This window comes from Methylobacillus draconifructus, from assembly GCF_045984385.1.
Taxonomy (GTDB): Bacteria; Pseudomonadota; Gammaproteobacteria; order Burkholderiales; family Methylophilaceae; genus Methylobacillus; species Methylobacillus flagellatus_A.
On sequence record NZ_JBJQIJ010000004.1, the window covers coordinates 56283 to 113953 of the forward strand.

General features: G+C 51.4%; 50 protein-coding genes, 2 tRNA genes and 1 riboswitch (2 of these 53 cut by a window edge). Of the genes, 41 read left to right on the forward strand and 11 right to left on the reverse strand.

Annotated elements, in window-relative coordinates; translation table 11 throughout:
- Together ACKF11_RS09295 and ACKF11_RS09300 are read right to left on the reverse strand one after the other, a co-directional pair.
- A protein-coding gene (locus ACKF11_RS09295) for a pyridoxal phosphate-dependent decarboxylase family protein (RefSeq protein ID WP_407996840.1) crosses the window boundary here: on the reverse strand, window positions 1-700 show its beginning. It extends 770 nt beyond the left edge of the window; the window shows 700 of its 1470 coding nt (coding positions 1-700); the start codon lies at window positions 698-700; its stop codon lies off the left edge, out of view.
- Window positions 697-1362, reverse strand: coding sequence for a 2OG-Fe(II) oxygenase (locus ACKF11_RS09300; RefSeq protein ID WP_407996841.1), 666 nt, complete (start codon window positions 1360-1362; stop codon window positions 697-699). Before ACKF11_RS09300 ends, ACKF11_RS09295 begins: the two co-directional genes overlap by 4 nt.
- 112 nt (window positions 1363-1474) lie before the next feature.
- Here ACKF11_RS09300 and ACKF11_RS09305 point away from each other — a divergent pair.
- From ACKF11_RS09305 to ACKF11_RS09425, 25 genes are all read left to right on the forward strand, one after another.
- A tRNA-Val gene (locus ACKF11_RS09305) sits at window positions 1475-1551 on the forward strand.
- Between the two features lie 244 nt (window positions 1552-1795).
- Window positions 1796-4462 carry a TonB-dependent receptor gene (locus tag ACKF11_RS09310; protein WP_407996842.1) on the forward strand — a complete coding sequence of 889 codons (2667 nt, stop codon included), beginning with the start codon at window positions 1796-1798 and terminating at the stop codon, window positions 4460-4462.
- A gap of 362 nt (window positions 4463-4824) precedes the next feature.
- Complete coding sequence (locus ACKF11_RS09315) at window positions 4825-5664, forward strand: PEP-CTERM sorting domain-containing protein (RefSeq protein WP_309566627.1); 840 nt, start codon at window positions 4825-4827, stop codon at window positions 5662-5664.
- A gap of 125 nt (window positions 5665-5789) precedes the next feature.
- Window positions 5790-6617, forward strand: coding sequence for a PEP-CTERM sorting domain-containing protein (locus ACKF11_RS09320; protein ID WP_407996843.1), 828 nt, complete (start codon window positions 5790-5792; stop codon window positions 6615-6617).
- Window positions 6618-6782: 165 nt separating this feature from the next.
- The gene (locus ACKF11_RS09325; RefSeq protein ID WP_407997165.1) at window positions 6783-7439 is read left to right on the forward strand and encodes a CAAX prenyl protease-related protein; all 657 of its coding nucleotides are present in this window, start codon (window positions 6783-6785) and stop codon (window positions 7437-7439) included.
- Window positions 7440-7458: 19 nt separating this feature from the next.
- Window positions 7459-8664, forward strand: coding sequence for an XrtB/PEP-CTERM-associated polysaccharide biosynthesis outer membrane protein EpsL (epsL, locus tag ACKF11_RS09330; protein WP_407996844.1), 1206 nt, complete (start codon window positions 7459-7461; stop codon window positions 8662-8664).
- A 14-nt stretch (window positions 8665-8678) separates the two neighbouring features.
- Complete coding sequence (locus ACKF11_RS09335) at window positions 8679-10064, forward strand: undecaprenyl-phosphate glucose phosphotransferase (protein ID WP_407996845.1); 1386 nt, start codon at window positions 8679-8681, stop codon at window positions 10062-10064.
- Between the two features lie 74 nt (window positions 10065-10138).
- Window positions 10139-11029 (forward strand): EpsD family peptidyl-prolyl cis-trans isomerase, encoded by an 891-nt coding sequence (locus ACKF11_RS09340; protein WP_407997166.1) that lies wholly within the window; start codon window positions 10139-10141, stop codon window positions 11027-11029.
- Between the two features lie 37 nt (window positions 11030-11066).
- Window positions 11067-11861, forward strand: a complete 795-nt coding sequence (gene epsE, locus ACKF11_RS09345; RefSeq protein WP_407996846.1) for a polysaccharide export protein EpsE — start codon at window positions 11067-11069, stop codon at window positions 11859-11861.
- A 44-nt stretch (window positions 11862-11905) separates the two neighbouring features.
- On the forward strand, window positions 11906-13294 hold the full coding sequence (gene epsF / locus ACKF11_RS09350) for a chain length determinant protein EpsF (protein WP_407996847.1): 1389 nt from the start codon (window positions 11906-11908) through the stop codon (window positions 13292-13294).
- A 17-nt stretch (window positions 13295-13311) separates the two neighbouring features.
- Window positions 13312-14190 (forward strand): polysaccharide biosynthesis tyrosine autokinase, encoded by an 879-nt coding sequence (locus ACKF11_RS09355; protein ID WP_407996848.1) that lies wholly within the window; start codon window positions 13312-13314, stop codon window positions 14188-14190.
- Window position 14191: 1 nt separating this feature from the next.
- A complete protein-coding gene (gene xrtB, locus ACKF11_RS09360) occupies window positions 14192-15097 on the forward strand; it encodes an exosortase B (RefSeq protein ID WP_407996849.1) in 906 nt (301 codons plus the stop codon).
- Window positions 15094-15780: an exosortase C-terminal domain/associated protein EpsI gene (locus tag ACKF11_RS09365; RefSeq protein WP_407996850.1), complete on the forward strand. Its 687-nt coding sequence runs from the start codon at window positions 15094-15096 to the stop codon at window positions 15778-15780. Before xrtB ends, ACKF11_RS09365 begins: the two co-directional genes overlap by 4 nt.
- 177 nt (window positions 15781-15957) lie before the next feature.
- Window positions 15958-17097: a glycosyltransferase family protein gene (locus ACKF11_RS09370; RefSeq protein WP_407996851.1), complete on the forward strand. Its 1140-nt coding sequence runs from the start codon at window positions 15958-15960 to the stop codon at window positions 17095-17097.
- A complete protein-coding gene (locus ACKF11_RS09375) occupies window positions 17094-18371 on the forward strand; it encodes an O-antigen polymerase (RefSeq protein ID WP_407996852.1) in 1278 nt (425 codons plus the stop codon). The genes ACKF11_RS09370 and ACKF11_RS09375 overlap by 4 nt, the downstream gene beginning before the upstream one ends.
- Window positions 18343-19641 carry a glycoside hydrolase family protein gene (locus ACKF11_RS09380; RefSeq protein WP_407996853.1) on the forward strand — a complete coding sequence of 433 codons (1299 nt, stop codon included), beginning with the start codon at window positions 18343-18345 and terminating at the stop codon, window positions 19639-19641. The genes ACKF11_RS09375 and ACKF11_RS09380 overlap by 29 nt, the downstream gene beginning before the upstream one ends.
- A 125-nt stretch (window positions 19642-19766) precedes the next feature.
- Entirely contained in the window at window positions 19767-20858 is a 1092-nt protein-coding gene (locus ACKF11_RS09385) for a glycosyltransferase family 4 protein (RefSeq protein WP_407996854.1), read from the forward strand.
- 113 nt (window positions 20859-20971) lie between these two features.
- A complete protein-coding gene (locus tag ACKF11_RS09390) occupies window positions 20972-22027 on the forward strand; it encodes a glycosyltransferase (RefSeq protein ID WP_407997167.1) in 1056 nt (351 codons plus the stop codon).
- Between the two features lie 57 nt (window positions 22028-22084).
- Entirely contained in the window at window positions 22085-23251 is a 1167-nt protein-coding gene (locus tag ACKF11_RS09395) for a nucleotide sugar dehydrogenase (protein WP_407996855.1), read from the forward strand.
- Between the two features lie 30 nt (window positions 23252-23281).
- A complete protein-coding gene (locus ACKF11_RS09400; RefSeq protein ID WP_407996856.1) occupies window positions 23282-24250 on the forward strand; it encodes a glycosyltransferase family protein in 969 nt (322 codons plus the stop codon).
- Window positions 24251-24399: 149 nt separating this feature from the next.
- Window positions 24400-25446, forward strand: coding sequence for a nitroreductase family protein (locus ACKF11_RS09405; RefSeq protein ID WP_407996857.1), 1047 nt, complete (start codon window positions 24400-24402; stop codon window positions 25444-25446).
- Between the two features lie 25 nt (window positions 25447-25471).
- A complete protein-coding gene (locus ACKF11_RS09410) occupies window positions 25472-26920 on the forward strand; it encodes a lipopolysaccharide biosynthesis protein (protein WP_407996858.1) in 1449 nt (482 codons plus the stop codon).
- Window positions 26917-28122, forward strand: a complete 1206-nt coding sequence (locus tag ACKF11_RS09415) for a polysaccharide pyruvyl transferase family protein (protein WP_407996859.1) — start codon at window positions 26917-26919, stop codon at window positions 28120-28122. Before ACKF11_RS09410 ends, ACKF11_RS09415 begins: the two co-directional genes overlap by 4 nt.
- Before the next feature lie 173 nt (window positions 28123-28295).
- Window positions 28296-29483, forward strand: a complete 1188-nt coding sequence (locus ACKF11_RS09420; RefSeq protein WP_407996860.1) for an acyltransferase family protein — start codon at window positions 28296-28298, stop codon at window positions 29481-29483.
- Between the two features lie 129 nt (window positions 29484-29612).
- Window positions 29613-31019: a mannose-1-phosphate guanylyltransferase/mannose-6-phosphate isomerase gene (locus ACKF11_RS09425; protein ID WP_407996861.1), complete on the forward strand. Its 1407-nt coding sequence runs from the start codon at window positions 29613-29615 to the stop codon at window positions 31017-31019.
- Window positions 31020-31050: 31 nt separating this feature from the next.
- On the opposite strand, the gene rfbD is transcribed toward ACKF11_RS09425, so the two are convergent.
- The 4 genes from rfbD to rfbB are packed head-to-tail and all read right to left on the reverse strand — an operon-like array spanning window position 31051 to window position 34460.
- Window positions 31051-31953, reverse strand: a complete 903-nt coding sequence (rfbD, locus tag ACKF11_RS09430; RefSeq protein WP_407996862.1) for a dTDP-4-dehydrorhamnose reductase — start codon at window positions 31951-31953, stop codon at window positions 31051-31053.
- A complete protein-coding gene (gene rfbC, locus ACKF11_RS09435; protein WP_407996863.1) occupies window positions 31953-32501 on the reverse strand; it encodes a dTDP-4-dehydrorhamnose 3,5-epimerase in 549 nt (182 codons plus the stop codon). Before rfbC ends, rfbD begins: the two co-directional genes overlap by 1 nt.
- Complete coding sequence (gene rfbA, locus ACKF11_RS09440) at window positions 32498-33376, reverse strand: glucose-1-phosphate thymidylyltransferase RfbA (RefSeq protein WP_407996864.1); 879 nt, start codon at window positions 33374-33376, stop codon at window positions 32498-32500. The genes rfbC and rfbA overlap by 4 nt, the downstream gene beginning before the upstream one ends.
- A 1-nt stretch (window position 33377) precedes the next feature.
- The gene (rfbB, locus tag ACKF11_RS09445; RefSeq protein ID WP_407996865.1) at window positions 33378-34460 is read right to left on the reverse strand and encodes a dTDP-glucose 4,6-dehydratase; all 1083 of its coding nucleotides are present in this window, start codon (window positions 34458-34460) and stop codon (window positions 33378-33380) included.
- A gap of 115 nt (window positions 34461-34575) precedes the next feature.
- Between rfbB and ACKF11_RS09450 the strand changes: the two genes are divergently transcribed.
- The 16 genes from ACKF11_RS09450 to ACKF11_RS09525 all read left to right on the forward strand — a co-directional run bounded on the left by ACKF11_RS09450 (window position 34576) and on the right by ACKF11_RS09525 (window position 48968).
- Entirely contained in the window at window positions 34576-35259 is a 684-nt protein-coding gene (locus tag ACKF11_RS09450; protein WP_407996866.1) for a DUF4124 domain-containing protein, read from the forward strand.
- A gap of 60 nt (window positions 35260-35319) precedes the next feature.
- On the forward strand, window positions 35320-36336 hold the full coding sequence (galE, locus tag ACKF11_RS09455; protein ID WP_407996867.1) for a UDP-glucose 4-epimerase GalE: 1017 nt from the start codon (window positions 35320-35322) through the stop codon (window positions 36334-36336).
- A 173-nt stretch (window positions 36337-36509) separates the two neighbouring features.
- The gene (locus ACKF11_RS09460; protein ID WP_309566589.1) at window positions 36510-36989 is read left to right on the forward strand and encodes a hypothetical protein; all 480 of its coding nucleotides are present in this window, start codon (window positions 36510-36512) and stop codon (window positions 36987-36989) included.
- Window positions 36990-36999: 10 nt separating this feature from the next.
- The gene (locus ACKF11_RS09465; RefSeq protein WP_407993901.1) at window positions 37000-37443 is read left to right on the forward strand and encodes a PEP-CTERM sorting domain-containing protein; all 444 of its coding nucleotides are present in this window, start codon (window positions 37000-37002) and stop codon (window positions 37441-37443) included.
- 94 nt (window positions 37444-37537) lie between these two features.
- Window positions 37538-38575 (forward strand): TIGR03790 family protein, encoded by a 1038-nt coding sequence (locus tag ACKF11_RS09470; protein WP_407996868.1) that lies wholly within the window; start codon window positions 37538-37540, stop codon window positions 38573-38575.
- A gap of 225 nt (window positions 38576-38800) precedes the next feature.
- Window positions 38801-40708: a threonine--tRNA ligase gene (gene thrS / locus ACKF11_RS09475; protein WP_407996869.1), complete on the forward strand. Its 1908-nt coding sequence runs from the start codon at window positions 38801-38803 to the stop codon at window positions 40706-40708.
- 66 nt (window positions 40709-40774) lie between these two features.
- Complete coding sequence (infC, locus tag ACKF11_RS09480) at window positions 40775-41302, forward strand: translation initiation factor IF-3 (RefSeq protein WP_309566728.1); 528 nt, start codon at window positions 40775-40777, stop codon at window positions 41300-41302.
- A 107-nt stretch (window positions 41303-41409) separates the two neighbouring features.
- On the forward strand, window positions 41410-41607 hold the full coding sequence (rpmI, locus tag ACKF11_RS09485; protein WP_011480222.1) for a 50S ribosomal protein L35: 198 nt from the start codon (window positions 41410-41412) through the stop codon (window positions 41605-41607).
- Between the two features lie 11 nt (window positions 41608-41618).
- Window positions 41619-41981: a 50S ribosomal protein L20 gene (rplT, locus tag ACKF11_RS09490; RefSeq protein WP_011480221.1), complete on the forward strand. Its 363-nt coding sequence runs from the start codon at window positions 41619-41621 to the stop codon at window positions 41979-41981.
- Window positions 41982-42119: 138 nt separating this feature from the next.
- Complete coding sequence (pheS, locus tag ACKF11_RS09495; RefSeq protein WP_407996870.1) at window positions 42120-43103, forward strand: phenylalanine--tRNA ligase subunit alpha; 984 nt, start codon at window positions 42120-42122, stop codon at window positions 43101-43103.
- Between the two features lie 26 nt (window positions 43104-43129).
- Window positions 43130-45484, forward strand: coding sequence for a phenylalanine--tRNA ligase subunit beta (gene pheT / locus ACKF11_RS09500; RefSeq protein WP_407996871.1), 2355 nt, complete (start codon window positions 43130-43132; stop codon window positions 45482-45484).
- Window positions 45485-45509: 25 nt separating this feature from the next.
- Window positions 45510-45812 (forward strand): integration host factor subunit alpha, encoded by a 303-nt coding sequence (locus ACKF11_RS09505; protein WP_226757146.1) that lies wholly within the window; start codon window positions 45510-45512, stop codon window positions 45810-45812.
- The gene (locus tag ACKF11_RS09510; RefSeq protein ID WP_407996872.1) at window positions 45793-46218 is read left to right on the forward strand and encodes a MerR family transcriptional regulator; all 426 of its coding nucleotides are present in this window, start codon (window positions 45793-45795) and stop codon (window positions 46216-46218) included. Before ACKF11_RS09505 ends, ACKF11_RS09510 begins: the two co-directional genes overlap by 20 nt.
- 84 nt (window positions 46219-46302) lie before the next feature.
- A tRNA-Pro gene (locus ACKF11_RS09515) sits at window positions 46303-46379 on the forward strand.
- A 309-nt stretch (window positions 46380-46688) separates the two neighbouring features.
- Entirely contained in the window at window positions 46689-48209 is a 1521-nt protein-coding gene (gene adh, locus ACKF11_RS09520; protein WP_407996873.1) for an aldehyde dehydrogenase, read from the forward strand.
- 384 nt (window positions 48210-48593) lie between these two features.
- On the forward strand, window positions 48594-48968 hold the full coding sequence (locus tag ACKF11_RS09525) for a DUF779 domain-containing protein (protein ID WP_407996874.1): 375 nt from the start codon (window positions 48594-48596) through the stop codon (window positions 48966-48968).
- 161 nt (window positions 48969-49129) lie between these two features.
- Here the strand turns inward: ACKF11_RS09525 and ACKF11_RS09530 are convergent, their stop codons facing one another.
- The 5 genes from ACKF11_RS09530 to ACKF11_RS09550 form a co-directional block, all read right to left on the reverse strand.
- Window positions 49130-51283: a TonB-dependent siderophore receptor gene (locus ACKF11_RS09530; protein WP_407996875.1), complete on the reverse strand. Its 2154-nt coding sequence runs from the start codon at window positions 51281-51283 to the stop codon at window positions 49130-49132.
- A 76-nt stretch (window positions 51284-51359) separates the two neighbouring features.
- Window positions 51360-51458, reverse strand: a riboswitch (TPP riboswitch).
- Between the two features lie 120 nt (window positions 51459-51578).
- Window positions 51579-53225 carry a SulP family inorganic anion transporter gene (locus ACKF11_RS09535; RefSeq protein ID WP_407996876.1) on the reverse strand — a complete coding sequence of 549 codons (1647 nt, stop codon included), beginning with the start codon at window positions 53223-53225 and terminating at the stop codon, window positions 51579-51581.
- A gap of 186 nt (window positions 53226-53411) precedes the next feature.
- The gene (locus ACKF11_RS09540) at window positions 53412-54764 is read right to left on the reverse strand and encodes a di-heme oxidoreductase family protein (RefSeq protein ID WP_407996877.1); all 1353 of its coding nucleotides are present in this window, start codon (window positions 54762-54764) and stop codon (window positions 53412-53414) included.
- 10 nt (window positions 54765-54774) lie between these two features.
- Window positions 54775-56034 (reverse strand): ABC transporter substrate-binding protein, encoded by a 1260-nt coding sequence (locus ACKF11_RS09545; protein ID WP_407996878.1) that lies wholly within the window; start codon window positions 56032-56034, stop codon window positions 54775-54777.
- A 24-nt stretch (window positions 56035-56058) separates the two neighbouring features.
- A protein-coding gene (locus ACKF11_RS09550; RefSeq protein WP_407996879.1) for a TonB-dependent receptor plug domain-containing protein crosses the window boundary here: on the reverse strand, window positions 56059-57671 show its 3' portion. It continues 430 nt past the right edge of the window; 1613 of the gene's 2043 nt are visible here — the last part of the coding sequence; the start codon falls outside the window, past its right edge — the gene reads right to left on this strand; its stop codon occupies window positions 56059-56061.

Here is a 57671-nt window from a genome sequence, read left to right on the forward strand (position 1 = left end):
GCCGTGCTGTGCACATGTCATACGCTTGCCTCAAGGCATCGGTGGACATTTTTCCTTCCGCATCCACTGCTACAGGGAGGACCGCTTCCGTTCCTAGCCCCATGATGCCTGCGGCACGGCTGATGGAGTAATGCGAAAGCGCTGATGTGAGGATGCGCAGCCGCGGCGCAGTGTCGACGCCCTTGTTCCAGATGCTGTTCCCAACCTGCTGTCTTGCTGCAAGCAGGGCGGTGAGATTGGCCTGGCTGCCGCCCGAGGTCAGCACGCCAGATCCTTCAGGCCAGCCGATTAAGGTATTGAGCCAGCGGATGACTTGGCGCTCTATCAGCGTAGCCGCCGGGCCTGCCTCGTAGACCGCCATGGCCTGGTTGCTCAGTGCAGCCACCAGGTCGGAAAGCGCCGCCATGGGCAAGGGCGGCGCTGCCTGGTGCGCCATGCTGTGCGGGTGGTGCATCGCGAGGTTGCGGGGCAATATTGCCTGTCGAATCCAATCGGCGAAATCTTCAGGACGAAGTTCTGGATGCTCCGGCATGGTTTCCTGCCATGCTTGTTCCGCCTCAAGCGGAGGCTGCCATTGGATGAGGCTGGCATCGCCGCTCAACTCGCTGGCGAGCTGTTCGGCCAGCATGTCGATCAATGCATGGCCGCTGGCACGGAACTGTTCCGGGTCGAACAGGGGGTCGAGCCCTGGCAAGCTCATGACAGGCTGGAGCCGCGCTTCCTGAACCATCCGGTCAGGCTGATGCGTGGCTGGGACGCTGGAAGCACTTCATGCCAGAACTTGCCGGATAGAAACGCGACCAGCGTGCCGCCAAGCGGTACGGTGTCGATATAAGGCTCGGGTTCTTTCCCATCCAGGTAGAGGCGCAGCTGACCGCCGTATTCCTCTTTCCAGTCTTCGTTTAGGTAGAGAATGCAGCTGACCTGCCGCTCCTCGTTGCCACGGAACTGATCCAGGTGCTTGTTGTAAATCGCGCCCGGAGGATAAATGGCGAAGTGGTTTTCAAGCTCGAACAATCCCAGGAAAAGGTGGCGGTTGAGCGATTCGCGCAGGGTTTCCATGATGGCAGAAAACTCTTGCTGCACCGGGCTGGCATCGGCATGGTCGAGCCAATGGATCAGGTCGCCGCGTACCTTGCTATCCAACTGGTTGTTTTCAGCCTTGCCTATTGTCGCGCGCTGCAGCTTGCCGGCTTCCTGCAGTGCCATGGCTTCAGTACGCAATGATTGAATAAACGTGTCAGGCAGGAATCCGGGCACGATCGCGTAGCCTCGCTCGGCAATGCCGTCAGTAATTTGGTCGATATGGTGGCTGGCTGTGGCAAAAGGAAGCATGAAGAACCTTGGTTTGAGCTTAGTCATTATTATAGCGGCGTGTTCTCTGCGCATGCAGGCTTAGATTTTTGGCATTCAGGATTGCGAACCCAAGGGCATTGCGCTAAAATGCGCAGCTCTCTTGTTTTCAAGAGCAAATAGACCCGTAGCTCAGCTGGTTAGAGCGCTGCCTTGACATGGCAGAGGTCGATGGTTCGAGTCCATTCGGGTCTACCAATATTCCAAAGCCACCAGTCGGTGGCTTTTTGCTTTTGCCCTTTCTAATTAATTTGGTTGTATGTAGCCATTGGCTACAGCCATATGGGTGTGTATACAACCATCATCCAATCATTAACTAATCTCAATTCATTAATTTACCAATAAAAACAGTTGGTTATTATGTCATTCCCCTGATGGCTTAACTTTTGCTGGGTTGCTCTCCAAGCTGGCTGGAAAGCCAGTATTCATTAGAAAAAACAAGATGATGGATATGGAGAAGGAGAGCGTGTTGACACAAGTCAAGCTGGGAAGCATTCGCCAGCATAAAGTCATTTATGCATTACTGTTAATGCTGGGGGCTTCTGTAGAGTTGGCGATTGCCGCAGAAGAAGGGGAAGCAAATATTGCAGCAGAGGAGGGGAATGCGGTTCCCGAGCCCGCCATCAGGGTGGAGGAGATTGTGATCCGGGCTCCGCGCGTCCGCATTGTCAGCCCATTGCCTGGCGTAGGTTTCGACCGGGAGCAAGCCGCAACCAATATTCAAAGCGCGACCGGAAAGGAAATCTCGGAGTCGCGGGCGATCAACATTACCGAATTCATGAACAATAACATGCAGTCGGTGAGCATCAATGATTACGCAGGCAATCCTTTCCAGCAGGACCTCAACTTTCGTGGCTTTGCCGCCTCACCCATGCTGGGTACCCCGCAAGGCATTTCCGTTTATCTGGATGGCGTGCGGGTCAATGAGGCCTTTGGCGATGTCGTGAATTGGGATTTATTGCCCATGAACGCGATTGCGTCCATGGACCTCTTGCCGGGCTCAAGCCCATTGTTCGGGCTGAATACTTTGGGGGGGGCGCTTGCCATTCGTACCAAGACTGGTTTTACCGATAATTTCTTGCGCGGGGAGGTCGTCTCTGGCGCCTGGGGACGCCAGCAGGTACAGCTTTCCAATGGCATCAATAATGGCGTCCTGGGGTTGTTCACAGCCTATAACCACTTTGAGGAAGACGGTTGGAGACGCAATTCGCCCAGTAATCTTCGCCAGCTATACAACAACGCGAGTTTGAAGCTGCCCAAAGGCGAGCTCAACTTCAGCGTGCTCAATGTGGATACCGCATTGACCGGCAACGGCCTGTTGCCTTTCGAAATGGCGGAGACCAACCGTAAATGGGTGTTCACTTCTCCCGATGAGTCCACCAACAAACTGGATCATTACAACCTGAATGGCCGCTGGGACGTAAGTGATAATTTTGTCATCTCTGCCTTGGCTTATAAGCGCAAGATGCGCCAGTCCGCGATGAATGGCGATTTTTATGATGAGTATCAGCAGCTTGTTAGCCGGTTGCATATTGATTACATCAATGGGCGGTTCAATCTTTCCGACCTGAACCAGGACAGTTTCGGGTTGACCTTGCAAGCGGCATGGGATGTGGGAAACCATCAAATAGTGTTTGGAGGAAGCTTTGACAAGAACAAGGTCAAATTCAAACAACAGGAAATGTACGGCGAGCTTGACGCAGACCGTCAAGTCAACAATGTCAGGGATGAAGGGTATTACTGGGACGGGCTGTATGCGGCAAAGTATCCTGTATTGCGCAATGACCTGAAAGGGCACAGTACGACCAAAAGCTTATTTTTCAGCGACACCTGGTCTCCCAAGGACAATTTGCACATCACTTATGGCACGAGGTTTAACTGGTCGCATGTGGTGAATGAGTTGATGTCCGACTTCGGCAATGATCTTTATCAGTTTGAAATCAACCCTGCAAATCCGTTGAATGGAAATAGCGGCAGGTTGCTGGACCCAAGAAGGCAGCGTTGCCCGTTGCCCGGCGACCCCTTTGTCACATTTGCCCGTTTTGTCTGTACTGATGGGGATTACAAGTACAAAAGTTTCAACCCTTCCATTGGGGTAGTCTGGGAGGCGATCGAGAGCCTTAGCGTTTATGGAAATATCAGCCGGGGTGCGCGCATTCCTACGATAGTCGAGCTTGGCTGCGCACGTGACCATACCAAGGATAACCAGCCCGGCAGCACCAATTTTCAGTATGGCTGTTCGATTCCCACTTCTTTATCTGCGGATCCTTATTTGAAGCAGGTGCGCTCAACTTCATACGAGATCGGCCTGCGTGGCAATCATAGTGGGATGACCTGGAATGCCGGACTCTTCAGGACGGAGCTTAAAGACGACATTCTGTTCATGCCCTTGGGACGGAAAAATCGTGGCGTATTCGACAACTTCGGTGAAACCCTGCGCCAGGGCATAGAAATGGGCTTCAGGGGAGAAGCGGGCAAGAGCCGGTTCGGCGTTAATTACACTTATCTACTGGCTACGTTCGAGTCGCCAGCCAACGCCATCAATCCCAATAACAGCAGCAATACCGCTCCGCAGACTTTGCAGTCCTACGTGAATATTGAGCCGGGGGACAGCCTGTCCGGGATGCCGAGGCATATTGTGCAGGCCAATTGGAATTACCGTTTCAGCGACAGGTTTGATGCCACGTTGAATATGATCATGCATTCATTCTCTTATGTACGTGGAAATGAGAATAATGAACATAGACCAAGGGCGGCCACGCACGCCGGCTATCCCGGAGATGCGCAATATGCTGACCGCGACTCTTACGACTACATTGGCAAAGGCACTATCCCGGGCTATGCCATATTCAACTTGCGGGCTACTTATAAGTTTGACTATGGCATGACGCTGTTTGTAAAGGCGGACAATATTTTCAATAAGGAATATGCCACCGCTGGAGATTTGGGACGCAGCCCGTTCGGTTCGAATGGAGTCTTTAACCCGAACAATGCTGAATGGCAGAACACCACATTCATCGGACCCGGCGCTCCCCGTGCTATCTGGTTTGGGTTGGCGTTTGATCTCAACTGGAAAAAGCTTTCCGCCAATCAGGGTAACCCAAAATAGAGCGGTTGGTTGTTGGTGGTTGTGAATAACCGTATTGGTTGCTTGCAGCCGAAATTGGCAAGGGGAATTTTCCCCGCCGGATTTTTCCTTCTTTGGTTTGAATAGTCCGTTCGGACTATTTTTACCTGAGAGGCCTCCAGGCTGGAACGGTGAAAATGTCTTATATGTAAATGATTTGTAAATATTTTGTTTCTTTGTTGTTAATTCTCAAGTTAGGCCGTGCAAGGGAACATGTCCTGAATCGCCTCAATTAGGCCCGGAATTTGCAGATAGTGGCAGGTGATAGTCAATATCAAATCATGACTGTCAGCAATGGAGTCTCGTTCTATAGAGACTTGGCCATTCTTAACAAAAGGAGATTGATGATGAATTTGAGGTCTATGGCAATAGTTGCCATGCTGGTTTCGGCATCATCTGCATATGCAGGTGATTTCGTTAACTTGCGTGACGACTTGGCAAATCTGAGCGCAGCAAATGGTGGTTTGATTGGTGGGGCCAATAATCCATTCCGGGACCCTTTGTTCCTGGATGCCACTAGTTACACTTGGCTGAGTGGATATGGCAGCAACCCAAGCCAGTTGATTGCGACTTCGATTTCTTATTCCGCAAGCGGCGGTGCAGGTGTGCTGACCTTGCTCGACTATCACGTGACAACCGGGGTCGAATTGTTGCCTGGCGTAGCACAGGCCACTATCTATGATTTCGTGTTCCGCGACAGCAGAGACGATTCTTTGGTATTCGGTACTCGGTACATTAACCAAGTCAACAACAACCAAGAAGTAAACTTCCTCTACCGCTACGGTTTCGATGGGTATGACGCCGCATCGGCCTGGCTATTCCTCTCGGATTTCGACTTGCGTTTGTACGAAACCGGCCGTACCGAAGACTACTCCTACAGCAGCACTGTCGCATTTGATGCGGATGCCGTGCGTCAAAAGTCTGACATCAGTGTAAGCGAAGGCAACCCATACAGCGGCCTGTTCCTCGTAAAAACTGATGCTACAGAGTATGTCTGGGGCGATAAGGCAATTGGCTACTACCAAGCTGGTGAAGAAGGCCAAGCCATTGTAGGCGGATTCATCGGTGGTTTTGTTCCAACTGTCGCTGCAGTACCTGAGCCATCAGAATATGCCTTGATGATGCTTGGTTTGGGAGTGGTAGGTTTTGTGGCTGCACGCCGCAAAAAGCAAAATCTGGCTTAAAGCCAGTACGCAGTAAGTTTGGTACCGCAACGGTACTAAGCGCTATGGAGATAGTAGTTTAATCAAGAACGGAGTCATTGTCTGTTCATAAGGCAATGGCTCAATTTAAGAGGGGATTTTAAAAAATGCAACAAGTATTCAAACAAGCTATTGCCGGTGCCGCACTGGCGCTCGTGAGCGTCAGCAGCGCCTACGCAGGCGGTTTTGTCGATGTCCTGAACACAGGTGAGCGCACTCCTGGCAGCGTGAACAACGTACTGACAGACCCGTTCTTCCTGACTGGCGGTATTCCATCCAGCTGGGCTCAGCAGGCTTCTGTCACTACTGCCGTATACTCTCCTGTGAACAACAGCATTCAGGTTGGTAATTTCATCGACACCGTATGGATTGATGCAACCACTAACCAGCTGATTATCGGCAGTTACTTCCAACTGCTGCCTAATTATCCAACAGGCAATATCCACGGCGGCGGCGGTATCTCTGAAATCAATTCTATTGTACGTACTGGTTTTGCCGATGTAGACACTGTTTCTGCTGCTTGGTATTTCGCTTATGGCATTTATAGTGGTGCTGAAGACGGCTACCGCCTGCGTGATCCATCACGCTCTGGCTATGTAGCGTCTTACAATGCTGCCAATGCCGCTGCAGGCGATTATCTTGATCTGGACAAGGTTGCCATTCGTACCGATGTTAGCATCGGTGAAGATAACCCCAATTCCGGAATCTACTTCCTGAGCGTAGATGCATCCCAATACACCTATGTATTTGGTAGCAACGCTATCGGTATCATCCAGGGCGCTTCTACCAGCGAAGGTGGTCGTGTAGGCCAGGAAATCTGGTTGAGTGGTTTCCGTGTGGCTGCCGTTCCTGAGCCATCCGAATATGCGTTGATGCTGATCGGCCTGGGCATGATGGGTGTTGTGGCACGTCGCAAAAGCAAGGATTTGTCATAAATCTATCGCAGTAGCTCAGTAGCATTCAATAAGTCGGCTTGATGCCGACTTATTTTTTAGTCCGAATAGACTATACAAATGAGAATTTATATCATTTGTGAGCGAAGTTTTGTATCATGCCCGATTGAGCTGATTATCTAGTATATGTTTTTATCCCGGTTGAATATGCCGATTTGGAGTCGCGTAGCCCCGTTTGCGCTATATATGCTATTCATGGCAGCGGTGGACTTGGCTGCCCGGTTCGCGCCTACTGAGCTTGATCTGCGTTGGCTCTATGGCATCAAGGTCGGCCTGGTAGCCATATTGCTCTGGGTTTTACGTAAGCATTATGCCGAGCTCCGCGATATATCCTCGTTGGGAGCAAAGTCGTGGTTGAGCGCAACTGTTATTGGTGTGCTAGTATTTATCGCCTGGATCAATCTGGATGCGCCATGGATGTTGCTTGGCGACCGGTCTGCAGGATTTAATCCGGGAAGCGGACCAGATGCCTGTCTGCTAATGGCGACAAGGGTGATGGGGGCTGCACTGGTTGTACCCCTGATGGAAGAGCTGTTCTGGCGTTCATTCTTGATGCGCTGGATTCATAATCAACACTTCCTCAACGTCGATCCGCGGCAGGTAAGCGTCTTGGCCTTGCTTGTTTCATCCGCATTATTCGCGATAGAGCACACCGAGTGGTTTGCCGGCTTGCTTGCTGGCTTGGCATACGGCTTGCTTTATATCCGTAGCGGAAAAATATGGATGCCGATCATCGCCCATGCGGTGACCAACGGCATATTGGGAGTTTGGATTATCTATACCGGTAATTGGCATTACTGGTAGCCATGGGGGAAGTATTTCTTTGCGACTAACAGACTCTACTCATTATAAAAAGCTGGTCCTCACGGCAGTCATAAGCTGGAATGCAGCAGGAAATGCTGCTCCTGTTCTGGCGGCGGAGGGCGACGTCATCCGTCCCTATGTTAGCGCCACCTATGTCTACGATGACAATCTGAGGCGGCGCTCCGACAAGGAGTCGGACACCAGCGTGATTGGCAGGGTTGGCATCATTCTTGATAAGGATATCAGCCAACAAAATCTGTACGCCAATATTAGTGTCAACGAAACCAAATACAACAGAAACTCAGACCTGGACAACACCGGCAAGGATATTACCGCTCGCTGGAATTGGGTGTTGGGCTCAGAGTTGGATGGAAAATTTGAATACTACAAAAATGAAGCCATGCTACCGTTTGCGGATTTCCGTGGCTTTGATCTAAGTATGCGTACCCAGGAGCGTAAGAGGTTTGATGCTAACTGGCGTTTCCATTCAAGCTGGCGTGGTCGGTTTGGAGTGCAGCGCCAGGATGTTGAGTATGATTCCACAACTTTAAACGTGGCCTCCTTCCAGGAAAACTCCCAGCAACTGGGCCTAGATTACCTTGCCGAATCCGGCAGCAAGGTTGGCTTGGTATATACCCATGCGCGCGGCACACGTCCTGAGGACAGGCCAGCGTTTTTCCCGGGTGTCGGCGTGGTCTTTATCAATAATGACTACACCCAGCACTCCATCAAGGTGGATATAAGCTGGCTCTACTCTGCCAAGACACGTTTTGAATTCCTGGGTGGTTATGTCGATCGTAAGCATGACAGTTTTTCCCAGCGTGATTTTTCCGGCTTCAATGCGCACAGCAATATCACGTGGTCCATGACCGATAAAACCACGTTCAGGGCTTCGGCATGGCGCGATGCCAATGCGCTGTCCGTTGCGACCTCAAGTTACGTCATTGATAGTGGTACCAGTGCTGGTGTGACCTACAGCGCTACCAGCAAAGTCATGGTGTCGTCATCTGCGCGTTATCAGCAGCTCAAGTTTGAAGGTGATATCACCGGGCTGGATCAAGGGCGTACGGATAAGAACAAGTCATTATCCGTAGCGCTGATTTACAACCCGATGGAGTCCCTTAGTTTTACCACCAGTGTGAACAGAAATTTGCGAGACTCAACCTCTCCACTCCTCAACTACAACGCGACAAGCATTTCGCTTACTGGTCGATATGAATTTTGATGGTGCAAAGCCAAATGACCGTTAATGACATCCCTTTAGTCGCGTTTTTCAAGCAGCTGCTGGATCCGCTGGTTATTCTTGGCACCCTGTATGGGTTCACTCTGGTATTTGGAGAGCCTTTCAATGGCTATTACCTGATACTCGCGCTCCTGGCCTACTTTGTGTCCTCCAATGTCTATGAACGCCTAGATTTATATCGTACCTGGCGTAGCGGCAAGATTCTCGGTTACATCCGGGACATCCTGTTTGGTTGGGGTATTGTGGTTGCGGTGCTGGTGTTCATCGGTTACGCGGCGGATCTCTCCAGTCAGTACTTGGATGAAATGATTTACGCTTGGTTTGCCAGCGTGCCGCTCATGTTTATCGTCACTCATCTGACCATACGCAAGATAGCCTCGGATCTGCACAAGAATGGCGAAGTCAGGTCGGTGGTGATTGTGGGCGCCAATGATATTGGTGTGCGTCTCATCAATCGAATCAACGATGACCCCTACTTATTCATGGAGGTCAAAGGCCTGTTCGATGACAGAGAGGTGGGCAGGCATCCCAAGGGCATGCGCAACGTCCCTTTGCTGGGGTCAATGGCGGACATCGCCCCTTATGTGCGTGCCAACAATACGCAGATTATCTTCATCAGCCTGCCGATGTCGGCCCAGCCCCGCATCCGCCAGTTGTTCGAGGAATTGCAGGACACTACGGCCTCGATTTACTTCGTACCGGATATCTATATCTTTGATTTGGTTCAGGCACGCTTTGATGATGTGGCCGGGGTGCCGGTAGTGGCCATTCTGGAAACGCCATTCACGGGTTTCAATAGTTTAATCAAACGGACTAGTGACATTATTTTGGCGTCGCTTATTCTGTTAATGCTGTCTCCCATCATGCTGACACTGGCGCTGGCAGTGAAGTTGACCTCCCCTGGGCCGGTCATTTTCAAGCAGCGACGTTATGGCCTGAATGGTGAAGAGATCATAGTTTATAAATTCCGCTCTATGAAAGTGATGGAGGATGGTGACAAGGTGGTGCAGGCGCAGAAGCGCGATCAGCGCTTGACGCCGATTGGGGGGTTCCTGCGCAAGAACTCACTGGATGAATTGCCGCAGTTCATCAATGTGCTGCAAGGTCAGATGAGTATCGTGGGGCCTAGGCCGCATGCGGTTTCGCACAATGAGCAATATCGCAAGCTAATTCGGGGCTATATGCTGCGTCACAAGGTCAAGCCAGGTATTACTGGCTGGGCCCAGGTGAATGGTTTGCGTGGTGAAACTGACACCTTGGATAAGATGGAATCACGTATCGAGTATGACTTGGATTACTTGAGGCATTGGTCTCTGGCTTTTGATTTCTGGATTATTATCAGGACTGTGCTGGTTGTGTTCAAAAAAGATAACGCTTACTAGGTTGTTTAAATAGATTTTGAGGAGATTGGAAAGTGAATAAGGCATTGGTAACTAATTTCAAGCAATCTAGAACGATGTGCGTGGGCGCAGTCGCCGTGCTGGCGCTCGCGTTGTCTGCCTGTGGCGACAAGCATGAATCCAAGGCCAGCCAGTCCTTGGTCAAGGTCAACGGCAAAGAAATCACCGTGCACCAGGTCAACCAAGAGTTGGGCCGGGCCAATGTGCAGGAAAATCAACGTGAGCAGGCAACGCAACAGATACTGACTGCCCTGATTGACCGTCAATTGCTGGAGGAGGCTGCACTCAAGGCCAAGGTAGATCGCGACCCTAACGTCATGACCGCGATTGAGCGTGCAAAATCACAGATCATTGCCCAGGCTTACCTACAATCCAAGCTCGGCAATGTTGGCAAGCCAAGCAAGGCTGAAGTCGAGAGTTACTATAACCAGAATCCGCAATTCTTCAGCAAGCGCAGAATGGTGGAGATGGATCAATTGCTGATTGACTCCAAATACGCCAATGATGAGTTGAAAAATGCGCTTGGTAAGCTGAAGACGCTGCAGGAAGTTGCTGCATGGATGGATGTGCACGGCATTCAGTATGATCAAGGCCAGGTTTCACGTAGCGTGGCTGAATTGCCCCCGCAGATTTCCGAGCGCCTCAAGGCTGAAGGCAAGGGCAAGTTGTTTGTGATCGGTATGGGTCCTCGCACTATGCTGGTTATGATGAATGAAATCAAGGACAGCCCAGTTTCCCTGGCAGAGGCAACACCACAGATTGAGAACAACCTGCTCAACAAGTCACGCAAGGAAGTGGCTGAAAATGAAGTCAAGCGTCTGAAGGCAGATGCCAAGATTGAATACATTGATAAAAAACTGGAAACAGCCGCTGAATCCAAGGCACCGACAAAGAAGCGAATATCTACTGAAGATGATATCGCCAGTGGTGTTAGTGGCCTGAAATAAAGTGCTCCCAAATCCTTAATCTCAGGACGATAGTAAAATGAAAAAATTAATGACATGGTTTTTCCTGCTGATGCTGAGTCTGACACCGTTTGTAACGCATGCTGCGGAGTCTGACATTCCTCTGGGCGCTGGTGATGTACTGAAAATTTCGGTGTTCGAACAGCCTGATCTCTCGCTTGAGGTCAGGGTCAGTGAATCCGGCACCATCACCTATCCTCTGATTGGCGAAGTGCATGTGAGCGGCGGTACAGTTGCGCAAGCCGAGCAGAAGATTGCCAGTCTTCTGGAAAAAGGCGGTTTCCTCAAGAGCGCCCATGTCAACATCATCGTTGCCCAGCTCCAAAGCCTGCAGGTCTCTATTCTGGGTCAGGTCAATCGTCCAGGACGTTATCCTATTGATAGTGCCAAGACCCTTGCAGACGTGCTGGCACTGGCTGGTGGTATCTCGCCTGAAGGGGGTGATGTGATTACTCTGGTCCACACTGTTGATGGCCAGACGCTCAGAGACCAGATTGACTTGGCTGAAATGATGCGCACCGGTGACCTCAGCAAGAATGTCCGCGTTGCCGGCGGCGACATTGTGTATGTTGAACGTTTCGAGAAGTTCTATATCTATGGTCAGGTGCAACGTGCCAGCCAGTATCGTCTTGAGCACGAGATGACAGTGCTGCAAGCCCTCTCTGTTGGTGGTGGTTTGAGCCCACGTGGTACGGAAAAAGGCGTGAAGATTAAGCGTCGAGATGCCAATGGCCATATTGAAATCATCAATGCCAAGCATGATGATTTAATTAAGCCCAACGATGTCCTGTATGTGCAGGAAAGCTTCTTCTAATAAGATTTGTGACTTAACACTACTTCACAGGCAAGGGTTATCTAATGAGTTTTTCTCAGCTGCTCCTCATATTCAAAGCACGATATAAAGTGGTCATCTCTACGATCGCTGTAGCGATCGCTGTAGCCATTGCGCTCAATGTATTTTTACCAAACAGCTATACAGCCACTACTAGTATCCTTGTGAATTACAAGGGAGTGGATCCTGTAACTGGTATGGCTGTACCTGCGCAGTTACTCCCAGGTTATATGGGGACTCAGGTCGACATCATCACCAGCAAGAAAATCGCTAAGAAGGTAGTGAGTACTCTCAGGCTGACTGAAAGTGAGGATGTCGTTGCACGCTTCAACGATGCTACCGGTGGTGAGGGTGATATTACCGACTGGCTGGCTGACCTGTTGCTGAAAAAACTCGAAGTGAGGCCCGCACGTAACAGTAGTGTGTTGCAACTCGATTTTGATGGTGCCAATCCCAAATTTGCTGCGGTGATTGCCAACACCTTTGCGGAAGAATATATCCGGGCCACGATTGAGTTGAAGGTAGAGCCTTCCAAAAAGGCAGCTGATTACTTCGCACAACAACTGAAGGAACTGCGTAACGAAGTTAGTAAGGCCCAGCGAAAACTTTCTGATTATCAACAAGATAAAAGCATAGTCAGTGTTGATGAGCGCCTAGATATCGAACGCGCGAAGCTGAACGAGTTGTCCTCGCAATTGGTTCTGGCCCAGGGTCAGACACTGGAAGCCCAGTCGCGCCAGAATAGCGCATTGGGTTCTAACCCTTATGACTCTCCTGATGTGGCCAACAATGCTATGGTCTTGCACCTGAAGACAGAATTGGCGAGGTCTGAATCGAAGTTTGCTGATATTTCGCAGAAGTACGCGATCAACCACCCGCTCTACCAGGGCGCCAAGGCTGAAATCGATAACTTGAAATCTGAACTGAATAAACAGATACAGGCAGCCTCGGTCAATATCACCAGCAACTTCAAAATCCTCAAGCAGCGCGAAAATGAAATCCGTGCCTCTTTGGCCGAGCAAAAGAATCGTGTCATGAGTTTGAACAAGGACAGGGATGAGCTCACTATTTTGAACCGTGAAGTTGAGAATGCGCAAAGAGCCTATGAAATTGCAGCTCAACGCTATGCACAGATCAATCTTGAGGGCCAGTCCAATCAGGCGGATGTTTCGATTCTCAATCCTGCCTCACCACCGCTCTATCCAAGCAGCCCGAAGAAAATTCTGAATATTGCAGTTGCCTTAGTACTGGGTACTATCCTGGGCCTCTTATTCAGCTTGCTGGCTGAATTGACCAACGAGCGTGTGCGCTCCGAAAGAGTGTTGGTTGAAATTGTTGGCGCCCCTTTGCTTGGGGTGATAGACAAAAGTAAGTCTCAGTCCAAGATCCAACGTCTTTTGGCCAAGAAAAACTAATTTTGCAGGATATAGACATGACTAATGATGTGCTCAGCAACAATTCGATACCAGCGTTAAATGCGGATTTCAGCATTGGTGGTATGCTGCTCAAGATGGGCAAGATCACGCCTCAGGATGCAGAGCGTATCCTGCGTTTACAAAAGGAAAGAGGAATACGTTTCGGTGAAGCTGCCGAAAGTCTGGGTCTGGTGTCTGCTGCCGATATTAACTATGTGTTATCCAAGCAGTTTGCCTATCCTTACCTGATGGATGGGCGTGGTGATTTTTCCGAGAGCTTGGTGGCGGCTTATGACCCGTTCAGCATCAATGTGGAAAAATATCGCGCCATCCGCAGCCAACTTATGCTGTACTGGTTTACCCAGGGCAAGAAGAGCCTGACGTTTTCCAGCGTCTATGAAGGGGATGACACTAGCGACCTGGTAGCCAATCTGGGCGTGGTGTTTTCCCAACTGGGTGAAAAGACATTGATCATAGATGCCAATCTGGATAATCCACGCCAGAACCGCATTTTCAATATCAAGAGCTCCTCCGGCCTGTCAGACATTCTCGCGGGTCGTGTAAGCGATTATTCGTCTGCCATTACCAGGCTGGCAGAGTTTGAACATTTGTCCATCCTCTCATCCGGTACCATACCGCCCAATCCGCGCGAGCTTTTGGGTCGTGGTTTCCTCAAGCAGTTCATTGCCACTATAGGCAGTGAATATGACGCTATCCTGGTGGATGCGCCTGCTTTCGATCGTCATGCCGAGCCTCTGTCTGTTGCTAGTGCTACAGAAGGCGTTGTACTGCTGGCAAAGCGTCATGTGTCCAAAGCTAATGACTTGACGAAAGTGGTCGAGCAACTCTCCAATATCCGGGTGCCGGTTGTGGGCACGGTGTTGACTGAAAACTAAAATGAGTTTGAACCAGAGCATTGCTGTAGCCAGCAGCCAGGTAAGAAAGTATCAGCATGTGCTGCCGCTGCTGATTGGACTGCTGTTCCTGTTCGTGCCTACGTATCTCAATCTGATGAATACTGTCTGGCAGATGCAGGATCAGGCCCATGGTCCATTGATCCTGATGGTGGTGCTGTATTTGGTCTGGGTAGATAGGGAAATCCTGTTAGATCCTGCCAATATCAGGCAAAGTGGACGATGGCTAGGCATCCTGATCTTGGTGTTCGGCCTCCTAGTTTACATCATAGGCCGTTCACAGGATCTCCTGGTATTTGATGTGGGCTCGCAGATACCGGTCCTGGCGGGTTTGCTTTTGATCTTCTACAAGGCCAAAACCTTCAAGCGCTTCTGGTTCCCCTTGTTCTTCCTGTTCTTCATGATTCCGTTGCCGGGTTCCATGCTGGATGTGGTGACCCTGCCAATGAAGGTGGCGGTGTCCTATGTTGCCGAGCATGTGTTGTACTGGTTTGATTATCCGATTGCGCGTTCTGGGGTCATCATTCAGATCGGGCAATACCAATTGCTGGTGGCTGATGCCTGTGCCGGTATGCACACTTTGATTTCGCTGGAGGCGCTGGGCCTGCTTTATCTCAATATCGTCAGGCATGATTCCTTGGCCCGCAATCTGTTGCTGGCCTTGCTGATCATCCCCATCTCGTTCTCAGCCAACGTCATACGCGTGATTGTACTGACCCTGATCACCTATTACTTTGGTGATGAAATAGGCCAAGGGTTTGTGCACGGTTTTGCGGGTATCCTGCTGTTTGTTGTGGCCTTGACCCTGATCATTTCCGTAGACAGCCTGATTCAATATTTTGTTGGCAAACGTACAAAGCCTAAAAACAGGCTTGCAAAGCTGATATGAGCATCAAACTAATCAACATCCTGGCCGTATGCATGGTGGTGAGCTCCGGTATTGCGCTGGCGCTGACACCTGATCTCAGCTCCGTGCGTGCAGATCCTCAACTCGAAACCTTCGTGCCCAGCAGTTTTGGCCAATGGCAGGAAGTGAAAACTAACCAGATACAAATGGACCTCACAGTCAGAAGAGATGGCGAACCCAGCATCGATAACCCTTATGACGAAGTGCTCATGAAGAGTTATGCCAACGACAAGGGGCAAGTCATCATGTTAGCCTTGGCCTACGGCAAAATGCAACGTCAGGAAGTCAAGGTTCACAGACCCGAGCTCTGCTATACAGCGCAAGGTTTCTCCATTCGCAATCAACAGGACACGTTGGTGGATGTTGGTGGTAATTCGGAAGCCATTCCATCCAAGGCTTTGCTGGCTGGCTCCAGGCAGCGCGAGGAATTGGTGCTGTACTGGATCAGGATTGGCAATCTGATCAGCAGCAGTGCCTGGCAAACCCGACTTCACATTGTAGAGCAAGGCTTAAAGCACCAAGTGGTGGACGGCATACTTGTCAGAACCTCACAAATATTGGGTGAGGATGATGCCGGGCAGTCATTGCAGCTGCAAAAGCAGTTTCTGCATGATCTGGTTCAGGCGGTGCCTGCGGATAAACGCAAGTACTTGATACCTTCCTAAACAGTATTCCTACTTGTTGTCTCGCAGGTGCTGATGAAGTTGAGGCAATGTTTTAATCGGGTATCCCCGATTAACTAGTTATTTTGGCGAGAACTAAGCTAGACAAGTGCTTGCCCTCTGGCAGCACCTAATTATTCGTCATTGCTTGGCTATCTTGTGTATTCATAGGGATAAGGTTTGAAGATATTATTTCTAAGTCATACTGCAGCTGGTGGTGAGTTTGTAGTTGGTTCACATCAGCTATCCAAGCAGTTTGCTTTGCAAGGACATAGTGTCGTCCATTTAAGCCCACCCATCACGCCTGCCCACGTGGCGCTCTGGCGCAAGCCCTTTGAAGTGAAAAGATTCAAGCGCTGGTGGCGCTCGGGTGATGTCATCAACCAGGCGCTGGATGTGATTCCAGCTTCCATCCTGCCCTGGGGGCTTGCCAATAAACTGGCGGTCCCGACTTCAGTGTTTGGATTTTTCCTGAAGTTTTCCGCTTTGCGTCAGCTGAAACGACACGACTTTCTTGAGCCTGACATCGTACTGATTGATGAGCCTAGGCTGGTTTATCTGCTGCAGTATTTCCCCAAAGCCAAGATTGTCTATCGTCCGACAGATGTCTACCACGAGATCAGGAACGACCCCAGCATCATTGAGGCAGAAAAGCGCGTGATTGCTCATGCACGGCATTTCATTGCCACCTCTGAACCGGTCAAGCAGCATCTGCACGGACTGGGCGTCAATGACGTATTGCTGTTGCAAAATGGTGTCGATCTGGAGCATTATCTGCAGTTTGAGCATCAGGAATTGAGCTTGCCTCCTGCGCCGCGCGCACTTTACGCCGGGGCTTTGGATCACAGGTTTGGCTTCGGCATTCTGAGACTGATTGCCCAGGAGAATCCCCAAGTGTCATTCCTGATGGCGGGGCCTGTCGAAGATAAATACAAGGCTGAGTTTGCGCCGCTTGCCAATGTGCATTTCCTGGGCCATGTGAAGTATGCGGCGCTGCCTAATCTCATGCAGCATTGCCAGTTTGGCTTGCTGCCATTGTCTGGTCATCCTTCCAATGCCGGGCGCAGTCCCATGAAATTGTTTGAATATGCAGCCATTGGCCTGCCTGTAGTTTCCAGTAAAACGCCAGAGCTTGAGCGCAGGGCTTTGCCTTTTGTATTGCTTGCGGAAACCCCGCAGGAATTCAACCAGAAATTACAGACATTGCTCAGTGTTGATCTTGCCAGCTTAGCGCAACAAGCCAAAGAGATAGCGCTGGAAGAATCCTGGGCCAGCAAAGTCAGATGCATAATCAATTACCTCATTAAAGACACAAAATGATGCAAGATAAGCAATCAAAACCCCTTAGCGACATCAAAGTGCCGTGGTGGTTATCCCCACACGGGCTTTGTCTTGGTTTCCTGATCCCGATGATATTCCTGATCTGGGGCTTTGGTTCACTGGATTCGTCCACATTCACCATGCGTACGCATGTGTACCTGGACAGTTATTACATCATGCTGGCTTTGCTGGTAGTGCTTATCTGCGCTGTATCTGCATGGATGGGAAGTAAGATTAGTATTGGTATCCCTTCCGTTGAGGCTGGAAACGTTAATAATGCTTTGAGAGCATTAGGCTATATAGCAGTCCTTGCGTATATATATTGGTTTAAGGAGTTATTATTTAATCCTATCAATATCGTTCATATTTTTACCGGGGAAGGGCTTTCAAGGCGAGATATTGGGATGACTCAAGGAATTACCTCCTTAGTTAATTTTACTCCTATATTCGTATCTATTTATATTTATGCCAGATTTATAGCAAAGCTCAAGCTGAGTTTTGATGTCTTTTTACTTTTTATCGCAATAATCTTATTAACATTATTGCGGGTTTTTGCCTGGGCAGAGCGCCTAGCCTTTATTGAGATTTTGATACCCTTCGCATTGCTCGCAACTCGACAGGGGGCTTTTGATAGATTTAGATTCGTCAAGTTTTTCGTTACTGCAGGACCTTTTGCTGGTTTGCCAATTCTGGTTTTGTATTTTGGCCTGGCTGAATTCTTTAGATCTTGGAATGCTCCCGTTTACGCCGGCAAGACAGGTTTTTGGGAATTTGCGCTCGGCCGTATTGCTGCATACTATTATACTTCCTTGAACAATGGAGCCGGTATGCTTTCGACCTTACCATGGCCAACGTTTGAGTTTGAGAATGTTTTGAACTGGGTGCATAAATTCCCAGTCTTGGGTGGGATTTTTACTCATTATGTTGATATGAAGAACCTCAGCATTGGTTTATTTCTTAGTCGGTATGGAGATGATGAATTTAATAACCCTTCTGGTGTCTACTCAGTAATATTGGATTTGGGGCTGCCATTAGGCTTTGTTTATTTCGCAATCACTGCTTTTATTGCTGGCTTGCTCTTTCGTGGCTATTTGAGGGGGCATTTTGTTAGTGTTGTGTTATACCCCGCATTTTTCATAATGCTTCTTGAGATATTTCGTTATCCTTACTTGGGTACTTCCCGGGCCTTTACGGGATTTATAGGCATGATCATTGCTTACATTATTGTTAAGGGGGATTTTGGAAATGTTCGAAAAACGCCGGAAACTCATTAAGTCGTCGGTAATTTTGTTATTGTCCTATCTTGCTCCTAAAACCGCTTTTGCTGCAGCATCTCCAGTTTTAGGAAATAAAGATTTTATAAAGGAATTAGACGAAGTATTAGCTGGGAATAAAGATTTAGTTGAAGGTAATTATGAGATTACTAACCCTTTAACAATATCTTATAGAAGTGGTACTGCTAAGTTTTCTCCAAATTTTGAACTAAAATTACTGAACAATAGAGCAACAGGTATTGTTTTTTCTCGCTGCAGTAATCTGAAGCTGATAGGAGGCAGTTTTTCTCACAAAACTAACCCTGCAGGAAGAATTGGTCATGGAGGGATTCTGGAATTCAGCGGTTGTAACAATGTCGTCGTTCAAGACGGAGTTTATTTTCAAGCGCCAGCTACAGGCTTAATATTTACTTTGTGTAATGATTGTACTGCACAGAATATTCAAATATGGGATACATGGGCAGATGGTTTGCATTTCGCGAATTGTAATAACCCTATTGCATTAGATTATAGTTGTTTGAATACAGGCGATGATGGTCTAGCCTTTGTCAATTACGGCAAACATCCGGATGCCTCTGGAGGGTATGCAAATAATATTGTTGTAAATGGCTCATATGCTAGAGGAATAGCTATTATTGGCCAATCTAATGTGACTGTGGAAAGATTTTACGTTAATGGCACTTCAGGCGCTGGAGTTAAGATCGGTGCTGAAAGCTACTATAAAACTAGGATCCCATCCAATATTACTATTAAGAATGGTGTAATTGAAAATGCTGGACAATTCTGCGCTACAAAAGTTAATCCCCATGGTTTTTATTCAGAAAATTCATCTGGAAAAATTATTGCAGAAAATCTAAAAATTTCTAACGCAAAAGCTCATGGAACGCTCATCGCTAGACATGATGGTGATTTGATTCTTAAAAAGTTTGATTTATTGAATATCCCATCGAGTGGTATCACTGCAACTTGTGAAAACGCTGATATAAGTGATATCACAATGGCTAATATCGGGACATCGCCAATATATTTTGTAAAAGTAGCTAAAGCAGTTGTTTCAGATATTAAAGTTGGAACGTATGGAACCATTAATTCAAGTAATCCCCTGATATGGGCTACTCAAGCGCAAAGCTTGGTAGTTTCTAAAGTTCAATTAACAGCTCAACCTCGCTCGGTAGTAAGGATCGGAGGTTCAAACATTAATTATCATTCTGTGAATGATGTATCTTCCTTGGCAGGATTGAGTGCAAAGCTACTAGAAGATTTTAAATAAATTAAAGTATTTAGTAAACGGTACAATTGACACCATTATGATGTTATCAGTTTGAAAGTAATATAAAAATATAATGTTTTCAATTGTTAAGTTTCTTTTCATATATTGCATGCAGTGGGGTTTTTTTGATCATTTATATTAATGGACGTTTCTTGGGCAGACGTCTGACGGGCGTAGATAGATTTGCGCTGGAAATATTAAGGGCCATAGATGCGCTGCTAACGCATGCCCGTCCTGAAGTCATTAATCTGGAGTTTGTGATACTGGTTCCACCTGCCGCTGAGGTAAAGGAGTCATTCACCAATATGCGCATAGAATATGCAGGCTTTGGTGACGGACAGGTCTGGGAACAGCTAGGTATCCTGCCTTATTTATGGAAACGCCAGAGTCTTTTCATCAGCTTGTGCAACACCGGCCCGGTACTTTATCCAAAGCATCTGGTAGTGATTCACGATGCCGCAGTGTATCGTATCCCCCAGACCTTCTCCAGCAAATTCAGGCTGTGGTACAAAACACTGATGCCACTCTTGGGCCTGACTTCGCGTCATGTCATCACTGTATCGGAATTCTCTAAAGTCGATATCGCCAAATTCTTCCGCGTGCCTGCCAAAAAAATCAGTGTGATTTCCGAAGGAGGCGAGCATATCCAGGCGCAACAGGCAGACGTTGGTATTCTGGAAAAATTTAATTTGGTGGCCGGGCAATATGTGCTGGCGGTCAGCAGTCAGGCACCGCATAAAAACTTCCCGCTGATACGCCAGGCGCTGGATCATATCAAGAACCAGAAAATTGATGTGGCGATTGCCGGCGGCAGCAATGCCAAAATATTTGACAGTGTGCAGGTAGAGTTTTCCCAGCGGGTCAAGTTGCTGGGTTATGTCAGTGATGCCGAGTTACGCGCACTCTACGAAAATGCCATGTGCTTTGTGTTTCCATCCCTTTACGAAGGCTTTGGCATCCCACCGCTTGAAGCCATGTACTGCTCATGCCCTGTTTTTGTGTCTGATGCAGCGTCTATCCCCGAAGTATGCGCTGATGCTGCCCTCTATTTCTCTCCAACGGATGCCTTGGCCCTTGCCCGACATATTGACGAGGTCGCGGAAAACCCTGGCTTGAGAGCTACTTTGGCTGAACGTGGCAAGGTTCATGCTAGTAAATTTACATGGCAACAATCTGCGTTATCGCTATTGGATGTGATTGAAAAAACGCGGCGATAGCGCTGCTACATGAATCTTGTACTGCTGTGCAATCTGGCAGTTCTCAGGGAGTTTACTTGACTACAACAACTAAAATTCGCGTATTGCATGTGGCTGAGGTGCTGAAAGGCGGCATGGCGACCTATCTGGATGAGGTGCTGAAATTCCAAGGCAGTCATGAAGCCTTCCATGTGCCGTCCATTCTGGTTCCTGATGCGCATTTGCCTTATCTGCACCACGCAGCGAATGCCAATGTCCACACCTTTGCCAATGTCGGCAACCGTATCTTGAATTTATTGCAAGTGGCCAAAGCCTTGCTGAAATTACAACCGCTGCAGCATTTTGATGTGATTCATGTGCATGGTACTTTTGCGGGGGTGACTGCCCGCCTGCTTTATGGCTGGCGCAGGGGCAATACAAAATTGGTCTATTGTTCCCATGGCTGGGCGTTTGATCGTCGTTCCGCGCAGTGGAAAAATTCGCTGATAGGTCTGGTGGAAAAGAGTTTGTCACGGCTGACGGATAAAATCATTTGCATCTCGAGACATGATTTTAGGACGGCACGGCAACATGGGATTGATGAATCCAAGCTGTTACTGGTCAAGAACGGTGTGTCGGATGCGGAGGTTGTGCAATCAACTCAGGATATCCAGTGGCCTCAGGGCAAGATTCGCCTGCTGTATGCCGGCCGCTTTGACCGGCAGAAAGGCATAGATGTGCTGCTGGCTGCCTTGCAGCATGTCGATGCGCGCATTCATTGCTTTGCCGTGGGGGACGCTTCACTGGGAGATATTGATCTGGGCATCAAGCCTGACAATGTCAGTTACACCGGCTGGCTGGCGCCCAAGGATCTGCAGGCTTATATGGCGAGTTGCGATGTGTTTATCATGCCTTCGCGCTGGGAAGGTTTTGGCCTGGCTGCACTGGAAGCCATGCGTGCAGGCAAGCCTGTGATTGCCACCGATGTGGGCGGCTTGCCTGAATTGGTCGAGAACAAAGTGAATGGCTTTGTCATCCCGGCAGATTCGCCAGTGGCCTTAAGTATTTGCCTGAACGAATTGGATGCTGAAACGCTCAAGCTCATGGGCATCAATTCCAGGAAAAAGTATGAACTGGAGTTTTCTGCGCTGACCATGAACCAGAAAATTTTGAATCTGTACCAGACATTGCAACAAAATTTGACACCTTGAAGGGCGTTGCACCTTTTATTGAAGTTTTTATTACCTTAATTTTAGCGAAAGACACTTATGAAGATTGCGGTTGCGGGAACAGGATATGTGGGTTTGTCCATTGCAGTACTTCTGGCACAACACAACGAAGTGATTGCTTTGGATATCGTCAATGAGAAAGTTGATCAGATCAACAACAAGATTTCCCCGATTGTGGATAAGGAAATCGAGCACTATCTCAAGAATGTGCCGTTGAACCTCAAGGCTACGACCAACAAGCAAGAAGCCTATGAAAATGCGGATTTTGTGGTGATTGCGACGCCTACGGATTATGATCCGGTCACCAGTTACTTCAACACTTCCTCGGTAGAGGCCGTCATCAAGGATGTACAGGCGATTGCGCCCAACGCCACCATGGTGATCAAGTCCACCATTCCTGTCGGCTACACCAAAATGATTTCCGAGAAACTGGGTGTGGATAACCTGATTTTCTCCCCAGAATTCTTGCGTGAGGGCAAGGCGCTTTACGATAATCTTTACCCTTCGCGTATTGTCATTGGTGAAATTTCTGACCGCGCACAAGTATTCGCCAATCTACTCAATGCTGGTGCAGTAAAAGAAGATATTCCGGTGCTGTTGACCAACAGTGCTGAGGCTGAGGCCATCAAGCTATTTGCCAACACTTTCCTGGCCATGCGCGTGGCTTATTTCAATGAGCTGGACACCTATGCTGCCACCCACGGCCTCAATACACGCCAGATTATAGATGGGGTTTGCCTGGATCCACGTGTGGGGGATCACTACAACAATCCTTCGTTTGGCTATGGTGGTTATTGCCTGCCCAAGGACACCAAGCAGCTCTTGGCTAATTACGACAATGTGCCGCAAAAACTCATCAACGCCATTGTGGATGCCAACACTACGCGAAAAGATTTTATTGCGCAAAGCATCATCAAGCGTGACCCCAAGGTGGTGGGCATCTACCGCCTGATCATGAAGGCGGGCTCGGATAACTTCCGTGCTAGTTCAATCCAGGGTGTCATGAAGCGCATCAAGGCACGCGGTATCAAGGTGGTGGTGTTTGAACCTGAGCTGAAGGAAGATCATTTCTTCAATTCTGAAGTCATCCGCAATCTGGACGAATTTAAAAAGATTTCAGATGTCATCGTCGCCAATAGAAGGGCACAGGATTTGGCCGATGTGGATGAGAAAGTCTACACGCGAGATTTGTTTGGCAATGACTAGCCTCATTGAAAAGGGTGTTTGGATAACAACATGAGAATATTATTTTCTCCAGCCACGGCGAGTAATCAATATATCGCGAACATGATTGCGTTGATTAACAGCCTTGAGCCTGCCCGTGTCGAAACTCAATCCAGATTGAACCCTGGTTTTATCTTGCGCAATACTTTCAACCGCTATGATTACATCATCATCAACTGGCTGGAAAACAGCTTGGTGGGGAAAAACAAGTCGCTGGATTTATTTTCGGTAGCAAGGTTCCTGTTTAAGTTTTTTATCTACAGGATCATGGGCAGGAAGCTGATTTTTGTCCGGCACAATATTTACCCTCATGCCTTGAAAGGCCGTCAGGCAGCGATAGCGACCTGGATCATTGAAACAGCGATCAAGCTCTCGACGATCTCTGTTGTACATTCAGGCCATCTTGAGAGTGAAAGGGCGAAATACATACCGCATCCCCTCTATAAGGTAAACGCACAGCCTAAAAGCCAAGGCAGTGATTACTATGTAATTTTCGGCAGAATTGTTGAATATAAGGCTATCCATAAATTACTGGAAAGCTGGGGGTCACAGCGTCTTGTTATTGCCGGCCTCGTTGAGGATCAGGCTTATGCTGCCAAGCTACAATCCATTATTCAGTCCAGGGGACTCAGCAATGTTGAATTGCGTGCTGAATTTCTTTCCGAGGCCGAGGCTGAGCAATTGGTGGCAAACAGCAAAGGCTTGATTCTTTCACATTGCGATGCCGATATGATCGTCAGTGGCAGCTTCTTCTTTGCTGCCAGTTTGGGTGTTCCTGTATTTGCGATGGCAACCCCATTTTTCCAGTGGTTGAAGCATGATCAAGGCTATCAAGGATTGCATGTGTTCACATCATTGCAGGCAATGACTGCAGGGATATCAGCAGCGACTGCAGAGGAAAAAATCACCATATCTGCCTCTGCCCAGCGTTTATTTGGGAATGATGAGGTAGCTAAAGCCTTGAGTAAGGTATTACATTGAGTATGTGATTTGGCCCGAGTGCGAAGCTATAACTGAAGTATAAAATTTCAGTGAATATAGTACTTGAAATTTTAACAGGCATTAAACGTATTTGATACTGACATATATTCTCCGATTGTTGGTCTATATTGGTAATTAAGAGATGAGCGATGAGTGCAAACACTGTGGTTAATAGTTTGAAACCCTTACTGTTCAAGATTCCAGGGCTACAAAATAACCTTAGAAAATATAAAGAGTATTATGGAAACTTGAAAACTAGATTCATCAGCTACAAGAAAGATTTTGTTGATGATTGGAAGTACTTGGGTTGGCGCAGAACCGGCGTTAATTACTGGAAGTTGAGTTCCGAGCTGATATTTTATTACCACAAGTTGGAGAAAGGTTTGTGCTTGCCTCCTGAAAACAGAAGATGGTTCGGCGTGCTTGCTGCCGAAAAAACTTTACATCTTTTGTATGAGTGGGAAAGGGTAAATCTCCCTAAAGATGCGGCAGTTTATCAGGCTGCTTGTGCTGTACTCCAAGCTTACTGGGTGTTTGCCAAGAGCATTTCTGACACGAATGCCGAAGCAAAAGCCATGGCAACCAAATTGGAATTCTTTCTGCAATCGCGCAGTTTTGATGCCCAATACCAAACACCGATTGGATTACAGCATGCGCCCTCAGGGTCATTTGATGTATTACACCAATTGTCCTTGAGCAGACGTAGCACGCGTAATTTCCTCAGTAAGCCAATTGACCTTGAATTAGTGACTAAGGCGGTAGAGGTAGCACAACTAAGCCCTTCTGCGTGTAATAGGCAGCCTTGGAAAATCCATATTTATTCTAAGCGTGAAGATATAGATAGCATGCTGGCCTTGCAAAATGGCAATCGAGGTTTTGGGCACAAAGTGCCAATGTTGGCGGTAATGTGTTGTGATTTGGGATCTTTTTTTGACTCTACAGAGCGATTTGAACCACATCTAGATGGCGGGTTGTTCCTTATGAGTTTCATTTTGGCCTTGCAAGCACAGGGAATAGCTTCTTGTTGCCTGAACTGGTGCGTTAATCCAGATAAAGACAGCAAGGCGCATGAGGTTGGAAATATTTTGCCGAGTGAAAGAATTTTAACATTTTTGGCTGTAGGATATCCCGCAGAAAATGTACTTGTGCCTCTGTCAGCCAGAAGGCCTTTGGCTGACGTGCTAATCAAGCATTAATAACTAATTTAATGGTGTCATTCGTTTGAGCTTATCGAAAAAAGCCGCCCGAGGCGGAGTTGTGATGCTGTCAGGACAAATTGTGAAAGTGGTTTTGCAATTTTCCAGCCTTATTGTCTTGGCAAGATTACTGCAACCAGAGGATTTTGGTCTGGTTGCAATGGTGATTGCTATCTATGGTGTTTGTGATATTTTGCTGGACTTTGGATTATCAACTGCGTCTATCCAGGTTAAAGATATTTCCAAGGCTCAAATCAGCAATCTGTTCTGGGTTAATGTGCTGGTCGGGTTTATTTTTACCCTGATTTCATTTGAATCTGCTGGTTTTCTGGCTAGTTTTTATGGACAGGAAGAATTAATAAAAATTGCAGAGTTAATCTCTATTGTGTTCCTTTTCAATGGTATTGCCGCGCAATATAAAGCACAGTTAAATCGGAATTTTAAATTCTCCCAGATGGCAATCACGGATATTACAGCAGTCTTAGTTAGTGTTTGTATCGGTATCTATTTTGCCTACGCTGGATTCTCATACTGGGCTATTGTCTATCAGCAAATTGCCCAAGCATTGTTACAAATGTTGATGTATATTTTATTCGGGGGTTGGATCCCGTCTTTGCCATCCCGTAAAGTGCCAATCAAGCATTTCTTCAAGTTTGGATGGGGGCTGGCTGGCTCACAATTGATGGGATATTTTTCACGCAATGTGCCATCTATTCTCATTGGTAACCAGATTGGTGCAAGCCAACTAGGATTTTTTGACCGGGCAAACAAGTTGCTGATGCTACCTTTGAATCAGCTGAATGCACCATCATCTTCAGTGGCGGTTCCTGTACTTTCTAGACTGCAAGTTGAAGATCAGGATAAATACAATCGTTTCCTGTTATTTGGACAAAATATCATTGTACATTTGGTGGTCTTTTCTCTCGCGTTAACTTGCTGCCAGACCGAGCGGCTGGTGTCGCTGATATTAGGTAGTCAATGGGTGGAAATGGTACCTATATTTAGAGCATTGTCATTCGCTGGCGTGTTCCTGGCACTGAGTTACGCTAGTTACTGGGTATTCTTGTCCAAAGGTATCACTGGTTCACTTTTCAAGCTCGGAGTGGTCGGTAGGCCTATTTCCATCCTGATTACATGTTTGGGCTTACCTGGCGGTGTGATTGGAGTTGCATACGCGTATTCATTCGGACTTTTATTTAGCTGGCTTCTTGGGATTTTTTGGCTGAGAAATACGGGTATTCCAGCTAGGAGGATGATTGTTGATCCGCTGATCATGGCTTCTGTATATTATGGTGCCGCATTTATTTCTAACTGGACTATTGATCACTATATTTATTATGGTATTTACAACATTGTCATGGGGTGGGGCTTAATGTTGGCGATACTTTTGGTTTGCTATTTAATTGTGCCCAAGTTTAAACATGGCGTTAACATGCTCTTCGATGTGAAAAGTTATATTTGGAACAAAAAATGAAAAAGATCAAACAATTTATCTTCAAAATATTGGGCAGTGCTGATCTGAAATCCAAAGTAGCATCTATTATTAATGTGCTATTTGGCAATGTTATTAGGGATACGGATAGCAATGTTTCAGTTCTAATCCCGGCACCAGGGGGGGGTAACATTGGTGATCAGGCCATGTTGGAGTCCTTTCTGAAAAATATCGAAGGTAAGAAGTTGATTGTCAATACTCAATCCATCCCTCTCGATATTCCTGCTGAGTATTCAAGCAATCTTGAAGTCATTGAAATGCCTGGGTTGATATATGGGCATTTGTTCAGATTCTTCAAGGATTATTTCAAATTAAGAAAAATCATGGCATCTGCGCGTGCTTTGTACATCATCGGCGCAGATATTATGGATGGCGGCTACAATAAGGACGCCTCTGTCATGCGCTCCAACATTGCTACTTATTTTGTCCGAAATGACATTCCAGCTAGGGTATTTGGCTTTAGCTGGAATGGCAAGCCTGATCCAGCAGCGCTTGTTGCTATCAGAAACGCAGCTTTAAGCGGCGTTGTATTGTGCGTGCGCGACCCTGTTTCCTTCCAGCGTCTGCAAAATGCTGGCGTTCCCAATATCAGGCTGGTTGCCGATATGGTGTTTGCCAATGGCAACACCAAGTCAGCAGGCATTGAGGATGTGCTGGAATTCTGCGCTGGCAAGCGCATTGCGCTAGTCAATGCCAGCGGCTTGATTGCCAAGGATATTGATCAAATTGATGAATACAGCAAGGTGATAGACAAGCTGATAGGCCACGGTTTCAGTATTGTGCTTTTGCCGCATGTGATCAGGCCTGGCGCGAATGACTTGCCGGTTTGCCAGACTTTGTCAGAAAAATATCCAGCGGCCTTCCTGGTTGGTAGGTTGTTGCAGCCAGACCAGGTCAAGCGCCTGGCGCAGGAGGCAAAGATTGTAGTGACCGGACGTATGCATCTTTCCATCATGAGCCTGAATCAAAATATCCCATCTATCGTATTATCGACACAAGGCAAGGTAGATGGACTGATGCAGTTTTTTGAAACCGAAAAATTTTCGGTGGTCCCTGAAAAAGGTTTTTCAACTATCATTTGTAATCAAATTGATACTATCTGTGAAAATTATCAGGAGTACCATGCCTTGATTGCAAAAAATCTTGTCAATGTAAAACAGTTGTCCGAGAAAAATTTTCAATAAATTAAATTAACGATTGTTTGAAATAAATCATATCAGGGATGAGAACAAAATCGAATGGTTTTATTCTATTATCTGGTAGTAATGATTATTTAACTTTAAATTATTTCTTCCAATATTGCATACGAAAGGGAGAGGGCCAGGAAGGGTGAATATGCTGTTTCCTCTTAAGGATTATGTCTAAACTTTATAAGTTTCAGGTTCTGGAATCCCTGCGGGGATATATGGCATGGTGGGTTGTGTTGGGGCATGCTTTCCATCTGTCGGGTTTTTGGTATAAAGAAGAAGTCGATAAGTTTTTCGCCGACGGTGGCTTGCTTAGTTCCGTTGCCGCCAAAGTGTTAAGCTTGGTAATCAACCCTGAGCTTGCGGTCAATGTCTTCATTATATTGAGTGGGTTCGTCATTACGCATTTGTTGTTCACCAAAAATGAACCTTACACACATTTTATTTCCAGACGTTTTTTCCGTCTTTCCCCGGCTTTTTATGTGTCGATTGCGCTTGCCATTCTGGTGGTTGATCTCTATAAAGTGGCTTATACCGGTCTGAGTTTTTCCGGCGATACTTCAATGCGGCTGGCGCGATTGGTTGAACAAGACAATAACTTCCTGCTGCATTTATTCAATCACCTATTGATGATTCATAGCATTTTCCCGCAGGAAGTGATTCAGTTTTCTCCCACAACATTCTTGGCTCCGGCTTGGAGCATAGGGCTGGAGTGGCAGTTTTACCTGATCGCGCCCTTATTGCTGCCCTTGCTGGTGAAATCCGAGAAGTCCCTCATCATTGGGGTGGTGGTATTGCTGGGATTGCGCTTTGGCACGCATCATGTGCTCGATTTGAACTGGCAGCATAATTCATTCTTCTTCAAGGCCGTGGATTATTTCTTGGTCGGGATTCTAAGCAGGTTGATCATAGAGCGACTACAGCATGGGAAATATTACTTTGACGTGGTGATATTATTGGCTGGTTTATTGATACTGCAGGATAAATACAGCGCTTTTATCTGGTTGTTTATTCTGGGTGTTATCTTCCACGAGATGGGCTATCTGAGTATACAATCCTCGCTGGTGAAATCCGTGCTGAATATCCTGTTTTATAATAAGGTCATTACTAATATCGGCAAGTGGTCATACTCTACTTATCTGATTCATATTCCCTTGTTCTCCATTTTTGTTGGTGGTTATGCAGTGCTTAACAATCCGGCTGAGGTAACCCAGCAAACGGCATTACTTATTCTGTTTGCAAGTTTCCCAGTGATTCTGATTGTGTCCAACATCATGTACCACTTGATTGAGCTACCTTCGATGAATTTTATCTCGGCCAAGCTCAAGGAAAAGCGCATCACACAATCTGCTGAATGATAAAAGGGGTGATGCGCTGCTTAAAGCGATGGTCATGGAGTTGAGTTACTTAAGTTGTCATCAGGATTTTTCCGGAATCCATAGCAAAAATTTATCAGTTAAATAATCAATTAGTGATGGGATTGAAAAATGAAAATTGTTCCTGTATTACTTTCTGGTGGTTCTGGCACGCGTTTATGGCCACTTTCACGCGCTGTACTTCCCAAGCAGTTATTGCCTCTCGTTACTGACAGGACAATGCTGCAGGAAACCTTGCTCAGGGTTTCCAAATGGGCAGAGGTCGCCAATCCTGTGATTGTGTGCGGCAATGATCATCGCTTCCTGGTGGCAGAACAGTTGCGCGAAGTAGGTATTACGCCCAATTCCATTGTTCTGGAACCGGTTGCCCGGAATACAGCGCCTGCCATTGCAGCTGCTGCATTGCAGCTTCAAGGCCAGGATGTCTATATGCTGGTGTTGCCTGCTGATCATGTGATTAATGATGTGGAAAGCTTTGAGCAGGCTATCCATATTGCCTTGACTGCCGCTGCCGATGACAAGTTGGTGACTTTCGGCATCAAGCCTTCCAAACCTGAAACAGGCTATGGCTACATCAAGCTGGGCAATGAAAACTCCGCAGGCAGCTATCAGGTTGATCGCTTTGTGGAAAAGCCGGATCTCGCCACTGCCACTGAGTATGTTGCTTCTGGCGAATTCTTCTGGAATAGCGGCATGTTCTTGTTCAAGCCGGAATCTTTTCTCAAGCAACTCGACCTTCATGCGCCGGATATTGCTGCAGCAGTGAACAAGGCGGTCAGCAGTAGCTACAAGGACCTGGATTTTGTCCGGCTGGATGAGGCTCCCTTTGCCGAATCTCCATCTCTTTCCATTGACTATGCCGTGATGGAAAAAACTGATCATGCGGTGGTGGTGCCTGCGGATATCGGTTGGAGCGATGTCGGCTCCTGGACCTCACTGCAGGAAGTACAGGAATGCGATGCAGAGGGCAATGTTGCTCGTGGTGATGTCTATCTCAAGAACGTGCAAAACAGTCTGGTGAGGAGCGAGGGCCGCTTTGTGGCAGCCATAGGTGTCAAGGATTTGATCGTGGTTGAGACTAGTGACGCCGTGCTGGTTGCCAGTAAGGATGCTGCCCAGGATGTAAAAGAGGTGGTGGAGTACCTGAAGCAGAATGAGCGCTCCGAGCACAAGATACACCCACGGGCATACAGGCCCTGGGGCTGGTATGAAAGCATCGATATGGGCGACCGTCATCAGGTCAAGCGCATCATGGTAAAGCCGGGCGAAAAGCTATCCCTGCAAATGCATCACCACCGGGCGGAGCATTGGGTCGTGGTCAGTGGTTCCGCAATGATCACTGTGGATGGCAATACCAAGCTTTATAGCGAGAACCAATCCACCTATATTCCGATTGGTTCCACCCACAGGCTGGAAAATCCGGGCAAGCTGCCATTGCACTTGATCGAGGTTCAGTCCGGCAGTTATCTGGGCGAGGACGATATTGTGCGTTACGAGGATACCTACGGCAGGTCCTGACAGCTGTTATTCACCTCAAGCTATCGCCGCGTTATGCTGCCATTTCTGCCATGACGCGCCTGAGGTCCTCTTGCCAATCAGGTAGTTCAAGCTTGAAAGTACTGCGCAGCTTTGCGGTATCAAGGCTGGATTGCAACGGGCGTTGGGCCGGGGTTGGGTAATCGGTAGTAGGTATAGGTATTACCCGCTCAGCGGTCGTCAGCAATGCTGGCCAGTTTCTTTGCTGCGCCAGCTGTTCATACTCCTGGATAATGCTGCGGGCGAATGCATGCCAGCTGGTTTCCCCCTGATCCACCAGATGGTAGGTGCCTGTATGCTGTGGCTCCCAGTTGCCAAGTGCGGCCAGGGTGGCATTGACGATAGTCTTGGTTGAGGTGGGGTTGCCAAGCTGGTCGTTGATGATGCGTAATTCAGCGCGGGACTGTGCTAGCTCCAGTATTTTCAGCATGAAGTTCTTGCCATAGTTGCTGTACACCCAGTTGGTACGCAGTATCAAATGCGGGCTGGCAATCTCGCGTATTGCTTGTTCTCCTGCCAGTTTTCCCGCGCCATAGACATTGATAGGCGCTGCTGGATCAGTTTCGCTATATGCCTGCTGTTTTCGTCCATCAAAGACATACCCCGTGGAGTAGTGGACGAGTAGTGCGTTGATTCTGGCTGCTTCCTCTGCGAAAACGCCAGGCGCAATGCCATTGACTGCATGTGCAATGCCAGGCTCGGATTCTGCCTGATCAACGGCTGTGTAAGCCGCAGGGTTAATGATCAGGTCGGGCTTGATCAGCCTGACGGTGTCTCTAATGGCTTCGGGGCTGGTGAGATCAAGCTTTTCCCGCTCAAGGGCAATCACTGTGCCCAGTTTTTCTAATGCGGGTTTGAGGGTGTGCCCCAGTTGCCCATGTATCCCTGTCAGCAGGATTTTATTGTATTGGGGCATTAATCAAATAACTCTGCGAGGGCCAAACTATCTCCTTGCATGTCCTTGCTGGAAAGCTGCAGATCCACACCGCTATCCGGCCAGACTATGCCTATGTCTGGATCGTTCCAAGTGATACATCGCTCATGCTCAGGCGAATAGAAATCGGTTGTTTTGTACAAAAACTCCGCCTGTGCAGACAACACCAGAAAGCCATGAGCAAAACCCGGGGGTATCCACATCTGTTTTTTATTTTCTGCTGAGAGATATTCGCCTATCCACTCACCAAATGTTGGGGACGAGCGTCTGATGTCCACGGCGACATCAAATACTGCCCCAGATAGCACACGTACCAGTTTGCCTTGAGGATGCTGCACCTGATAATGCAGGCCCCTCAAAACACCTTGCTTGGACATGGAATGGTTATCCTGCACAAATGGCATATTAACGCCAGTGGCAGCAGCAAAGGTTTGCTGGTTGTAGCTTTCAAAAAAGAAGCCGCGTTCATCACCAAATACTTTGGGGTCAAGCACCAGGACTTCTGGAATGGAGGTGGGAGTAACATTCAAAATACTTTTTCCTTGAGCATGCGTACCAAATGTTGTCCATAGCCATTTTTCAGGTATGGCTGGGCAATTTGCAGCACTTGTTCTGCCGAAATGTAACCTTTGCGAAAGGCAATTTCTTCAGGACAGGCAATTTTGAGCCCCTGGCGTTTTTCTATAGTTTCAATAAACAAAGAGGCTTCAAGCAGGGATTCATGCGTACCAGTATCCAGCCAAGCATGCCCACGCCCCATCAGCTCTACATTTAATGTACCCTGAGCCAGATAAGCTGAGTTGATGTCGGTGATTTCCAGCTCTCCCCGCGGGGAAGGTTTCAAACCTGCAGCGATTTCAACTACCTGATTGTCATAAAAATACAGACCGGTAACCGCATAGCGAGATTTGGGCTGCAGGGGCTTTTCTTCCAGACTGATTGCCTGGCCGGCATCGTTGAATTCCACCACGCCATAGCGCTCTGGATCATGCACTGGGTACGCAAATACTGTCGCACCTTGCTGGCGCTGATCTGCGTGTACTAGGTCAAGAGCAAGATCATGGCCATAGAAAATATTGTCTCCCAGGATTAAAGCGACTGGGTGTGATCCTATAAATTCTTTACCTATGATAAAGGCTTGCGCCAAGCCATCAGGGGAGGGTTGTACGGCATAGCTCAGTTGGAGTCCCCATTGGCTACCATCACCAAGTAGTTGTTCAAAACGCGGTGTATCTTGTGGGGTGGAAATCAAGAGGATGTCACGAATACCAGCCAGCATCAGTGTAGACAAGGGGTAGTAAATCATGGGTTTGTCATACACTGGCAGCAATTGCTTGGAAACTGCCTGGGTTACAGGGTAGAGGCGGGTTCCGGAGCCACCAGCCAGAATAATGCCTTTTCTCATGCTAGTTCCCGTCATAATGTTTGGCAACCCAGTGGCGATAGTCACCATTGAGCACATTTTCTACCCAGTCCTGATGCTCCAAATACCACTGTACTGTTTTCCTGATGCCGGTTTCGAAGGTTTCGCTTGGTTTCCAGCCCAGTTCGCGTTCTATCTTGCTTGCGTCTATAGCATAGCGCCTGTCATGCCCTGGCCGGTCCTTCACGTAGGTAATCTGTGTGGCATAAGCCAAGCCATCTGCCCTGGGCTTTAGCTCATCAAGTATTTGGCACAAGAGCGTGACCACCTCGAGATTAGTTTTTTCATTCCAGCCCCCTACATTGTAGGTCTCGCCAACGGCCCCCGCTTTCAACACCTCACGAATGGCGCTGCAATGATCCTTGACGTACAACCAGTCACGGATTTGCTGCCCATCGCCATAAATAGGCAACGGCTTGCCAGCAAGGGCATTCAGTAAGCACAGCGGGATTAGTTTTTCCGGGAAGTGGTAGGGGCCGTAATTGTTGGAACAATTGGTCGTCAGTACCGGTAGGCCATAAGTGTGATGATACGCTCTGACCAAATGATCCGAGGCGGCTTTTGACGCAGAATATGGGCTGTTGGGAGCATAGGCTGTTGTCTCGGAAAAGGCAGGAGCGTCAGGTTCCAGCGTGCCATAGACCTCATCCGTAGAAACGTGCAAGAAGCGGAAGCTGTTTCCAGCCGGATCCGTCATGTTTTTGTAGGCGTCCCAGTAGGCTCTGGCTTCTTCCAACAAATGAAAGGTGCCCACTACATTGGTCTGAATAAAATCTTCAGGACCATGGATTGAGCGATCTACATGGCTTTCGGCAGCGAAGTTGAGTATGGCCCGGGGTTTATGCTCAGACAGAAGCTTATTAATCAATGCATTATCGGCAATGTCGCCATGAACGAACTCATGATGCGGATTGTCAATCACTTGAGCAAGGTTATTGAGATTGCCAGCATAGGTAAGTTTGTCCAATGAAACCACTTTGCCTAGTCCTGCAGCGATCCAGTCAAGCACAAAGTTACTGCCGATGAATCCAGCGCTGCCAGTGACAAGTATTGTATTTTCAAGCATGGTTTATTAAAAAATATGGAGTTTGTATGTAATTTGTTTTTGGGCGATGACTTAAAAATATTTTAAGTTAATATATGTGTTCAATTGATAGCCAAATGTACGGGAACTTGACACCATGAGAAAAAATCTTTGTTTGCTTTTGGGCTCCTACATTTTAGCAATTTCCCCCGTTTTTGGTGAGGTATATAAGACGGTACAGCCTGATGGCACCATTACGTATTCTGATAAACCTCAGTCGGGTTCATTGAACCTGAAGATTTATCCCGGCAAGAATATTAATGCGCCCCCTGCGGCCCGGAACCCGGCAGCCGTGCCTGCCGGAGCAGAGGATAGTGGGCTGCAAAGCCAGCAATCCGTGCCGAATGTTAGCACAACAACAGATCCGCAAAGAGTGACACCGCGTGCCGCCAAAGCCAGTGCATCTTCAAGCGGTGGTGCCTCTGGTGGAGGTAGCTCAGGCGGCAAGGGCGGCAGTTCTTCCTCCACTGCGAGCAAGACTGGCACAAGCACTACTGGCAATGCCGCCGCAGGCAGTGCTACGACTGGAACCACAGTCGTTGGTAATACAGCGAATACGACTATAGGTAACACCACCGCAGGTAACACCACGATTAGCAATCCCACTGTCGGGCTAACTGCTGGTGGAGCTACTGACACAAAAACAACTACACCGGTAAATAGTGCCACTACCACCAAGCCGGATAATACTGCGCCAGCAACCGGGGCCAGAGGCACTACCAGTGCGACTACCGCAAAGCCAGCTGAAATCTATGCATGTAGACCCCTTGTCGTCGAATAAATACTCCAAACTTGCAATTGCGTTACGGATAATCTCGGTTTGTTTTGCTGCGAGGCTATTATGAATAGCGGCCTGGTATTTGTCACTGGCGGTACAGGATATATTGGTGCTCATGCCTGTGTAGAATTGATCAGCGCAGGCTATGAAGTCGTAGTTCTGGATAATTTCAGCAATAGTCAGGCTGAAGTTGCCCAACGAATTCAGCAGATTACAGGTAAGGCGCCTGTGTTGGTGCAAGGTGATGTGCGGGACGAGGCTCTGCTGCGCACGCTGTTCAGGCAATATCAGTTCAAGGCGGTCATGCATTTTGCCGGGCTCAAGTCAGTAGCTGAGTCGGTAGCTCAGCCTTTGCGTTATTACGACAATAATGTGGTTGGCACCATTGCCTTGCTGCGTGTGATGCAGGAGTTTGGGCTGAAACAATTTGTCTTTAGCTCATCGGCTACTGTGTATGGTGATCCTGCAACGGTGCCTGTACAAGAGAGCTTCCCGCTTTCAGCCACCAATCCCTATGGTGCCAGCAAGCTTATGGTGGAGGATATGCTGCGCGATCTGGTTAAGTCAGATCCACAGTGGCGCATTGCCATCTTGCGTTACTTCAATCCCGTGGGAGCGCATGAAAGCGGCCTGATCGGCGAGAACCCGAACGGTATTCCCAACAACCTTATGCCTTACATCACCCAAGTGGCGCAAGGCCAGCGCGAGTATCTCTCTGTGTTTGGCAGCGACTACCCGACGGTGGATGGCACTGGCGTCCGCGACTATATCCATGTGGTGGACCTGGTGGTTGGTCATTTGCGCGCCCTGGAACGGCTGAACAAGGAAACGGGGGTGTTCACATGCAACCTCGGCACTGGTCAGGGATATAGCGTGCTGGAGATGGTCAAGGCCTTTGAAGATGCTAGCGGTCGTACTGTTCCTTATCAATTGGTTGCGCGCCGTCCAGGCGACGTGGCGGCGAGTTATACCGATCCCGCATATGCCGAACAGGCATTGAATTGGAAAGCGACGCGCGGCATCGGGCAGATGTGCGTGGACAGTTGGCGCTGGCAGCAAAATCTCGCCCAGAAGAGCTAATGTTGTGCGGGAAAGCGCTGTTTTTGAGCTGGCGTGATGCTTGTGGTGCAGGTTTTTTTCAGCCTACATCATCAACTTTTTTAACTTGTTGATTTTCATGGTAATTTTTTGATACAAATTTCTGGCCTGCTTATTGCTTCTCCTCTCTGGTCTTTACCTTGATGGGAGATGTGATGATGAAACGCTTTGTAATGAAGTGGTTGGTAGGTGCACTGATGCTGGTCATGATGACAGCAGCCAATGCAGCTACCAAGGTTGATGAGGTCGGCTATCTTTACGCTGACGGCGGCTTGCCTAGTGATGCTGTCTTTTCTCACAACCTTGATGCGGGTGTTTATGAGTTGTCCTTGCTGGATTACGGGTTTCCGGTTGCATTTGTAGACGGAAGCTTCGGCATCAGTATATTCAGCGGGGCCACGCTTATCAGCACATTCTATGGTTCCGGCACTTTCCTCCTGCCGGAGCTGACTGCCGGTTCTTATCTGTTCAGTGTGTTTGGCGATGCTAACAATGGCGTTGGAGTCGGCTCTTTCGGCTTTACCGTCTCATTGGTGCCGGAGGCTGACACTTGGGCGTTGCTTTGCGTAGGGATAGGCTTGCTGGTGGCGTATACCTCACGCCGCAGAACGCCTGCTATTTCTGATAAAGCATAAGGATCGGATCATGAAAAAATTATTGAATGCAGTCAAATATCTGCTGGTGGCATTGACCTTCTCTGGCAGCATGGCGGCGCAGGCCGCACCGGTGTTCGAGGTGGATGCCGCGACCACGATCCCGGGTATATACAAATACAATGTGGCATTGTTGGCCGGCGATTATTCACTGACGCTCGAGGATGTGGACAGCAGCTTTTCCTGGCTGGGCGTGACGATCGGGCAAGGCGCAACGCAATTCGGCACCTTGAACTTGCTGGGCAGCGTGGACGAGGGTGTATTGAACTTCTCCATTGCCAACACCGGCATTTATACCGCTTTGTTGTTTGCCCAGGGTAGCATCGGTCCTGTCAACCTGGCGATTACTGCCGTGCCTGAGCCGGAAGTGGCCGCCATGTTGATGGCCGGGTTGAGCTTGGTTGCCTTTAGCGCGCGGCGCAGGCGCAAACTGTAATAGCGTCCGACATCCAGTCATTGTAAGATTCATGGGAGCTTCGGCTCCCATTTTTATTGATGTGGTCTGGATTGGGTACTGGATAAAGGCTGGCGTGCGATATTTACTGATGTTCTGCTTGATGCTGCAAAGCTTGGGAGCGCTGGCGGGCGAGGCAATTTCCCTGCGCACCCCCAATAGGGACGGCTACAATCTGCAGCCGGAGAATGTGGCGGTGGTGGTGAATACCGATCAGTCGGAGAGCGTACAGGCCGGGGAATATTACCTCAAGGTACGCCGTATCCCGGCGGACAACCTCATCAAGGTCAGTATTCCCGGCAGCCCGAAGAAGCTTAGCGCGCAGTATTTCGGCCAGCTCAAACAGGAGATCGACGCCCAATTGCAGCCCAGGCACCAGGCCATCGTCATGATGTGGACTGCTCCTTATGCCGTGGAGTGCAACTCGATCACCTCCGCCATCACCATGGGTTTCGATCCCGAACAGTGCGCCAATACCTGCGCGCCTGCCAAACATCCCAGCCGCTATTTCAATTCACGCTCGCTCAAGCCGTTCAATGACATGGGGTACCGCTTGTCCATGCTGTTGCCGGTGCAATCGTTCGAGGATGCCAAGGCCTTGATCGACCGCGGTTTCGCCAGCGACTACAGCGCGCCGGCGGCCACCGCGTATTACCTGACGACATCGGACAAGAACCGCAGTAGCCGCGCCTTGTTTTTCCCGCCTTCGGGCAAGGTGGCGCAGCGCTACCTTGAGATCAAGAACCTCAAGGCTGACAGCATCCGCGACGTGCAGGATGTCATGATCTACCAGACAGGGCTGGTGAAAGTGCCTTTTCTCGAGACCCTGCAGTTTTTCCCCGGCGCGCTGGCTGACCACCTGACTTCTGCTGGCGGTGATTTGCTGGGCAATGGCCAGATGAGCAGCTTGCGCTGGCTGGAGGCGGGCGCGACGGCAAGCTACGGCACGGTGTCCGAGCCTTGCAATCATTGGCAGAAGTTTCCCAACCCGGCTGTGTTGCTCAAGCATTACCTGTTGGGCGCCTCGGCTATCGAGGCTTACTGGAAAAGCGTGGCCTGGCCGGTGCAAGGGGTGTTTATCGGCGAACCGTTGGCCTCGCCTTACAAGCGTTAGGGACGGCTAACAAACCTCTCCTGGCGTCGTTGCCCTGTCTTGTCGTACTGCTTGTACTGCCTGCTGCGGAGCGCCTAGCCAGGATCGCTTCGCTGAGGCTTGTTAGCCGTCCCAGTTCGTGTGCGTGTTGTGGTGCCAGTCGCCTCTATGCGATAATCGGCAGCTAAATTGATTGCGCAAGCAAAAGCCGTTTGACGGCTTTTGCTGTTTATTGGGTAGGGATATATGCCAGTTATTCGTTTGCCAGACGGTTCCGAACGCAAGTTCGACGAACCTGTGACTGTCGCGGAAGTCGCGATGAACATCGGTGCCGGTTTGGCGCGTGCCGCATTGGGCGGCAAGGTCAATGGCAAGGCCGTGGATACCTCGTATCAAATCACGGGCGACGCGGATCTGGCGATCATTACCGACCGCGATGCCGAGGGGCTGGAAATTATCCGCCATTCTACCGCGCACTTGCTGGCGCAGGCGGTCAAGCAATTGTTCCCTGAAGCACAGGTGACTATCGGCCCAGTGATCGACAACGGCTTTTATTATGATTTCTCCTACAAGCGCCCGTTCACGCCCGAGGATTTGCAGGCGATCGAAGCGCGCATGCAGGAGCTTGCCAAGCGCGACATCCCTATCGTGCGCACCGTGATGGAGCGCGACGAGGCGGTGGCCTATTTCAAGTCGATCGGCGAGCAATACAAGGCGGAAATCATCGGCTCTATCCCTGCCGACCAGGAAATTTCGCTCTATACCCAGGACGATTTCACCGACCTGTGCCGCGGCACCCATGTGCCTTCCACCGGCAAGCTCAAGGCGTTCAAGCTCATGAAGGTGGCGGGGGCCTACTGGCGCGGCGATTCCAACAACGAAATGCTGCAGCGCATCTACGGCACGGCCTGGGCCAAGAAAGACGACCTGGATGCCTATCTGCACATGCTGGAAGAGGCGGAGAAGCGCGACCATCGCAAGCTGGGGCGCCAGCTGGATTTCTTCCACATGCAGGACGAGGCGCCTGGCATGGTGTTCTGGCATCCGCGCGGCTGGGTGATCTGGCAGGAAGTCGAGCAATACATGCGCAACATGTTCCGCGACTTCGGCTACCAGGAAGTGCGCACCCCGACCATCATGGACCGGGTCATGTGGGAAAAGTCAGGGCACTGGCAGAATTACCACGACAATATGTTCACCACCGCCTCGGAAAACCGTGATTATGCGGTCAAGCCGATGAACTGTCCCGGCCACATCCAGATATTCAATAGCACGCTGCACAGCTATCGCGACCTGCCGTTGCGCCTGGCCGAATTCGGCTCCTGCCACCGCAACGAGCCGTCGGGCGCTTTGCACGGCCTGATGCGCGTGCGCGGCTTTACCCAGGATGACGCGCATATCTTCTGTACTGAAGACCAGGTCAAGGACGAGGTGGCAGATTTCATCGTCATGCTCTACAAGGCCTACAAGGATTTCGGATTCAACGAGGTGCTGGTCAAGCTATCCACCCGGCCTGCAAAGCGTGTGGGCACCGACGAAGCCTGGGACAAGGCCGAAGAGGCGCTCGCCGTGGCTCTCAAGCAGAACAACCTTGAATTCGAGTTGCAGCCTGGCGAGGGCGCGTTCTACGGTCCCAAGATCGAGTTCACCCTGAAGGACAGCCTGGGCCGCTTGTGGCAATGCGGCACCATCCAGCTCGACTTCAACTTGCCGGAGCGCCTGGGCGCGGAGTACGTCGATGAGGACAACTCCCGTAAGCATCCGGTCATGTTGCATCGCGCGATCGTCGGCTCCATGGAGCGCTTTCTCGGCATCCTGATCGAAAACCATGCGGGCGCGATGCCGGCCTGGCTGGCGCCGGTGCAGGCCATGGTGCTCAATATCAGCGACGGGCAGGCTGAATATGTCGCTTCCGTGGTCGAGGAATTGCGGAAAAATGGCTTCCGCATCGATTCGGACTTGAGAAATGAGAAAATAACCTATAAAATCCGCGAGCATAGCTTGCAGAAGCTGCCTTACCTCCTGATTGCAGGTGAGCGCGAAATGCAGACTGGTCAAGTGGCCGTGCGTACCCGCAAGGGCGAAGACTTGGGTTCAATGCCGGTAAGCGCTTTCATTGAGCGCTTGAAAAACGACATTGCCGACAAGGTCTAGGATGCCTGCGCGAGTAGCGCGGTCTATTATTTTGGCCTTCGATATTAAATAACGGGAGATTTTGCGATAGCTCAGGAAAAGGAATTACGGATCAATGGCGATATTACTGCGCCACAGGTTCGTCTGGTTGGGGTGGATAACGAGCCGTTAGGCATCGTCAGTCTGAATGAAGCATTTGCAAAGGCCGAAGAGGTGGATACCGACCTGGTCGAGATTGCGCCGCAGGCGAGCCCGCCTGTATGCCGCTTGATGGATTACGGCAAATTCAAATATGCCGAGAGCAAGCGTCAGCATGAAGCGCGCCTCAAGCAAAAGCAGGTGCAGGTGAAGGAAGTCAAGTTCCGTCCCGGTACCGATGAGGGCGACTACCAAGTCAAACTGCGTAACCTGATTCGTTTCCTGCAGGAAGGTGACAAGGCGAAGGTGACCTTGCGCTTCCGTGGCCGTGAAATCACTCACCAAGAGATTGGCCTCGCGTTGTTGAAGCGGGTCGAGGCGGATTTGACAGAACATGCAGTGGTGGAGCAGTTTCCCAAGATGGAAGGCCGCCAGATGGTGATGGTGTTATCACCGCAAAAGAAAGCAAAGCCTTGAGGCCCTCGGGCGGCAAGGCTTGTGAGTAGTAAGCAGTAAGGAAGCGGCGACGCGGCCAAAGGCATGCCCGATCGCTCTTTTTTCAATATCCCTATTAGGAGAACAAAATGCCAAAGATGAAGACCAAGAGCAGCGCCAAGAAGCGCTTCAAGTTCTTGGGAAATGGCAAGGTGAAGCGTACCCACTCCCACCTGCGTCATATCCTGACCAAGAAGACCACCAAGCAGAAGCGTAACCTGCGCGGCACGGCCATTATTTCCTCAACCGACGTCAAGCGCGTACGCGCCATGATGCCAACTCAATAAGGAGATAAGAGATGCCTAGAGTAAAGCGTGGTGTCATTGCCCGTGCGCGTCACAAGAAGGTTCTGAACGCTGCCAAGGGTTATCGCGGCCGTCGCAAGAACGTTTACCGCATCGCCAAGCAGGCGGTGATGAAGGCTGGTCAATATGCTTACCGTGACCGCCGTCAGAGAAAGCGTCAATTCCGCGCACTGTGGATTGCACGTATCAATGCCGGTGCCCGTGAGTATGGCTTGACCTACAGCCGTTTCATCAACGGCCTGAAGAAGTCCGCGGTTGAAGTCGACCGCAAGGTGTTGGCCGATCTGGCAGTGTTCGACAAGCAGGCGTTTGCCAAGTTTGCCGAACTTGCTAAATCCGGTCTCGCCGCTGCTTAAGCAACAGCAATAAGAAAAGGAGGCCTCGTGCCTCCTTTTTTTTCCGGGTTTTTCCACAAGCGGCCATGTCCGTCGATGACATATGGCATTAAACATAGTGGTCGTTTATGAAAGAATCCGTGAGGACAACACCATAATATGCAAAATCTAGATCACATCATCAGCGAAGCGCAGCGGGATTTCGCAGCCTGTGCCAACATTGCCGACCTGGAGCAGGCCAAGGCGCGCTATCTCGGCAAGAGCGGCAGCCTGACAGAGGCCTTGAAGGGCCTGGGCAAGCTCTCTGCAGAAGAGCGTCCCGCAGCAGGCGCGGCCATCAATGTCGTCAAGCAGCAAGTCGAATCCGCGCTCAAGCAACGCCGCGATGCGATTCTGCAGGCGGAGCAGGACCGCCAGCTGGCCAGCGAGACGATCGACGTCACGCTCCCAGGCCGGAGCGCCGGTACGGGCGGCTTGCATCCGGTGTCGCTAACCTTGAGGCGCGTGGAAGAACTGTTCCGCTCCATCGGCTTCGAAGTGGCGGAAGGTCCCGAGATCGAGTCCGATTTCTACAACTTCACTGCGCTCAACATCCCGGAAGACCATCCTGCACGCGCGATGCATGATACGTTCTATGTCGACGACAAGCATGTGTTGCGCACCCATACTTCGCCTGTGCAGGTGCACTATATGCAGGACAAGGCGCCGCCGCTCAAGATCATTGCGCCGGGCCGCGTATATCGCGTCGATTCGGATGCCACGCATTCTCCCATGTTCCACCAGGTGGAAGGCTTGTGGGTGGACGAGCACATCAGCTTCGCCAACCTCAAGGGCGTGGTGCAGGATTTCCTGCAACGCTTTTTTGAGCGCGATGATTTGCAGGTGCGTTTCCGCCCGTCCTTCTTCCCGTTTACCGAGCCTTCCGCGGAAATGGATATGAGCTGGAACGGTGGCTGGCTGGAGATCGGCGGCTGCGGCATGGTGCATCCCGAAGTGTTCCGCCATGTCGGCATCGACAGCGAAAAATACCGCGGCTTTGCCTTCGGCCTCGGCGTGGAGCGCCTGACCATGCTGCGGTACGGCGTCAACGACCTGCGCCTGTTCTTTGAAAACGATTTGCGCTTCCTCAAGCAATTCGCCTAGCCCTTACTTCTGGACAGATCAACACTATGCAATTTTCCGAACACTGGCTGCGCCAATATGTAAATCCTGCCCTGGACAGCCAGGGCCTGAGTCACGCCCTGACCATGGCGGGGTTGGAGGTGGAAGAGCTGGAGCCGGTCGCTCCCGGGTTCACCAAGGTGGTGGTGGCTGAAATCATCAGCGCCGAGAAGCACCCGGATGCAGACCGCCTGCAGGTGTGCAAGGTCAATGTCGGTAGCGGCGAACCACTGCAAATCGTCTGCGGCGCGCCTAATGCCCGTGCCGGGCTCAAGGCGCCTTGCGCGCTGGTGGGCGCAGAGCTGACCGGCTTCAAGATCAAGCAGGCCAAGGTGCGCGGCATAGAATCCTTCGGCATGATGTGTTCCGCCAAGGAGCTGGGCATGGCCGAGGAAAGCGACGGCATATTGGAATTGGCTGCCGATGCACAGGTCGGCCAGGATATCCGCGCGCTGTTCGACCTAGATGACAAGCTGTTCACGCTCAAGCTCACGCCCAACCGTGCCGATTGCCTCAGCATTGCCGGGATCGCACGCGACGTGACGGCGTTGACAGGCGCGCCATTGGCCTTGCCCGAAATCACTCCTGTCCCGGTCGCCCATGCGCAGCAGCTGGCTGTCAGTGTGGCCGAGCCGGAGGCTTGTCCGCGCTATGCGGGCCGCCTGATCCAGGGTGTCGACGCCACCGCCGCAACGCCGGACTGGATGGTGCGTAAACTCGAGCGCAGCGGTATCCGCAGCATCAGCGCGATTGTCGATATCACCAACTATGTGCTGCTGGAGCAGGGCCAGCCCCTGCATGCCTTTGATGCGGACAAACTCCAGGGCGGCATTCAAGTACGCTATGCCCACAATGGCGAGGAATTGCTGTTGCTCAACGGCCAGCAGATCGCCCTGGGCGACGACATGTTGGTGATTGCGGACGACAAGGCTCCCCTGGCCCTGGCCGGCATCATGGGCGGCGAAGCCAGCGCGGTCGGTGACGCCACCCGCGATATTTTCCTCGAAAGCGCTTTCTTCGCCCCAGCCGTGATCGTGGGCAAGGCGAGGCGCCTGAATTTTTCTACTGACTCATCTTACCGCTTCGAGCGCGGCGTCGATTTCGGCAATACCCTGCAGGCCCTGGAACGCGCGAGCCAATTGGTATTGGAAATCTGCGGCGGGCAGGCGGGGCCAATCACCGAGGCGTTGCATCAATTGCCTGAGCGCAAGCCGGTGCGCCTGCGCCTGGCGCGCCTGAATTCCGTATTGGGGATCGTCCTGGATGCGGCGGCGGTCGGCACGTTGCTCGAGCGTTTGAGTTTCAAGTTTTCTGCTGTGGAGGGCGGTTTTGAAGTGACTCCTCCCAGCTACCGTTTCGATATCGAAATCGAGGAAGACCTGGTCGAAGAGGTCGCCCGCCTGCACGGCTACGACAATATTCCGGCATTGGCGCCGCATGACGAGCAGCGTATGCTGCCTTCGCCGGAAGCCAGGCTGAACCGCAACCGGCTGCGCGATACGCTTGCGGCCAGCGGTTATCAGGAGATCGTCAGCTACAGCTTCGTCGATGAAAGCTGGGAACGCGATTTCCTTGGCAATGCCAGCCCGATCGCCCTGAAAAACCCGATCGCAAGCAATCTGAGCGTGATGCGTACCGGCTTATGGGCAGGCTTGATGGAGACCTTGATCTATAATCTCAACCGCAAGCAGGAGCGTGTGCGCCTGTTTGAAATCGGCTCAGCTTATTTCGCCGAGGAGGCCGCCTACCGCGAGGTCGGGCGGATATCCGGCTTGGCTTATGGCAGTGCTGAGCCGGAACAGTGGGCCGCGGCTGCTCGCGAGGTCGATTTCTTCGACGTGAAGGCCGAAGTGGACCGCCTGGCAGGAGGGCGCGTGCAGTATGTTGCTGCGCAGCATCCGGCATTACACCCGGGCCAAACGGCCCAGATCCTGCTGGATGGCTTGCCAATCGGCTGGATAGGAAAGTTGCATCCCAAGTGGCAGCAGCATTACCAGCTGCCGCGCAGTGCGATTCTGTTCGAGCTGGATGTGGAGCCATTGTTGCAGTCCAGCGTGGCATCCTATGTGCAGGTCGGCAAGTTTCCTCCAGTGCGCCGCGACATTGCCGTGGTGGTCGATGAGGCGGTCCCAATCCAGTCATTGCTGGATACCATGCGATCCAGTAAAAATGCGTTGATTAGTGACATTGCGCTGTTTGATGTTTATCAGGGGAAAGGCATCGCTGAAGGGAAGAAAAGCCTTGCATTTCTTGTGCTTATGCAAGATACTCAAAAGACTTTGACCGATGCAGAAGCCGATGCAGTGATAGCCGGGTTGCTGGATTTGTTGGCTCAGCGACACGGTGCAGCATTAAGAAATTAGAAAAAGTAGTAGGGAAGGGTTTTGCATGACATTAACAAAAGCTGATTTGGCTGATTTACTGTTTGAACAAGTGGGGTTGAACAAGCGCGAAGCCAAAGACATGGTGGAAGCATTCTTCGAGGAAATCCGTACTGCCCTGGAAGCTGGCGACAGCGTCAAACTTTCGGGTTTCGGCAATTTCGAATTGCGCCAGAAGTCTGAGCGTCCAGGCCGTAACCCCAAGACAGGCGAAGAAATCCCGATTACCGCTCGCCGCGTCGTGACTTTCCATGCCAGCCAGAAGCTCAAGAGCAAGGTAGAGGAGGCATATGCCGGAGCAAGCGCCTAAGGTCCAGCTCCCGCCGATTCCCGCCAAACGCTATTTCACCATTGGCGAAGTCAGCGAGCTGTGCGGGGTCAAGCCTCATGTATTGCGGTACTGGGAGCAGGAGTTTACCCAGCTCAAGCCAGTGAAGCGCCGTGGCAACCGCAGGTATTACCAGCATCATGAAGTTCTGCTCATCAGGCGCATACGAGAGTTGCTTTACGAGCAGGGCTTCACCATCAGCGGGGCACGCAACCGCCTGGATGAAAGCGGCGGCAACGCATTGAGCCGCGAAGTGGAATCCAGCGCAGGGCTGGCCATGAACGCGCAGCTCCCGGCAGCTTCCGTGGACGTAGCAGCACCCGGCGTCGATCTGATAGCGTTGCGCTCGGAACTGCGTGAAGTATTGAGTTTACTAAGCCAGCATTAACAAAACCCCGTTTTTATCTGTGCTAAATCCAGTATTTTCGATATAATCTCTTTCTCGCTCCCGGCCTTGCCGGAAGCGTAGGTTCGGGGCGTAGCGCAGCCTGGTAGCGTACTTGCATGGGGTGCAAGGGGTCGTGTGTTCGAATCACACCGTCCCGACCAAAAAAATCTATTAAAGCCAGTTATTCTGAATTGAATAACTGGCTTTTCGCTTTATACAGGCAACAATCTTCTCTTGATAATCGCAAGAGTTCAGCTCACTCCCATTCAATATTGCTCGTCAGATATGAGTGCTGAAACCATAGCATCACGATGGCCCTCGTATTTTTCCTCTGAAAATCCAGCCTGAATGTAAGACAAAAATTAGACTAGGTAGTATATTAACGAAAACGTAGGCATGGGATGCATCATCCCAATATCAAATCGTGGCAGTTCTGCACAGTCGTCAATAACTCTTGGAGGAGTGTAGTAATGAGTCTTGATAGTTTGAAGGGTCTAGGTATTAAGGTTCCGTACAAAAATAAGTATGACAATTACATTGGCGGAAAATGGGTTGCACCGGTAGATGGCGAATATTTCGACAATATCAGCCCAGTGACCGGCAAGGTGTTCTGCCAGGTGCCGCGTTCGAATGAAAAGGACATCAACCTGGCGCTGGATGCGGCGCATGCGGCCAAGGAGGCCTGGGGCAAGGCTTCAGGCACCGAGCGCGCCAATGTCCTGCTCAAGATCGCCGATGCGATGGAAGCCAATCTTGAAACCATCGCGATTGCGGAAACCATAGACAACGGCAAGCCCATCCGCGAGACCATGGCCGCCGATATTCCGCTGGCGATCGACCATTTCCGTTATTTTGCAGGCTGTATCCGTGCCCAGGAAGGTGGGATCAGCGAGATTGATCATACAACCGTGGCTTACCATTTCCATGAGCCGTTGGGCGTTGTCGGGCAGATCATTCCCTGGAACTTCCCGATCCTGATGGCGGCCTGGAAACTGGCGCCCGCATTGGCTGCAGGCAATTGCATTGTCATGAAGCCTGCCGAGCAGACACCGGCCTCGATCCTGGTGGTACTGGAAATCATCGGCCACCTGTTGCCGCCTGGCGTGCTCAATGTAGTGAACGGGCATGGCGTCGAAGCCGGCAAGGCATTGGCGACCAGCCCGCGCATTGCCAAGATTGCATTTACCGGATCCACTTCCGTTGGTCGCCTGATCATGCAATATGCCAGCCAGAACCTGATTCCCGTGACGCTGGAGCTGGGTGGCAAGTCGCCCAATATCTTCTTCGAGGATGTGATAGACAAGGATGATGCTTATTTCGACAAGGCGCTGGAAGGCTTTGCGCTGTTTGCCTTGAACCAGGGGGAAGTCTGCACCTGCCCGAGCCGTGCCTTGATCCAGGAATCCATCTACGAACGCTTCATCGAGCGTGCCATCAAGCGTGTGAAGGCGATCAAGCAGGGCAGCCCGCTGGACAAGTCCACCATGATCGGTGCGCAGGCTTCCAGCGAGCAAGTCGAGATCATCATGTCCTACATCAAGCTCGGCCAGGAAGAAGGCGCGGAACTGCTCACAGGCGGCAAGGCGACCAAGCTGAGTGGCGACTTGAGCGATGGCTATTACATCGAGCCTACGGTGTTCAAGGGCCACAACAAGATGCGTATCTTCCAGGAGGAAATTTTCGGGCCGGTCTTGTCCGTGACGACGTTCAAGGACGAGAAGGAGGCGCTGGAAATCGCCAACGACACCATGTACGGCCTGGGCGCCGGTTTATGGACGCGCGACGGCAGCCGCGCCTACCGTGTCGGCCGCGGTATCCAGGCGGGGCGTGTGTGGACCAATTGCTACCATCTCTATCCAGCGCACGCCGCATTCGGCGGCTACAAGCAGTCCGGTATCGGGCGTGAGAACCATCGCATGATGCTGGACCACTACCAGCAGACCAAGAACCTGCTGGTGAGCTACAGCCCTGATGCGCTAGGCTTCTTCTAAACTTTAATGTTGCATGGTTAGGGCCTGTTAACGCAATTGAAGGAGATCGCGTTGGAGCCAGGGCGGTTTGAGCACAAGGCGTACAGCGCAGCAAGGCTCGACGCCTTGCGAGCATGGACAACGTAGCGGGCGAACCGCCCTGGCTCCAACCCTTCGGGAAGGCATGAACATTTCACCCACTCTACGCTGCCCGCCTTGTGCGTATCGACATACGCGCTGCGATGCGCGCCTTGATTGGGCAAATTGTTCATGCCTTCGCGACTCCTTCAATTGCGTTAACAGGCCCTCGTCCAACGCCCAGGTTTGCGAGTTCAAGCCTGGGCGTTATTATTTGTGGCAAAGCAAATGCCAAGAAAAGCAAATGCCAAGTTATGAGGAGGACTTATGAGTGCCAGCCGGATTACTGCCACGCCATCGGCCGCAGCTTTGATTGATGAGCTGCGCGCCAGGCATGGTAATCTCATGTTTCACCAGTCAGGCGGGTGTTGTGAGGGCAGTGCGCCCATGTGCCTGCAGGAGGGCGAGTTTCTGCTCGGCACCTCGGATGTCAAAGTGGGCGAGGTGCACGGCGTGCCGTTCTATATGAACAAGACCCAGTTCGAATATTGGGAGCATACCCACCTGACGCTGGATGCGATTCGCGGGCATGGCGGCATGTTCTCGCTGGAGCAGGCGACCGGCAAGCATTTCCTCATCCGTTCGCGTTTGTTCACGGACGAGGAGCTTGCAGACCTGGAGCCGGTGAAGAAATGCGGGTGATCGAAGTGTGGCTATGAGCGTTGGCAACCTTCAATGCCAGCAGCAGGCCAAGAAAAACGCCGCTAAGCGGTGATCCCGTAGCGGCGTTTTTACCTTATAAATGACGCTCACATGCGATGACTTCAAAAGTTGGGTGACTTTTCTTTGATTTAAGGAATCGGTCAGAAGTCGATTTGCGCCGACACGCGGAATACGCGCGGCGCGCCCGGGATCAGGTAGCCGCCGAAAGCGCTGGATGCATCGCCCCAATAGAACTTGTTGAAGACATTGTCCACGCCAGCGCGGAAGGTGGTTGCGGTATTGCCGAGCTTGGCCGTGTAGCGTGCGCCCAGGTTCAGCACGTGGTAGCCCTCCACTTTCCTGTTCAATGCCGCTATCTCGTTGTTCGGTGCGAAGTTTTTGCTGGATGAATAGAGCCATGTCGCGTTCAGTTTAAGGGCTGGCAAACCTGGCCAGGTATATTCGCTATACACCGCTGACTTGAACCTTGGCACGTTGCCGACCTGCTTGCCCTCGATGCGCGCATCGTCCGTGCCTTCGGCCTTGGCCTGCAGTGCGGTGAAACTGGCGCCCAGCATCCAGTCGCGCGTGACGCGGCCTTGTGCGGCGAATTCCAGGCCGCGGTTGACTTGCGTGCCATTGATGACATAGGTCGGCGTGGCGTCGACGTATTCGTGGTTGCGCTTGATCTGGAATACGGCGGCAGACAGGCTGACATCGCGCGTCACGTCCGCTTTCACGCCGAGTTCGAGCTGCCTGGACCTGCTGGGGTCCATGATGATTTCGGCGTTCGTGGTGCCGGTCGGCGCTGTGCCGCCCGGTTCCAGGCCTTGCGAATACGAGCCGTAAACCGCCAGTGACGGCTGCAGGTTGTAGAGCAGGGCGACGCTAGGCAAGAGAAAATCATCGTTCGTGCGCCGCGTCGTCTCGCCCGAGGCATTGAACTGGTCGCGCTTGAGTTGCACGTAGCGCACGCCGGCATGCAGCCTGAGCTGGTCAGTAAGCGCCATGACATCCTGCACGAATACTGCACGCTCCTCATCCTTGCGGCGCAAATGCACCGGATTGACGTCGGCGAGCGCGAAATTATCGTAGTAGACCGGATTATAGATATTGCTCTCGCCGACATAGTTGAATACGTAGTCGGCAAAGTGATCGCGACGGTTCAGCGTGGATACGCCTGTGGTCAGCTCGTGGCGCACGCCGCCTGTCGTGAAGCTCCCCTGCAGCAGGGCCTGGGTGGTCGTGATCGAGCGCTTGTCGTTCTTGCGGCGCAAGTCGTACATCGAATAGCCGCCATCACTGCAATAGCCGGGAAGCAGGCTTTGCTGACAGCCTGAAGGCAAGGTCACCGCATCATCACGATGCAAAGTCGATTGGTTGGCTTGCAGGATGGTGCGCCAATCGTCATTCAACGCATAGTCGAATTTCACGCCGAGGTTATAGCTGTCATCGACGACGGGACGGCTCCAGGACTGGTCATTGAGCATCTGCTTGGCGCGGATGCCGGTCGGAATGCGCTGCTCCGGCCCGAGCAATTGGAACCCCGGCACGGTCAGTTGCGACTTGTGCTGGTAATCGAGGTCGAGCTGCAACAGCGCGCGTTCGCTTAGGCGGAAGTCAAACGCGCCCGAAATGAAGTTGCGGTTGCCTGTCGAGCCGTCGACATACGACTTGATGTCTTCTGCCGCGGCATTGATGCGGTAACCGAAGACGCCGTCCTCGGAGCGCCCACCCAGGTCTACCGCGCCGTATACCGTGCCGCGTTCACGCACCTCGAACGTCGCCGAACGCAGCGGGGCATCGGTAGGGCGCTTGGTCACGTAGTTGAGCATGCCGCCCGACGCGGCGATCCCCGCTTGCAGGCCCGCAAGGCCTTTCAGGATCTCGATGCGCTCCTTGTTTTCCATCGGCACCCTGGCCTGTGCAAGAATCACCATGCCGTCCTTGCGATAGTTGGCGCCCTGATCGAGCACGAAGCCGCGGATCGCGAACCAGTCGGCCAGGCCGACCGCGTTGTAGGAGTTCTGCACGCTGGCATCCCACTTCACCGCATCGGTCGCGGAGCGTACGTTGCGGTCCTGCATCTGCTCCTGCGTGATGACGTTGATCGAGGCTGGCGTCTGCAGCAGCGATGCTTCGGGAAAGCTGCCGATGCTGGCACGGCGCGCCACGCCATCAGTCGATGCGGAGGTGACGACGACTTCTGGCAGTGCGTTATCGCTGTCATCGGCGGTCTGTGCCAGCGCGGCAGGCGCATAAGCGCAGGCAACGGCCAGCATGCTGAGTTTTTGACGGAAAGTAAAAGCAGGCATTGTGTGTTCACTCGCGTTGAGGAAAAGCACGCGCAGGAACGGACAAAGGGCCTATCTCGGGGGAAATGAATAGTCCTTGAGTGGCTTTGCGCTTTCCTACGCTGGCATTATCCAGGTCAGGTTCAAGGGTATATCTCACCCGAAGATCGGCTCTTCAGGACCCCTAGCGTGGGTCGTATACTAACAAAGAATGCGCAGAAAATGCCAATTTTCGTTGCGAACGGGGTTGCATGCTGCGCATGTAGCCAATTAACGCGTGCTCAATCGGGTCGTACGGAAAAGTGTGCAACGCCATTCAATGGAGAGAGGCGGGGGAAGGAGTTTCCGGCCACAGCAAGTGCAGGTGCGGCAGCACATTATGCTCGCCGATCTGGCTGGTGAGCCCGGCGCGGCGCAGTTTTTCCAGGATATTGGGCCTGGCCTCGGCGATCACCAGCCGGATATTGTGTTGTCTGCAAGTGTCCAGCAGGTTCCACAATGCCTGCATGCCGGTGGCGTCCATGATAGGCACGCGCGACATCCTCAGTACAATGGTGTCGGTATCCTCGCGCAGGGTTTGCAGTCGGTGCTGCAAGTGCTCGGCTGCGCCGAAGAAGAACGGCCCTTCCAGGCGATAGACCAGCGTGCTGGATGGTAGGCGCCATTCGCGCTGGCCGTATTCCTGCTGCAGGTCGTCATCGCTCAGTTGCGTCACGTTCACCGTGTCCGCCATGCGCTTCATGAACAATAATGCGGCAAGCACGACGCCGATATTGACGGCAATTACCAGGTCGCTGAACACGGTGAGCAGGAAGGTGATCAGCAGCACCGCCACATCTGCGCGCGGTGCTGTCCTCGCCATGTGCAGGAAGCGATGCGCCTCGCTCATGTTGTAGGCCACCACGAACAGGATGGCCGCGAGCGCCGCCAGCGGGATATTCACGGCCAATGGCGCCAGCAGGACCACGATCAACACCAGGGTGACCGCGTGCACGATGCCGGATAACGGGCTGTTGGCCCCGTTGCGGATATTGGTCGCGGTGCGCGCCAGCGCGCCGGTGGCGGCAAACCCGCCGAACAATGGCGAGACGATGTTGGCAATACCTTGCCCGATCAGTTCCTGGTTGGACTGGTGGCGCGTGCCCGCCATATTGTCGGCAACGACGGCCGAGAGCAACGACTCGATGGCGCCCAGCAGCGCAATGGTGAAGGCCGGGCCGATCAGCTCTATCATGACGGCGGGGCTGATGCCCTCGGGCAGCGCAAAATGCGGCAATGCCTGCGGGATGCCGCCGAACGCGCTGCCTATGGTGGCGACCTGTTCAGGTTGAAAGACAGACTGCACGATAGTGGCTGCCACGATCGCGACCAGGGGGCCGGGGATTTTTTTCAGGTAGCGGTTGGACAGGAGCAGCACTGCCAGCGTGAACGCGCCAAGCAATGCGGTCCGCCATTGCAGCTGCGGCAGGGCTTCCAACAGGTGCCAGAGTTTCTCGTGGAAATGGTGCGAGGCCTGAGGCGTGAGGCCGAAGAAGTCCTGCCATTGCCCGACGAAGATGATGACGGCGATCCCGCTGGTAAAGCCGATGATCACCGGTTCCGGGATATAGCGGATCACGCTGCCCATGCGCGTCAGCCCCATGACGAGCAGCATGATGCCTGCCATCAGGGTGGCGATCTGCAGGCCTGCAATGCCGTATTTTGCCGTAATGCCGGACAGGATGACGATGAACGCCCCTGTCGGCCCGGTAATCTGCAGGCGGCTGCCGCCGAACAGGGAGGCGAGCGTGCCGGCGACAATCGCTGTGTACAAGCCTTGCTCGGGCTTGGCGCCGGAGGCGATCGCAAACGCCATGGCGAGCGGGAGGGCGACGACCCCGACGATCAGCCCCGACATGATGTTGCGGGACCAATACCGGCGGGAGAGCAGGCCGGCGCGCTTGGCTTCAAGAATGGCGATCATGGTGTAAATGCATGGCAAGGGAGGTAATCGACAGGCATATCATAGCCTTTTCGCCGCAAGATTACCGAGGCTTAGAGCCGCTAACAAAACCCTTCTGGCGTTGTTGCTCTGCCTTGCCGTACTAGTTGTACTGTCTGCAGCAGAGCGCCTAGCCAGAATCGCTTCGCTGGGTTTTGTTCGCGGCTCTTAAAGTGATTCGACAAAATCCAGCAGCAATTGCCGGTCCTGCGGAGACATCTGCTGCACCATGTTGCGGGACTCCTGCGCCTCGCCGCCGTGCCACATGATGGCTTCTAGGATAGTCCTGGCGCGGCCATCGTGCAGGAAGCCTGCGTTCGGCTCTACCTGCTTTGCGAGGCCGATACCCCAGAGTGGCGGGGTGCGCCATTCACTACCGCTGGCGGCAAAGTCCGGACGGTGGTCCGCCAGTTCCGGCCCCATGTCGTGCAACAGCAAATCGGTATAAGGGGCGATGGCCTGGTTGCCCAGGGCGGCCAGCCTGGGAAATTCGCCGGTCCTGATTTCAGGCAGGTGGCAGGCCGCGCATTGCGCCTGGCGGAACAGTGCAGCGCCCCGTTGCACCCTCGGGTCGTCCTGACGGCGCGGCGAGGGCACGGCAAGCGCCAACTGGTAGAACTCCATTTGCTCGAGCTGGGTTTCCGTGATTTCTGGCGTGCCCGATACGGGGGCTTGCTGGCAGGCTGTTTGGCCTTCGGCGCAATTGCCATGGGGAAACAAGTGGGAGGACAAGCCCATATCGCCGGCCATGGCGCTCGCCGTCTGCTCGCGCAGCGTCGCCACATTGGCCTTCCAGCCAAAGCGCCCGATCACGTGCCGTTGCTGCTCCATGTTCCAGACGCGGTTGAGCCTGCCCTTGATATTGCCCGACTTGGGCTGCGATTCCAGTGCCAGCAGGGTGCTGTCCGCAATGGCTTCGAGCAGGCCCATGCCATAGATGGCGGGTGCGATGCGGGCCGAGGTTTGCAGGTCGTCCGGCAGCGGGCCATAGGCCAGGTTGCTGAACGTGATGGTCGGTTTGCGAAGGCGTACGCGCTCGCCGCCGTTCAATGATATTTCGCTTTCCTCGTAACGCACATGGGCGCGGCCTTCGGCCTCGACGCCCGGCGCGCCGAATTCCTGCAACTGGTCGCCATATAATGGATGGGGCTGCGGGCCGCCTTCAGGTGCCTTGCCGGGGACGCTCAGGCGGACCAGCATGGCGCGCATGGATTCTTCCGGGCCGTCAGGCGCGAAGCCGCGCCCGTTCTTGGCATGGCAAGCGATGCAGGAGTTGCGGTTGTACAAAGGCCCCAGCCCGGCAATATCGCGGTCTTCCGCCGGGGAAATGATCCAGCTTTGCCGGACCAGCCCTCGGCCTAGCTGGAACTGCAGGTTTTCTTGCGAGGACAGCGGACGGATAGGCTGGCTATAGGCTTCGCGGCTTGCAAGGCTGGTCAGCACCTGCGCCGGTTCATCGCCGTGGGTAGCGGCGGGAGCCAGGGTGAGAATGCAAACAGCGAGGGACAGGATGCTGCGCATAACCCCAGGATTACCGCTGTGACGCGATGCGGGCGGCTTCCTGGTAGCGCTCGTGCATGACTTGCTGCCACCGGCTGATGTCCGCTTGCTGAGGGCCCTGCAGGGATTCTGCCGCGGTTTCGTCGATCGGTAACTTTTGCAGCAGCTCCCTGGCCTTGGTCACTTGCGGCGCATCGGCGCCCAGCTCGGCGCTTGCATTCTCGATGGCGCTGATTGCCTGTTGCAGGGGCGCCAAATTGAGGGTGATGATGGCATCGAACAGCGCATTGGTGGCCTCCTGGCGAGCCAGCCCGCGAAGGTTGTCGTACACAAAGGCCGGATTGTTCTCGAATGGGTTGAAATAATCGGCAGGCTTGTCTGCGTACACCGAGGGCCTGACCGGCAATTTGCGGATATCGGGGTGGAACAATAGCCGCTGCCCTTGTTCGGACAGCACGAATGCGCTGAATGCCCTCGCGCCTTCGGGATTGGCTGCACGCTTCATGATGGCGACGTGGGCAGGGGAGTAACCAGTCAATTTAGGGTATGCAAACTGCAATGGCGCGCCGTTGGCAATGGCGGATGCCGTGAAGAAATCGATGGTCAGCCCTGCGAACAGGCGGCCGCTGGCAACATCGTCAGTGACGAAAGTCGCGCCCGCAGTCACCAGCTCAGCATTGGCGGCAATGGCCTGCAACAAGTTCCAGCCCGCCTGCCAGCCGTAACCTTGCAGCAGGATATCAATGAGCGGCGGCGCATAGCCGACCTTGGAGGGGATGGGCAGCGCTACCTTGCCTTTGAACCCCGGCTGGCCGAGGTCTGTCCAGTCATGGGGAACAGGCAGTCCGGCGGCGGCCAGGGCCTGCGGGTTGCTCACGATGCCGTATCCGGCAATCTCCGTGGCGATATGATGGCCTTCGCGCAAGGGAAAGCCGTTGACGGTTTCAGGCAGTCCATCCAGGTTGATATCCAACGACTGGAACGCCTGCATTTTCTCCAGCTGGGCGAAATTGCGCTGGGCAGGCGTCCAATAAACATCGACAGCTTGACCGGATTCCTTGAAATAAGCCATTGCATCGCGCGATTGGCGCCAGAGTACTTCTAATTTGTATTGTGGATACTGCTTTTCAAAAGCCGCTTCGAACTGCGAAACGACTTCTTGCGGATAGCTGGTCATGACGACCACCTTGGCCGTCTCGGCCCATGATAACTGGCTGACAAGTAGCAGCCAGACAATCAGAATTCGGGTCGGCCAGCGCAATGCTGCCTTGATAGTGAGAGCGCTGACCATTGGATTTCCTATCTAAATGATGATTTAGAACTTGCGTGTGACATTCAGGAACAGATTGCGGCCTTCCAGATAAAAACCTTCCATATAGGCGTAATTTTTGTCCAAGAGGTTGTTCACTCCTAAGTCGGCGGTCCAGTCTTGGTTGATCAGGTAAGTGCTTTTCAGGTTGAGCAGAGCATAGCCTTTGCTGGGCTGCCAGACACCATTATTGCCGGTATTTAGACGGGAAAGTGTTGTACCGTCACTGGCATCAATATTACCGCTAATGGCAAGTTGGCTTGTAGCCTGCCAACGTCCGTAGGCAAACAGTTTGTTATGAGGAACACCAAGTAAGGTGTATTGGTTATTTTTGTTATCGCGGTCAATGTAGCTATAGCTGAAGCCTAATTCCAGGTCTTCATTAGCATAATAGGTTGCACCAACTTCAATACCCGTGCTGACGACTTTGCCAACGTTAGCCTGTTGCAAGCAACCTAGACTACCTGGAGTGGTGCAGCCAGTTAAGCCTGAAATTTGCTGAATCATATCTTTGGTATCGTAGTAAAACACTGCACCTTGCAGGCGAAGTTGCGGTACGACAAATCCAGAAGCTCCGATTTCATAATTTGTGGAAAATTCATTCTTGAGGTTTGGATTCTGCAATGTAGTGCCAAAGCTGGTGGAGAACCTGTCCTTCAATGTGGCAAAACGGCTCTTGCGTGCAACTGTGGCATGGATTTCACTGTCTTCGGTCGGACGATAGAATAAACCAGCCTGTGGGTTCCATGCTTGTGCGCTACCTTTATTAAATTCGAAAGGCACACCAGCGGAAGTAAAGGTTGAGGCATCCATATTGGTACGCTTGTCGTAGCTGACGCCAGTGACCAAAGATAATTTGTCGGTGAACGCATGTGTATCTTCGATACCGATAGAAGTTGTGCGATCTTCATAGCGATCCTTGGGTTTGCCAAAATCATTGGATCGATGGATATCATATTTGATATGGGCTGAAACCTTAAGTGTATTGTTTTCACTCAGCTTGGTACCAAATTCTGCACTGCTACCATAAGTATGGTCACTGTAATAGCTCGGAAAGCCAGCAACCAAGTTCGTATAAGTTGCATCTGTCCCAAAGTTTTCCAGCCTGTTTTCGAATTTATCGTAAAACGCACGCAGTTTGATATAGCTATCTTGCCCCAGCTTTGTGTTGGAAATGAAGTACAAGCTTTCCTTGTCCCACTGTGGCCATTGCCAGCGGTTCATATTTTGGGTGCTGCTGCCAGCATAAGGGGGAGATCCCTTGCTTGCTTGCTGGTTGATATAGTTAATAGAGTATTCATCACCTTCACGCGGTGTGATACCAAATTTCAGGTTGATTTTTCCATCGCGGCTGTATGAGTTATCTCTGACTCCACCATCTTCGAAGCGATTGGGTGTGAAGTTGCTAGACATGCGGTAGCGGTTGATATCGATCAAGGATGCATTGGCTTGCCAATACCATGTGCCTTGGTTGCCGCCAAAGCTTGCATCGGTTGTGTAACCGTTGTACTTGAAGTCGCGATCAGTCTTCAAGCCCGCAGTCACGCTACCTTCGAATTCTTTTACAGGCTTGCGGCTGATGAGATTGATTGCACCGCCAAGCGTGTTGGCGCCATACA

Bases quoted from the DNA above. Each gene is read 5' to 3' on its own strand.
- ACKF11_RS09300 (WP_407996841.1), bottom strand. From the start codon at position 1,362: ATGACTAAGCTCAAACCAAGGTTCTTCATGCTTCCTTTTGCCACAGCC.
- ACKF11_RS09310 (WP_407996842.1), top strand. From the start codon at position 1,796: ATGATGGATATGGAGAAGGAGAGCGTGTTGACACAAGTCAAGCTGGGA.
- ACKF11_RS09315 (WP_309566627.1), top strand. From the start codon at position 4,825: ATGATGAATTTGAGGTCTATGGCAATAGTTGCCATGCTGGTTTCGGCA.
- ACKF11_RS09320 (WP_407996843.1), top strand. From the start codon at position 5,790: ATGCAACAAGTATTCAAACAAGCTATTGCCGGTGCCGCACTGGCGCTC.
- ACKF11_RS09325 (WP_407997165.1), top strand. From the start codon at position 6,783: ATGCCGATTTGGAGTCGCGTAGCCCCGTTTGCGCTATATATGCTATTC.
- ACKF11_RS09335 (WP_407996845.1), top strand. From the start codon at position 8,679: ATGACCGTTAATGACATCCCTTTAGTCGCGTTTTTCAAGCAGCTGCTG.
- ACKF11_RS09340 (WP_407997166.1), top strand. From the start codon at position 10,139: ATGTGCGTGGGCGCAGTCGCCGTGCTGGCGCTCGCGTTGTCTGCCTGT.
- epsE (WP_407996846.1), top strand. From the start codon at position 11,067: ATGAAAAAATTAATGACATGGTTTTTCCTGCTGATGCTGAGTCTGACA.
- epsF (WP_407996847.1), top strand. From the start codon at position 11,906: ATGAGTTTTTCTCAGCTGCTCCTCATATTCAAAGCACGATATAAAGTG.
- ACKF11_RS09355 (WP_407996848.1), top strand. From the start codon at position 13,312: ATGACTAATGATGTGCTCAGCAACAATTCGATACCAGCGTTAAATGCG.
- xrtB (WP_407996849.1), top strand. From the start codon at position 14,192: ATGAGTTTGAACCAGAGCATTGCTGTAGCCAGCAGCCAGGTAAGAAAG.
- ACKF11_RS09365 (WP_407996850.1), top strand. From the start codon at position 15,094: ATGAGCATCAAACTAATCAACATCCTGGCCGTATGCATGGTGGTGAGC.
- ACKF11_RS09375 (WP_407996852.1), top strand. From the start codon at position 17,094: ATGATGCAAGATAAGCAATCAAAACCCCTTAGCGACATCAAAGTGCCG.
- ACKF11_RS09380 (WP_407996853.1), top strand. From the start codon at position 18,343: ATGTTCGAAAAACGCCGGAAACTCATTAAGTCGTCGGTAATTTTGTTA.
- ACKF11_RS09390 (WP_407997167.1), top strand. From the start codon at position 20,972: ATGGCGACCTATCTGGATGAGGTGCTGAAATTCCAAGGCAGTCATGAA.
- ACKF11_RS09395 (WP_407996855.1), top strand. From the start codon at position 22,085: ATGAAGATTGCGGTTGCGGGAACAGGATATGTGGGTTTGTCCATTGCA.
- ACKF11_RS09400 (WP_407996856.1), top strand. From the start codon at position 23,282: ATGAGAATATTATTTTCTCCAGCCACGGCGAGTAATCAATATATCGCG.
- ACKF11_RS09405 (WP_407996857.1), top strand. From the start codon at position 24,400: ATGAGTGCAAACACTGTGGTTAATAGTTTGAAACCCTTACTGTTCAAG.
- ACKF11_RS09415 (WP_407996859.1), top strand. From the start codon at position 26,917: ATGAAAAAGATCAAACAATTTATCTTCAAAATATTGGGCAGTGCTGAT.
- ACKF11_RS09420 (WP_407996860.1), top strand. From the start codon at position 28,296: ATGTCTAAACTTTATAAGTTTCAGGTTCTGGAATCCCTGCGGGGATAT.
- ACKF11_RS09425 (WP_407996861.1), top strand. From the start codon at position 29,613: ATGAAAATTGTTCCTGTATTACTTTCTGGTGGTTCTGGCACGCGTTTA.
- rfbD (WP_407996862.1), bottom strand. From the start codon at position 31,953: ATGCCCCAATACAATAAAATCCTGCTGACAGGGATACATGGGCAACTG.
- rfbA (WP_407996864.1), bottom strand. From the start codon at position 33,376: ATGAGAAAAGGCATTATTCTGGCTGGTGGCTCCGGAACCCGCCTCTAC.
- rfbB (WP_407996865.1), bottom strand. From the start codon at position 34,460: ATGCTTGAAAATACAATACTTGTCACTGGCAGCGCTGGATTCATCGGC.
- ACKF11_RS09450 (WP_407996866.1), top strand. From the start codon at position 34,576: ATGAGAAAAAATCTTTGTTTGCTTTTGGGCTCCTACATTTTAGCAATT.
- galE (WP_407996867.1), top strand. From the start codon at position 35,320: ATGAATAGCGGCCTGGTATTTGTCACTGGCGGTACAGGATATATTGGT.
- ACKF11_RS09460 (WP_309566589.1), top strand. From the start codon at position 36,510: ATGATGAAACGCTTTGTAATGAAGTGGTTGGTAGGTGCACTGATGCTG.
- ACKF11_RS09465 (WP_407993901.1), top strand. From the start codon at position 37,000: ATGAAAAAATTATTGAATGCAGTCAAATATCTGCTGGTGGCATTGACC.
- thrS (WP_407996869.1), top strand. From the start codon at position 38,801: ATGCCAGTTATTCGTTTGCCAGACGGTTCCGAACGCAAGTTCGACGAA.
- rpmI (WP_011480222.1), top strand. From the start codon at position 41,410: ATGCCAAAGATGAAGACCAAGAGCAGCGCCAAGAAGCGCTTCAAGTTC.
- rplT (WP_011480221.1), top strand. From the start codon at position 41,619: ATGCCTAGAGTAAAGCGTGGTGTCATTGCCCGTGCGCGTCACAAGAAG.
- pheS (WP_407996870.1), top strand. From the start codon at position 42,120: ATGCAAAATCTAGATCACATCATCAGCGAAGCGCAGCGGGATTTCGCA.
- pheT (WP_407996871.1), top strand. From the start codon at position 43,130: ATGCAATTTTCCGAACACTGGCTGCGCCAATATGTAAATCCTGCCCTG.
- ACKF11_RS09505 (WP_226757146.1), top strand. From the start codon at position 45,510: ATGACATTAACAAAAGCTGATTTGGCTGATTTACTGTTTGAACAAGTG.
- ACKF11_RS09510 (WP_407996872.1), top strand. From the start codon at position 45,793: ATGCCGGAGCAAGCGCCTAAGGTCCAGCTCCCGCCGATTCCCGCCAAA.
- adh (WP_407996873.1), top strand. From the start codon at position 46,689: ATGAGTCTTGATAGTTTGAAGGGTCTAGGTATTAAGGTTCCGTACAAA.
- ACKF11_RS09525 (WP_407996874.1), top strand. From the start codon at position 48,594: ATGAGTGCCAGCCGGATTACTGCCACGCCATCGGCCGCAGCTTTGATT.
- ACKF11_RS09530 (WP_407996875.1), bottom strand. From the start codon at position 51,283: ATGCCTGCTTTTACTTTCCGTCAAAAACTCAGCATGCTGGCCGTTGCC.
- ACKF11_RS09535 (WP_407996876.1), bottom strand. From the start codon at position 53,225: ATGATCGCCATTCTTGAAGCCAAGCGCGCCGGCCTGCTCTCCCGCCGG.
- ACKF11_RS09540 (WP_407996877.1), bottom strand. From the start codon at position 54,764: ATGCGCAGCATCCTGTCCCTCGCTGTTTGCATTCTCACCCTGGCTCCC.
- ACKF11_RS09545 (WP_407996878.1), bottom strand. From the start codon at position 56,034: ATGGTCAGCGCTCTCACTATCAAGGCAGCATTGCGCTGGCCGACCCGA.